This window comes from Tepidimonas sediminis, assembly GCF_007556605.1.
In the GTDB taxonomy this organism is placed as follows: Bacteria; Pseudomonadota; Gammaproteobacteria; order Burkholderiales; family Burkholderiaceae_C; genus Tepidimonas; species Tepidimonas sediminis.
Window position 1 is genome coordinate 1 of the sequence record NZ_VJND01000015.1, and the last position, 55,549, is coordinate 55,549.

Sequence of the window (55,549 nt, forward strand, 5' to 3'; positions counted from 1 at the left end):
CCACCCCCCCGGAGACGACCCCCATGGCGCGCATCACCGCCTCCGTCTACACCAGCCACGTGCCGGCCATCGGCGCGGCCATCGACCACGGCAAGACCCACGAGCCGTACTGGCAGCCGGTGTTCGCCGGCTACGAATTTTCCAAGCAGTGGCTGCGCGAGCACATGCCCGACGTGGTCTTCCTCGTCTATAACGACCACGCCACCGCGTTCAGCCTGGAGCTGATCCCGACCTTTGCCATCGGCACCGCGGCGCGCTTCTCCATCGCCGACGAGGGCTGGGGCCCGCGGCCGGTGCCGGAGGTGATCGGCCACCCGGAACTGGCCAGCCACATCGCGCAGAGCGTCATCCAGGACGACTTCGATCTGACCATCGTCAACAGGATGGAACTGGACCACGGCCTGACGGTGCCGCTGTCGCTGATGTGCGGCCAGCCGGCCGCCTGGCCGTTCAAGGTCATCCCGTTTGCGGTCAACGTGGTGCAGTACCCGGTGCCGTCGGGGCGGCGCTGCTTCGCGCTCGGGCAGGCGATCCGCCGCGCCGTCGAACGTTTCGACGAGGACCTGAACGTGCAGATCTGGGGCACCGGCGGCATGAGCCACCAGCTGCAGGGGCCGCGCGCCGGCCTCATCAACCGCGAGTGGGACAACCGTTTCCTCGACCGCCTGATCGACGATCCGGCCGGCCTGGCCGAGGTTCCGCACGTCGAATACGTGCGCGAAGCCGGCAGCGAGGGCATCGAGCTGGTCATGTGGCTGATCGCGCGCGGCGCGATGGCCGACGTGGCCGGCGGCCCCAAGCCGCGCGTCGCGCACCGCTTCTACCACGTGCCCGCGAGCAACACCGCCGTGGGCCACCTGATCCTGGAGAACGCCGCATGACCATCCACGTCGCCCTGGCCGGGCCGGGTGCCTTCGGCCAGAAACATCTGGACGCGATCCGCAACATCCCCGACGTCAAGGTCGTCTCGCTGATCGGCCGCGAGCCGGCCAAGACCGCCGAGGTGGCGGCCAAGTACGGCGTGCCGCACACCACCACCGAGCTGGCCGAGGCGCTGGCGATGAAGGAGGTGGACGCCGTGATCCTGTGCACGCCGACGCAGCTGCACGCCGCGCAGGCCAAGGCGTGCCTGGAGGCCGGCAAGCACGTGCAGGTGGAAATCCCCTTGTGCGACGTGCTGCGCGAAGGCGAGGAGGTGCTGGCCCTGCAGCGCCAGACGGGCCTCGTGGCGATGGTGGGGCACACGCGCCGCTTCAATCCCAGCCACCAGTGGATCCGGCGCCGCATCCTGGCCGGCGAGTTCACGATCCAGCAGATGGACGTGCAGACCTACTTCTTCCGCCGCACCAACATGAACGCGCTGGGCCAGCCGCGCAGCTGGACCGACCACCTGCTGTGGCACCACGCGGCGCACACGGTGGACCTGTTCGCCTACCAGACGCGCAGCCCGATCGTGCAGGCGCACGCGATCCAGGGGCCGTACCACCCCGAGCTCAAGATCGCGATGGACATGAGCATCCAGCTCAAGGCCGCCAGCGGCGCCATCTGCACGCTGAGCCTGTCGTTCAACAACGACGGGCCGCTGGGCACGTTCTTCCGCTACATCGGCGACAGTGGCACCTACATCGCGCGCTACGACGACCTGGTGCAGAGCCACAGCAAGGGGCCGGAGACGCCGGTGGACGTCAGCGGCGTGGACGTCTCGATGAACGGCATCGAGCTGCAGGACCGCGAGTTCTTCGCCGCCATCCGTGAGGGGCGCGAGCCCAACGCCAGCGTCGCGCAGGTGCTGCCGTGTTACCAGGTGCTGCACCAGCTGGAGCAGCAGCTGCTGGCGGACAACGGCCCGGCGCCACGCTGAGCCGTGGGAGGCGCGCATGACCGCTGACGTCGCGCAAGGCTCCTGCGCCCCGCTGCTGAAGGCGCCGCCGACGCCGTGGCCGACGCGGCGCCTGGGGCCGTTCGAGGTCTGCGCGATCGGCCTGGGCTGCATGAACGTCTGCCACGCCTACGGCGAGCCGCTGTCGGAGGCCGACGCCGCGCGGCTGCTGCTCGCCGCGCTGGACGCGGGCGTGACGCACTTCGACACCGCGGCGCTGTACGGCTTCGGCCTGTCGGAGGAGTGGATCGGCCGCCATCTGGCGCCGCACCGCCAGCGCTTCGTGCTGGCCAGCAAGTGCGGCATGACCGGTGAGCCCAACGAGCGCGGCGTCAAGGTGCGCGTCATCGACGGCCGGCCCGCCACGCTCAAGGCCACCTGCGAGCAGGCGCTCCAGCGCCTGCGCACCGACGTCATCGATCTGTACTACCTGCACCGGTGGGACAAGCGCGTGCCGATCGAGGACAGCGTCGGCGCGCTGGCCGACCTGGTGCGCGAGGGCAAGATCCTGGCCATCGGCCTGAGCGAAGTCTCGGCCGCGACGCTGCGCCGCGCGCACGCCGTGCACCCGATCGCCGCGGTGCAGTCGGAGTATTCGCTGTGGACGCGCAACCCCGAGATCGCGGTGCTGGACGCCTGCCGCGAGCTGGGGGTGGCCTTCGTCGCCTTCAGCCCGCTGGGGCGGGGCGTGCTGACGGCCAGCCCGCCCGATCCGGCGGCGTTCCACCCGAAGGACATCCGCCGCGCCATGCCGCGCTTTGCCCCCGAGCACTGGCCGCGCAACCTGCGGCTGCAGCAGCGACTGGCGGCGCTGGCGCGGCAGGCCGGCTGCACCCCGGCGCAGCTGGCGCTGGCGTGGGTGCTGGCGCGCGGCCCGCACGTGCACGCGCTGCCCGGCACCACGCGCATCGACCACCTGCAGGAGGATCTGCAGGCCCTGCGCGTGCAGCCCGATGCGGCGCTGCTGGCCGAGCTGGACGCCACCTTCACCCCGCAGGCCGTCAGCGGCGCACGCTACAACGCCCAGGGCGAGGACGAGGTGGATACCGAGCGCTTCTGACACCCCCCGAGCGGATGCCGTGCACCGCATCGGGGCCCGATCCGTGCAGACCAGCGACCGATGGGGTGGCGCATCACGCCGCCGATGCGCGGCGTTCCCATCCCCACCGGCACGGCGCCGTTCGCCTTGGCGCCGGCGCGCAAGGGGACATGGATGCGGCTCACCATGCGCGCCGCGCTCACCAGGGCCGGCAGCGGCGTGCGGCTGGCGCACCGCCACCGGCGTCATCGCGCCGGCAGTTGTGCCCTCATCGGCGCGCCCAGCGCCGGGCCGCGGGTCATGGGTGCCGCAGCCTCGGCCGCGCCGAGCTGAAACACCGACACCGCCTGCAGCAGCCGCTGCGCCTGCTCGCGCAGCGCCTCGGCCGCCGCGGCCGACTGCTCCACCAGTGCCGCGTTCTGCTGCGTGCTCTGGTCGAGCTGACCCATCGCGGCGTTGACCTGGCCGATGCCCTCGCTCTGCTCGCGTGCGGTGTGGGTGATCTCGCCGATCGTGTCGGCCACGCGCTGGATCGCCTGCACGATGTCGTCCATGGTTTGACCGGCCTGCTGCACCTGGGCGCTGCCGGCCTGCACCTTGGCGACGCTGGTCTCGATCAGGGTCTTGATCTCGCGTGCGGCCTGGGCGCTGCGCTGCGCCAGCGCGCGCACCTCGCCGGCGACCACCGCAAAGCCGCGCCCGGCCTCGCCGGCGCGCGCGGCCTCCACTGCGGCGTTGAGGGCCAGGATGTTGGTCTGAAAGGCGATGCCGTCGATGACACCGATGATGTCGGCGATTTTCTGGCTGCTGGCCTGGATCTCGCCCATCGTGCTGACCACCTGCGCCACCGTCTCGCCCCCGCGGCGCGTGGTGTCGGCGGCCTGCGCGGCCAGCTCGTTGGCAGTGCGCGCGGCGTTGGCGCTGTGCTGCACGGTGTCGGTCAGGTGCTGCAGGCTGGCGGCGGTCTGCTGCAGGCTGGCGGCGGCGCCCTCGGTGCGGCGGCTCAAGTCCTGCGTGCCACCCGCGATCTCGCCGGCGGCGTTTTCGATCTGCTGCACGGCGCTGCGGATGCCGCTGACGGCGCCGGCGATGCGGCCGATGACGTCCTTGAGCCGCTGCGCCAGCGGCGTCGTGGCGCGCAGGTGCGCCACGTCCAGCACCACATGCTCGCCGCGCGCTAGGCTGTCGGCCAGCGCGGCCACTTCGGCGTTGTCGCGCACCTGGCGCGCCAGCCACAGGATCAACACCACCTCGAAGCCGGTCTGCACGATGACGTAGGCCGCATGCAGGAGGATGACCGGGAAGTTCGGCTCGCTCAGGCAGTACAGTCCCCAGCCGGCCGCCTGCAGGCGGTCGAACGCCACATGGTGCACCGCGAACAGCGCCGCCGACCACACCACCGGGCGCCAGTCCAGGTAGGTCATCAGCAGCGCCAGCGTCACGAACACGCCGAAGTGGAACTCGATCATCCCCGCCGAGACCTGGATGTGCAGCATCACGAGCGTGGACAGCGACGTGGCCAGCAGCAGCCGGCCGGCCAGCGTGCCGCGCAGCGCCGCAAAGCCGATCACCCCCGGCAGCGACAGCCCGACCAGCCACGCCAGCTCCGCCCCCAGGCTCAGGCCCGGACGCTGCATCAGCAGAAGGATCGGTACTGAGGCAGCGGCGTACAGCGCCAGCGCGATCAGCATCGCAAGATCGCCGCGGCGGTAGATTGGCAGCAGCGGGTCGTGCAGGGCGGGGGCGGTCGTCACGGGACAACTCCGGGTGGGCCGAAAGGAAAGGGGGCGGCTCCGATCCGCGGACCGGCACTGCCCCCTCCCCACGAGCGCGTCTTCAGACTTGTCAAGTGTCGCCGATTTTCTTGACGGCACCGTGATCAGTGTCAAAGGTTGTCGAGGAAGCTGCGCAGCTTCTCCGAGCGGCTCGGGTGCTTGAGCTTGCGGATCGCCTTGGCCTCGATCTGGCGGATGCGCTCGCGCGTGACGTCGAACTGCTTGCCCACCTCCTCCAGCGTGTGGTCGGTGGACATCTCGATGCCGTAGCGCATGCGCAGCACCTTGGCCTCGCGCGGCGTCAGCGTATCGAGCACTTCCTTGACCACCTCGCGCAGGCCGGCCTGCATCGCCGCGTCCACCGGCGCCACGTTGGTGGTGTCCTCGATGAAGTCGCCCAGGTGGCTGTCGTCGTCGTCCCCGATGGGGGTCTCCATCGAGATCGGCTCCTTGGCGATCTTCATGATCTTGCGGATCTTGTCCTCCGGCATGTCCATCTTTTCCGCCAGGATCGAGGCGTCGGGCTCGACGCCGAACTCCTGCAGGTGCTGGCGGCTGATGCGGTTCATCTTGTTGATCGTCTCGATCATGTGCACCGGGATGCGGATGGTGCGCGCCTGATCGGCGATCGAGCGGGTGATGGCCTGCCGGATCCACCACGTGGCGTAGGTGGAGAACTTGTAGCCGCGCCGGTATTCGAACTTGTCCACCGCCTTCATCAGGCCGATGTTGCCCTCCTGGATCAGGTCGAGGAACTGCAGGCCGCGGTTGGTGTACTTCTTGGCGATCGAGATCACCAGGCGCAGGTTGGCCTCGATCATCTCGCGCTTGGCGTCGCGCGACATGGCCTCGCCGTCGTTCATGCGCTTGTGGATCGCCTTGAGCTCCTCCAGCGGCACCACCACCTGCGCCTGCAGATCGATGAGCTTCTGCTGCAGCTCGTGGATGGCCGGGATGTTGCGGCCCAGCACGGCGCTCCACGGCTTGCCGGCGGCGGCCTGGCGCTTGACCCACTCGAGGTTGAGCAGGTTCGGCGGGAACTCGGCGGCGAACTTGTCCTGCGGCATGCCGCACTTGTCGACGATGATCTTGCGCAGCTCGCGCTCGACCTTGCGCACCGTCTCCACCTGCTGGCGCACCGTCTCGCACAGGGTCTCGATGGCCTTGGCGGTGAAGCGGATGCTCATCAGGGTCTCGGTGATGCGCGCCTGCACCTCGCGGTAGCGCGGCGTGCCCCAGCCCTCGGCATCGCAGATGCGACGCAGCTCCTCGAAGTCCGCGCGGATGACGTCGAAGCGGCGCAGCGCCTCCTGCTTGAGCTCCTCCATCTTGCGCGTCAGCGCCTTGGAGCCGCCCTTGCCGTCGTCGTCGTCCTCGTAGTCGTCGAAATCCTCCTCGGCGACGTAGTCGTCGGCCTCGTCGCGGTCGGTGAAGCCGTCGACGACGCTGGAGATGATGGTGGTGCCGGCGCGGATGTCGTCGGCCATCTTCAGGATGTCCTGGATGGTGGCCGGCGACTCCGAGATGGCGGCCATCATCTCGTGCAGGCCGCGCTCGATGCGCTTGGCGATCTCGATCTCGCCCTCGCGCGTCAGCAGCTCCACGGTGCCCATCTCGCGCATGTACATGCGCACCGGGTCGGTGGTGCGGCCGAACTCGCTGTCGACGGTCGACAGGGCCGCCTCGGCTTCCTCCTCGGCCTCCTCCTCGGTGGTGACGGCGGTGGGCGCGCCGGTCAGCAGCAGCGTCTCGGCGTCGGGCGCCTGCTCGTAGACGGCCACGCCCATGTCGTTGAGCAGCGAGACGACCACTTCCAGCGTCTCCTGCTCGACCAGCTTGTCAGGCAGGTGGTCGTTGATCTCGGCGTGCGTCAGGTAGCCGCGCGTCTTGCCCAGCTTGATCAGCGCCTTGAGCTTCTCGCGGCGCAGCTTGGCCTCCTCCTCGGTCAGCACCGTGTCGTCCAGGCCGAACTCCTTCATCAGGGCGCGTTCCTTGGCCTTGGACAGCTTCATGCGCAGCGGCTTGGCCTTCTCGGCCGGCTCGGCTTCGGCGGCCTCGACCTCGTCGGCCACGGCCTCGAGGTCCTCCTCGACCAGATCCTCGTCGAGGTCGGTCAGGTCGTCGCCGGCAAACACGTCGTCGTCGCCGGCGCCGCCCTTGGCCTTGCGGCCGCGCTTGGCGCCGCCCTTGGCGCCGCTGCGCGTGCCGGTGCTCTTGGCGCGGTTGCCGCGCGCCGGCTTGGCCGGTGCGGTCTCGGCAGCGGGCGCGGCATCCTCGGCCGCGGCGGCCGCCGTCGTGGTGCCGGTCTCGGCAGCGGCCTCCTGGCGACGCGCGCTGCGCTTGCGCGGCGCCGGGGCGGGGGCGGCGGCGACAGGGGCGGTCGTCTCGGTCTCGGCGGTGACGGTCTTCTTGCTGCGGGTGCTCACGGCAGACGCTCTCCTCCGGCACGCGGCCGGTCAGGCAATGACAATGACGGTGACGGTGGGTGCACGGGCCCGCCCCATGCCGCGGGGCGCCACCGACCGGGACAGGCCGACGCGCACGCGCTGCCGAGATGGGGGCGTGAGGGCCGTTTCGCAAGTCGGGCGGGCGAACATTTGGTGTGCAGTCCTTGCGGAATCGGGGCGGCGTACCCCTGCAGCCGGCGGCATCGGTGGCCGCAGCACCGGGCGGGCGGTGCCGGGAAGTTCCCGGGCGGCCCGGCGGGCTCTGTCCGGAGGTGCTGCTGTCGCACTTGCGAAACCCCGAATTATATCATTTCGCCCTTCTCCTGCAAGGCAAGGCGCTCGGCCTGCACGCGTCGGTACTGCGCCAGCGCGGCCGGGTCGCTGGCGCTGCGCGCCAGCAGGGCGGTCTCCTGCGCCTTCAGGTGTTCGATGCGCAGCCGCCGCAGCAGTTCACGCAGCTCGCGGCGCAAATCCGCGCGCGCCTGCTCGTCGTCGGGCGGCGCGCCCTCCTGCAGCGCCAGCGTGCTGTCGTGCAGCGCCACGGCCAGCGCCTCGAACGGCTGGCCGCGCAGCCCTTCGCGCAGCGCCGCCCACGGCTGCGGACCGTGCTCCAGCCACTGCGCCTCCAGCCAGGCGAACAGGGACCCAAGCGGCGGCGGCTCCTGCGCCAGCAGCGCGTGGTCATCGGCGGTCAGCCACTCCCACGCCTCGGGCGTGGTCAGCACGATGCGCGCGATGCGGTCGCCGCGGCCCAGCAGCCCGCGCGCGGCGCGGCGCGCCTGCAGCGTCGCCGCATCCGGCCGCCCCGGCCAGCGCGCGCGCGGCCCTCGGCGGTGGCGAGGTCGCAGCCGTCGGCCGCCACCTCCAGCACGAAGCGGCTCAGCGGCGTGGCCTGCGCCAGCGCGGCGGCGAACGCCTCGGCGCCGTGGGTGCGGATGAAGCTGTCCGGGTCGTGCTCCGGCGGCAGGAACAGGAAGCGGAAGCGCCGCGTGTCGCCGGCCCACGGCAGCGCGGCGGCCAGCGCCCGCTGCGCCGCGCGCCGCCCGGCCGCGTCGCCGTCGAAGGCGAACACCACGTCGTCGGTGAAGCGCAGCAGCTTGCGCACGTGCTCCGGCGTGCAGGCGGTGCCCAGCGTCGCCACCGCGTGGCCGAAGCCCAGCTGCGCCAGCGCCACCACGTCCATGTAGCCCTCCACCACCAGCGCGCAGCCGGCCTGGCGGATGGCGCTGCGCGCCTCGTACAGGCCGTAGAGCTCCTCGCCCTTGTGGAACAGCGGCGTCTCCGGCGAGTTGAGGTACTTGGGCTCGCCGCCGTCGAGCACGCGGCCGCCGAAGCCGATCACCTCGCCCTTGACGTTGCGGATCGGGAACATGATGCGGTCGCGGAAGCGGTCGTGGCGGCGCGCCTCGTCGCCGTCGCCCTCGACGACCAGCCCGCACTCCACCAGCCGCGCGTCCTGGTAGTCGCCGAACACCGTGGACAGGAAGCGCCGCTGCGCCGGCGCGTAGCCCAGGCCGTAGGTCTTGGCGATCTGGCCGGTGAGGCCCCGGCCCTTCAGGTACTCGATCGCGCGCGGGCTGGCCTTCAGTTGCGCGCGGTAGGCGCGCGCCGCCTGCGCCAACAGCTCGGTGAGCGTCTGCTGCGCGCGGCGCTGCGCGGCCTCGCGCGCGCGCTGCTCGGGCGAGCGTTCCTCCTCCGGCACCGTCAGGCCCAGCTGCGCGGCCAGGTCGTGCACCGCCTCGCGGAAGCCCGCGCCGGTGTGCGCCATCAGGAAGTCGATCGCGTTGCCGTGCGCGCCGCATCCGAAGCAGTGGTAGAACTGCTTGGCCGGGCTGACGGTGAAGGAGGGGCTCTTCTCGGCGTGGAACGGGCACAGCCCGACGTAGTTGGCGCCGCTCTTGCGCAGCGCGACGTGGCGGCCGACCACCTCCACGAGGTCGGTGCGCGCCAGCAGCTCCTGCAGGAAGGCCGAAGGGATGCTCACGGCCGCATTGTCGGGCATCGGCCGCGCCCGCGGCGATGCCGCTGCCGGTGGCCGTCCGCTGCGGCGTCAGACCGGATCACGCGGCTGCGCGTGCACCAGTGCCTCGAACTGCTCCAGCGGCATCGGCCGGCCGTAACGGAAGCCCTGCAGCAGGTGGCAGCCGTGGCTGAGCAGGTAATTTTCCTGCTGCTCGGTCTCCACGCCCTCGGCCAGCACCTGCATGCGCAGCTTGCGCCCCAGCGCGATGATGGTGGTGATGATGGCCTCGTCCTGCCGGCTGTGCTGGCCCAGGCGGGCGACGAAGCGCTGGTCGATCTTGATGGTGTCGAACGGCAGCTCGGCCAGGTAGGCCAGCGACGAGTAGCCGGTGCCGAAGTCGTCCAGTGCCAGCGACACGCCCAGCGCATCCAGCGCCTGCAGCGTGGCGCGCGCGTGGTCCAGATCTTCCAGGAACACCGATTCGGTGATCTCCAGCTCCAGCCGGCCGGGAGCGACGCCCTGCTGCGCCAGCGCCTGCTGCACGCGCTCGCCAAAGCCCGGATCGCGGAACTGGCGCGCGCTGACGTTGACCGACAGGCGCAGCGCCGCCAGGGCGGCGTCGCCCTGCCACTGGCGCAGCAGCTGGGTCGCCTGCTGCAGCACCCAGTCGCCCAGCGGCAGGATCAGGCCGGTTTCCTCCGCCAGCGGGATGAAGGCGCCCGGCGGCACCAGCGTGCCGTCGGCGCGCTGCCAGCGCACCAGCGCCTCGGCGCCGACGACGCGGCCGCGCACGTCCACCTGCGGCTGCAGGTACAGACGCAGCTCGCCCGCCTCGATGGCGTGCGCCAGGTCGCGCTGCAGCTGGTGGCGCTGGCGGATCGCGGCCTCCATCTCCGGGTCGAAGAAGGCCACGCCGTTGCGGCCGGCCTGCTTGACGCTGTACATGGCCAGGTCGGCGGCCTTCAGCAGCTGGGTGGCGTCGCCGTCGGCCACGGAGCCCGCGGCGCCGTCGCCATAGAGCGCGATGCCGATGCTCAGCGTCAGCGTGATGGTTTGGTCCTTGTGCGTGATCGGCTGGCGCAGTGCCGTGCCGAGCTTGTCGGCCACCGTCTGCGCCGCCAGCGCGGCGTCGTCGCGGCGTTCGAAGGTGGCCGGCAGCAGTACCAGGAACTCGTCGCCCCCCAGCCGCCCCGGGGTGTCCTGCTCGCGCAGCACGGCGCGGATGCGCTCGCCGATGATGCGCAGCACCGCGTCGCCGGCATCGTGACCGTAGGTGTCGTTGATGCTCTTGAAAAAATCCAGGTCCAGGAACAGCACCGCGCCCCAGCGCGCGTTGCGCCGCGCCTGCCGGAGGGCCTGCTGCAGCCGATCGAGCAGCAGCCGCCGGTTGGCGAGCCCCGTCAGCGGGTCGAAGAAGGCCAGGTTTTCGATCTGTGCCTCGGCCTGCTTGCGCCAGCTGATGTCGGAGAAGATGGCCACATAGTGGCGCACCTTGCCCACCGCGTCGGTGACGGCGCTGATGGTCAGCCACTCCGGGTAGACGGCGCCGTCCTTGCGCCGGTTCCAGATCTCGCCCTCCCAGTGACCGTGCTCCGCGAGCGCCTGCCACATGGTGCGGTAGAACGCCGCGTCGTGGCGGCCCGAGCGCAGCAGCGCCCCCGGGGTACGCCCGACGGCCTCGTCGGGCCCGTAGCCGGTGATGGTTTCGAAGGCACGGTTGACGCGCACGATGCGCCCCTGGGCGTCGGTGATGAGCACACCCTGGTAACTGTCGAAGGTCTTGGCCGTGATGGCCAGCTCATCGAGCAGGCGGGACTGCTCGCGCAGCGCCTGGCGCAGGCGCCGCTTCTGGTGCAGCAGCCCCAGCAGGAACAGCAGCAGCGCCAGCACGCCCGCGCCGGCCAGCGCCAGCGGCCCGGCGTTGACCTGCAGCGTCTCGCGCCACGTCAGCTGCGGCACGCCGAACGGGCGCACGCGCAGCTCGCGCAGGATGCGCTCCACCGCCGTGTAGCCCTGCGGCGGCACGAAGCCGGCCAGCGGCCCGGTGCGCAGCGCCGCATCCTCGTGGGCGTGCAGCAGCGCCAGCGTCAGCGCGCGGTGCGTGTCGTCGTCGACGCTGCTCATCACCGCCACCGGCCATTCCGGCACCAGCGGCGTGCTCACCGCGACGGGATAGCCGGGCAGGTCTTGCCGCTGCAGCACGCGCAGCCGGTCGGGCGGCACGCGGCCGGCGGCCACCATCGCCTCCAGCACGCCGTCACGCACGAAGGCCGCCTCCACCCGGCCTTCCAGCAGCGCCAGCACGACGTTGTCCTGCGGCAGGCCGATGCGCTCCCAGGTGATGTCGTCCTCGGGCACGCCGCGGCGGCGCAGCTCGTGCCGTTGCAGGTGCCAGCCGGCGAGCGATTCGTCGTGCGGCACGCCGACGCGCCGTCCGCGCAGGTCCTGCCAGCGCCGCAGCGGGCTTTCCGCGCGCACCAGCACCGTGCCGCCGAAGGCCGTGGACTCCACCCCGTGGCGCCGCCGTACCAGCGTGGCCAGCGCGGTGCTGAGACCGTGCGTGTGACGCAGCGCGACGTAGTGGGCGGGGTTGGTGACGATGACGTCGAGCTCGCGCGCGCGCACCGCCGCGTCCAGCGCGGCGTAGTCCAGCAGGCGGGTGCGCAGCCCGATGCCGGGCATCTGCCGCTGCAGCGCCTGCAGCAGCGGGGTCCAGTCGCGCTCCTCCACCTCCAGCGGGCGCGGTGCCAGGATGCCCAGCCGCAGCTCGGCGTGGTCGGCGTGCGCGGGGGCGAGCCAGGCGCCCAGCAGTCCCAGCAGCAGCACCAGCGCCCGCGCCAGGCGGGCCGCGGCGGCGGCACGCACGTCGTGGCCGCGCCTCATGCGGGCTCCTCCACCGGCAGCCAGTCGGGCGCGGCCAGGTCGGCCGGCAGGCGGCCCTCGGGCAGCAGGCCGCGCTGGCGCATGAACTGCGCCAGCCCCTCGGCGGCGCGCTGCAGCCGGGCGGGGGCGCCGATCAGCCAGTCGCGGTTGTCCGACCAGCCCGTCAGGTGCAGGCCGCCGAAGGCCGGTATCACCTGATGCCGCGGCAGGTCCAGCCACGGCGCCAGGCGGTAGATGCTGTCCTCGCGCAGCGTCATCAGATGGCGCTGCGCCTCGAACAGGTGCTGCAGCACGGTGGTCAACGCACGCTGCCGGCCGGCGGCGGCCTCGCGGTGCACGGCCAGCACGTCGACGATCGGACGCTCCTCGGGCAGCTGGCTGCTGTCGAACAGCCGCACCGCCCCCAGCGCCCGCAGGCGCGAGGTCACCGGCTCGAACGTGATCAGCAGGTCGACTGCGCCCTCCCGCCAGGCCCGCTCGTGTTCCTCGAAGCCGAGGTGCACCATCGTCACGTCGCCGGGTTGCAGCCCCGCGTACTCCAGCCACGAGGCCGCCATCAGCTCGCCGACCGCGCCTTGCTCGTGGCCGAGCCGCGCGCCGCGCCAGCGCGAGCGCTCGGCGTGCGTCGGGCGCGCCAGCACCACGTCGGCGCCGTGGGACAGGTTGAAGAGGGCCGCCACGCGCAGCGGCAGGCGGTCGACCACGACCGCCTGCAGCACCTCGTCCAGGGTCAGCGCGGCGGCGTGCGCGCGGCCCTCGCGCAGCGCCGCGCGCGAGGCGCTGGCCGAGCCGGTGGGCAGGCCGTGCAGCACCCCGTCGTCCCACCAGCCCAGGCTTTCGGCCAGCTTCAGCGGCGCGTAGCCCGGCCAGGGGTGCCAGGCCACCGTCAGCGGCGGCTCGGCGCCACAGCCGCCCAGCCACGGAGCCACCGTCGCCGCGGCAGCCAGTGCCGCGCCGCGGCGCAGCCAGTCGCGTCGGCGCATCGCGTTCATCCCTGCATCACGCGGTTCTTGCCGGCGCGCTTGGCCTTGTACATCGCCGCATCGGCGCGCGCGATGGCGGCCTCGACCGGCTCGTCGCGCCGCAGTTCGGTGACGCCGGCGCTGAAGGTGATCAGCACCTGCTGCTCGCCCTGCAGGAACAGGTGGGCACTGAGGTCGCGCTGCAGCCGCTGCACCACCCCGCAGGCCTCCTCGGGCGTGGTGTCGGGCAGCACGATGATGAATTCCTCGCCGCCGTAGCGGCCGATGGTGTCCTGCGGGCGCAGGCTGCGGCGCGCGACGTCGGCCAGGTGCTTGAGCGCCGCATCGCCGGCCAGGTGGCCCAGCGTGTCGTTGAGGCGCTTGAAATCGTCCACGTCCAGCAGCGCGATGCACACGCGCGTGCCGGTGCGCTCGGCGCGGCGGGTCTCGCGGTCGAGGGCGCTTTGCAGGCCCTTGCGGTTGAGCACGCCGGTGAGCAGGTCGTGGGTGACCAGCTCGGCCATCTGGTCGAGCTCGCGGCGCAGGCGCTGCACCTCGGCTTCGGCGCGGTCGGCGCGGTCGCGCAGGTCGGTGAGCTCGTCGACGACGCGCTGCGTGTCGGCGGCGAACGCGCGTGCGGTCTGGATCGCTTCCTGCACCACCGGGGCCATGTCGGCCAGGCTCTCGGCACGCTCCAGCGCCTGCGCGCAGGCCTCGAACTTGGCGTGGTACTGCCCGGTGCTGACGGTGGTCTGCGCCAGCCGCTCGAGGAAGGTGGCCAGCGTCTGGCGCATCAGCTCCTGTGCGCGCAGCGTCTGTTCGCGTGCCTCGGCCTGCTTGACGATGACGTCCTTCAGGCGCGCCTGCAGGTCTTCCAGCCGTCGCTGCGACAGCGGCGGTTCGGCGGCCTGCACCAAGGCCTGCATCTGCTGGCGCAGCCACGGGTTGTCGGGGCTGATGGCGTCGATGTGCTCGAACACCTGCTTGAGCAGGCCCAGCAGGGCCTGCCGCACGCCCAGCTGCTCATCGACGCCGAACGAGAGCCGCCAGGCGTAGTCGGCCAGCATGCGCTTGAGCGTCGCGGCATGGTGCTGCGGCAGCCGCAGGTAGCGCACCAGCTCCTCGCCCATCTCGCGCAGGCGCGCGTCGTCGGCGGCCACCAGCGGCAGCGCGACGTCGACCACGCGCGCGGCCTGCTCGGCGATCTCGGGGGCGATCGGCGCCTCGCCGGCGGCGTCGGACGGCGACGCCGGTTGCGCGGCGGCGCAGGCCGGCACGGCCGCCGCCGGGGTTGGGGAGGCCCCGCCGTCGGGCGCCGTGGCGGCGGGGGCAGTGCCCAGGTGCTGCACCAGCAGCTTTTCCAGGTCGTCCCAGCTGTGGCGCGCCACGGCCTTGTTGAACAGGGCCTTGAAGCGCACCTGCGCCGGCGTGCGCTCCGGCAGCGCCTGCGCGATCTGGCGCAGCTGCGCCAAGGGAAACGGCTGCAGCGGCCGCGTGCCGGCCACCTCGTGGTAAGCGGCCTGGAAGTTCTCCGGCGTGGGTGGCAGCCGCCGCGCCGCCAGCAGGCGGACGGCCTCGCGCGCGATTTCCTGGGGGGTGGAAGCGGGGCTGCCCATGGCGTGGAAGTATAGGGCGGGCGCCCCACCATCCCGCGGGCGGCGGCTTGACGCCGGTCAGTCCCGCGTCACCTCGGCGCCGGCGCCGCCTCCTCAGCGCGGCTGCATGCGGATCGCGCCGTCCAGCCGGATCACCTCGCCGTTGAGCATGTCGTTCTCGATGATGTGCCGCACCAGCTTGGCGTAATCCTCCGGCCGGCCCAGGCGCGAGGGGAACGGCACCATCGCGGCCAGCGCATCCTGCACCTCCTTGGGCATGCCGAACAGCATCGGCGTGCCGAAGATGCCCGGCGCGATGGTCATGTTGCGGATGCCCAGCTTGGCCAGGTCACGCGCGATCGGCAGCGTCATGCCGACCACGCCACCCTTGGAGGCACTGTAGGCGGCCTGGCCGATCTGGCCCTCGAACGCCGCCACCGAGGCGGTGGAGATGATGACGCCGCGCTCGCCGGTGGGTTCGGGCTCGTTGACGCTCATGGCGGTGGCGGCCAGCCGGATCATGTTGAAGGTGCCCACGAGGTTGACCTGGATCACCTTGTTGAACAGCGCCAGGCTGTGCGGGCCGTTCTTGCCGACGGTGCGCTCGGCCGGCGCGATGCCGGCGCAGTTGACGAGGCCCACCAGCTTGCCCAGCTCCAGCGCATGGTCCACCACCGCCTGGCCGTCGGCCTCCTGGCTGACGTCGCAGCGCACGAAGGTGGCGCCGATCTCGGCGGCCACCGCGCGGCCGCGCTCCTCCTGCATGTCGGCGATGACGACGCGGCCGCCCTGGGCGGCCAGCATGCGGGCCGTGCCTTCGCCCAGGCCCGAGGCGCCGCCGGTGACGATGAAGACCTTGCCTGCGATGTCCATGAAGCTGCTCCTGCTGCGTGGGGGGATTGACGGGGATTGACGGAGGAATTGACGTTTACGTCAACGTCAATCATAGGCGCAAAAAGGCGCCCGCCGGAACGCGGGGCGCAACGGGTGCCCCGCGGGCACCCTGCCAGGAGCCAGGGGGTGCGTAGGACGGGCCGTCAGGGGTAGCCGACGCGGTCCAGCATCTGCTGCACCTTGGACAGGTTGCGTGCCACCACCGCCAGCGGGATGGGGTCGGCCTTGAAGCCGTCGCCGCCGATGGCGCGCAGCGCCGGGTTGTCCACCTTGACGCCGCGCGCGGCCGGAAATTCGTTGTTGCCGTTGGCAAAGTATTCCTGCGCCTGCGGGCTGGCCAGGAACTCCAGGAAGGCGATGGCGGCCTCGACGTTCTTCGCGTGGCGCGCCACCGCGGCGCCGGCGATGTTGACGTGCGTGCCGGTGGTGGCCTGGTTCGGGAAGACGACGCGCACCCGCTCGACGACGCGCCGGTCCTCGGGCCTGTCGGACTTGACCAGGCGCGCCAGGTAGTAGCTGTTGGTCAGCGCCACGCCGCATTCGCCGCTGGCCACCGCGCGGATCTGGTCGGTGTCGCCGCCCTTGGGCGGGCGGGCCATGTTGGCCACCAGGCCGGCCAGCCACTGCTGGCCCTTGTCGTCGCCCAGGCGCTCGATCACGCTGGCAAACAGCGACAGGTTGTAGGGGTGTGAGCCGCTGCGCGTGCACAGCAGGCCTTTGAGCCGGGGGTCGGCCAGCTGCTCGTAGGTGGCCACGTCCTCGGCCCGCACGCGCAGCGGGTCGTAGACGATGACGCGTGCGCGGGTCGAAAAGCCGGTCCAGGTCACGCCCTGCGGCGTCGGGGCGGCGCGCAGCTCCGGCGGGATCGCGGCATCCAGCTTGGCCGACCGGATCGGCCGGAACAGCCCCTGCGCATCGGCGGCGGCCATGCGGGCGGCGTCCACCAGCAGCACCACGTCGGCCGGCGAGGCGGCCCCCTCGGCGCGCAGGCGCGCGACGATGCCGGCGTCGTCGCTGTCGACACGGCGGATGCGGATGCCGGTGGCCTGCGTGAAGGCGGCGTAGAGCTGCTCGTCGCCGGGATAATGGCGGGCCGAGTAGACGTTGAGCACCTTGGGGTCCTGGGCCTGCGCCAGCGGCGCGGTCAGCGTGAGCACGGCCAGCAGGCCGCAGGCCAGGCGGCGGGTCAGTCGCAGGGAAGCGGTGGGGCGCATCGGTGGGTCTCCGTGTGTCGGATCGGGCAGGACGCCGCGGTGAGGGCGGCGCCGGGTCGAGGTGGATCCTACCATAAACGAGAATGATTTTCATTATGAGGCGATGCGAGGTCATGACCTCGGCCGATCCGACGCGGCGCCGGCTGCTGGGTCTGGCGGGGGCCTGGGTGTTGGCGGGGCTGGGCGGCTGCGCGACCGCGCCGCCGCCGGCGCAGCGGGTGGAGCCGCAGCAGCCGTCCGCGCCCGAGCAGCCGCCGCCGGCTGCCGAGCCACCGCAGCCCGTGCCGGCGCCGCCGTCACCGCCGCCGACGCGTCCGCCGCGGCTGGGGCTGGCGCTGGGCGGTGGCGCGGCGCGCGGCTTTGCCCACGTCGGCGTGATCCAGGTGCTGGAGCGCGAGGGCATCCGCCCGGACCTGGTGGCGGGCACCTCGGCGGGCAGCCTGGTGGCGGCGCTGTACGCGCACGGCATGGACGGCGCGCAGCTGCAGCGCGCGGCGCTGGAGATGGAGGAGGCCACGATCGCCGACTGGACGGTGCCGCTGTTCAACCGCGGACTGCTGCGCGGCGAGGCGCTGGCCCGCTACGTGCACCGCATGGTCCAGGGCCGGCCGATCGAGCAGGCGCGGCTGCCGTTGGGGATCCTGGCCACGGACTTGGCCACTGGCCAGGGGGTGCTGTTCCGCCGCGGCGACACCGCCACCGCGGTGCGCGCCTCCAGCGCGGTGCCGGGGGTGTTTTCGCCGGTGTCGATCGGCGGGCGCACCTACGTCGACGGCGGGTTGGTGGCGCCGGTGCCGGTGGAGCAGGCGCGCGAGATGGGCGCGGAGCTGGTGCTGGCGGTGGACATCTCCAGCCCCGCCGAGCCGCTGGCGCAGACCGACCCGGTGCGCGTGCTGCTGCAGACCTTCACGATCATGGGGCAGACCATCAACCGCCACGTGCTGGCGCGCGCCGACGTGGTGGTGCGGCCGTCGCTGGCGGGCATCGGCAGCGCCGACTTCGCGGCGCGCCAGCGCAGCATCGCCGCCGGGCGCGCGGCGATGGAGGCGGCGCTGCCGCGGCTGCGTGCGCAGCTGCAGGCGCTGCGCCGGCCGCTGGGCTGACGGTGCGTGCGGCGCCGGACCACAGGTGAAAAAAAAACCCCCGGACCTCGCGGGCCGGGGGTCAAGGGTCCCTGAAGTTCAGGACTCGAAGAGACCCGAGGAGACAACCGGTGAGGTGCCGCTTCAGGCGCTGCGGCGGCCGCCGCGCGCGCGCGGGGCCTGACCAGCGGCCGCGCCGGCGGCGCCCACGGCCTGCTGGGCCTGGTCGGCGGCGGCCTGGAAATTCTTCTCGGCCAGCTCGGCGGCCTGCTTGACTGCCTGCTGCACCGTCTCCATCGCGGTGGTGGCGGCGTTGACGACGTTGCGCAGCACCTGCACCGCCGGCTCGGTGCCGGCCGGAGCGTTGCGCGACAGGTTTTCCACCACCGCCTGCACCTTGTGCTGGGCCTCCACCGCCTGGTCTTCGGCGGCCTGCGCGAAGGCGCCGCTGGTGCGCGCGGCGATCTCGGCGAGCTGGCGGCTGTAGGCGATGGTCTTTTCGGCCAGCGGCTGGATCAGCGCGGCCTGCCGCTGCAGCAGTTCCTGCGCGTCCTTGGCCGACAGCAGCGCCTGGGTGTTGTCGGCGGCATCACGCAGCGCGGCGCGCGTGGCTTCGAGGTTGAGTTCGACCAGCTTCTCGACCCCTTCGAGCGCCTGGCGCGTCAGGCCGAAGAGCATGTCGATGTTGGCCTTGTGCGCGGCGGCCAGTTGTTCGGGGGTCAGCATGGCATCCTCCTTGAAGCGGGTTTGCTGCGCTGCAGCATGGTCTGGATTATAGGGATCGGGCGCCGTTTGGCAAGCCCCTTTGCGGCACACTGCGCGCCATGCAGGTGTTCTATGCCACCGAATTCGTGCTGCCGCTGCCGCCGGGCCACCGTTTTCCGATGGAAAAGTACCGGCTGCTGCGCGATGCGCTGGCGGCGGATGCGGCCTATCGGCTGTGCCAGGCCGAGCCCGCCAGCGACGGCGAGCTGGCCCTGGCGCACACCCCGGCGTACGTGGAAGCCGTCGCGCGGGGCACCCTGCCGGCGGCGGTGCAGCGCGAGATCGGCTTTCCCTGGAGCCCGGCGATGGTGGAGCGGGCGCGCCGCTCGGTGGGGGCCACCGTGCAGGCCGCGCGCGCCGCGCTGCTGCAGGGCGAGGGAGTGGCGGCCAACATCGCCGGCGGCACGCACCACGCCAGTGCCGACCAGGGCGCGGGCTTCTGCGTGTTCAACGATGCCGCGGTGGCCGCGCGCCTGCTGCAGGCCGAGTGGGCCCGGCGCGGCCCGTCGGCGCGCGCGCGCCCGCTGCGCGTGGCCATCATCGACCTGGACGTGCACCAGGGCAACGGCACGGCGCGCATCTTCCGCGACGACCCGACGGTGTTCACGCTGTCGCTGCACGCCCAGCGCAACTACCCGTTCCGCAAGGAGGCCGGCGACCTCGACGTCGGGCTGCCGGATGGCTGCGGCGACGAGGCCTACCTCGAGGCGCTGGAGCAGGCGCTGCAGGAACTGGAGCGCCGCTTCGAGCCGGATCTGGCGATCTACCTGGCCGGGGCCGATCCGCACGAGGGCGACCGGCTGGGCCGGCTGAAGCTGAGCGACGACGGCATGGAGGCGCGCGACCGCCGCGTGTTCGAGTGGCTGTGGCAGCGGCGCGTGCCGGTGGCGATGGCGATGGCCGGCGGCTACGGGCGCGACATCGCCACCACGGTGCGCGTGCAGCGGCGCAGCTTCGAGGTGGCGCTGGCGACCTGGCGGCGCTGGCAGGCCGCCCGCGGGCGGCACTGAAGGCTGGCGCGGCGGCGACGGCCGGTGGCGCACCGCCGATGGCACAATGGCCGGCGACGCGCCGGCTGCGGCCGGCCCCGCCCGCCCGATGCGAGGAGACCGATGAGCGCCCCCGAGCCCGCCCCCGCGCGACCGCAGCCGCTGGCGCGCGCGCACTTCCGCCGCTTCCGCCCGATCACGACGCGCTGGATGGACAACGACGTCTACGGGCACGTCAACAACGTCGTCTACTACAGCTGGTTTGACACCGCGGTCAACGCCACGCTGATCGAAGGCGGCGCGCTCGACATCGAGCGCGGGGCGGTGATCGGGCTGGTGGTGCACACCGAGTGCCACTATTTCGAGCCGCTGGCCTTTCCGCAGGCGGTGGAGGCGGGCGTGCGCGTGGCGCACGTCGGGCGCTCCAGCGTGCGCTACGAGGTCGGCATCTTCGCCGCCGGCGCCGCGCGCAGCGCCGCGCACGGCCGCTTCGTGCACGTCTATGTCGACCGCGCCACGCGCCGCCCGGTGGCCGCGCTGCCCGCGCCCTTGCGCGACTTGCTGGAGACCTTGCGATGAATGCCCCCGAAAGACATCTGGATCTGCCGCCGCTGGAGCTCGACCCGCTGCGCGCCGAGCGGCGCGCGCTCGACCCGACGCAGGTGGAGGCGGCGATCGTCTCGCGCCGCTCGGTGCGGGCGTTCCGCCCCGACCCGGTGCCGCGCGCGCTGCTGGAGCGGCTGCTGGCGGTGGCCGCGCGCGCGCCCTCGGGCACCAACACCCAGCCGTGGAAGGTCTACGTGCTGCAGGGCCGCGCGCGCGACGCGCTGTGCGAGCAGGTGTGCGCCGCGCACGACGCCATCCGCGCCAATCCGGCGCTGGCCGCCGAGTATCAGGAGCCGTACGACTACTATCCCAGCCGGTGGGTCAGCCCTTACCTCGACCGCCGGCGCGAAAATGGCTGGGGCCTCTACGGGCTGCTCGGCATCGGCAAGGGCGACAAGGACAGGATGCACGCGCAGCACCAGCGCAACTTCCGCTTCTTCGACGCGCCGGTGGGGCTGATGGTGACGATCGACCGCGTGATGGGGCGCGGCTCGCTGGTGGACACCGGCATGTTCCTGCAGAACCTGATGATCGTGGCGCGCGCGCACGGGCTGCACACCTGCCCGCAGGCGGCATGGAACCACTACGCGCGCATCATCCTGCCGCACATCGGCGCCTCGGACGACGAGCTGCTGGTGTGCGGCATGGCGCTGGGCTGGGCCGACGAGGACGCGCCGGTCAACCGTTTCGTGACGCCGCGCGAGCCGCTGGAGCGCTTCGTGCGCTGGGTCGAGTGAGGGTCGCGCACGCGGCAGGACCGAGGAGGGACGGGCGATGACGCAGCAGGCGGCAGGGCCGCGGCCGGCGGTGCTGGTGGCGCGGCGCATCTTTGCGGAAACGGTGGAGCGGCTGCGCGCGCACTTCGACGTCGAGACCAACGACGCCGACGAGGAGTGGTCGCAGGAGGAGCTGATCCGCCGCCTGCAGGGCAAGGACGGCGCGCTGCTGACCGGCACGCAGCGGGTGGATGCGGCGCTGCTCGAGGCCTGTCCGCGGCTGCGCATCGTCGCCAACATGACGGTGGGCTACAACAATTTCGACGTCGCGGCGCTGGACGCCGCCGGCGTCGTCGGCACCAACGCGCCGGACGTGCTGACCGAGACGACGGCGGACTTCGGCTTTGCGCTGCTGCTGGCGGCGGCGCGGCGGCTGACCGAGAGCGAGCGCTTCCTGCGCGCCGGCCAGTGGCGGCGCTGGAGCGTGGACCTGTTCGCCGGGGCCGAGGTGCACGGCACGACGCTGGGCATCCTCGGCATGGGCCGCATCGGGCAGGCGATCGCGCGCCGCGGCGCGCACGGCTTCGGCATGCGCGTGCTGTATCACAACCGGCGCCGGCTGGATGCGGCCACCGAGGCGGCCTGCCGTGCCACCTGGGTCGACAAGGACACGCTGCTGCGCGAGTCCGACCACCTGGTGCTGGTGCTGCCGTACACCCCCGAGAACCATCACATCATCGGCGCGGCGGAACTGGCGCGCATGAAGCCGACCGCGGTGCTGGTCAATCTCGCGCGCGGCGGCATCGTCGACGACGCCGCGCTGGCCGAGGCGCTGCGGCAGCGGCGCATCGCCGCCGCCGGGCTGGACGTGTTCGAGGGCGAGCCCCGCGTCCACCCCGGGCTGCTGGAGGTGCCCAACGTGGTGCTGACGCCGCACATCGCCAGCGCCACCGTGCCGACGCGGCGCGCGATGGCCGACCTGGCGGCGGACAACCTGATCGCCTTCCTGACGCAGGGGCGGGCGCTGACGCCGGTGAACCAGCCGCCGCGGCTGCGTGCCTGAGGCCGGGAACTCGGGCCGGCCGGCCCGATCGCAACAGGCAGGTCCGCGCCGGCCGGAGGAGGACGGCGCGGGGTCGTCCCGTCTCCCGCTGCAACCGTCCCGCATGGCCCACGCCTCCGACCCGTCCGCCGGCGCCGCCGGTCTCGGCCTCGCCGGCCGCGCCGCCTTCGTCGCGCTGCCGGCGACGGCCCTGGCCGCGCTGCTGGCGCTGCTGTGGGCGCACGAGCTGCCGCTGCGCGCGAGCTGGCCGTGGGTGCCGGCGGCCGGCATCGAGCTGGCGTTCCTCATCGATGGGCTGGCGGCGCTGATGCTGCTGATGATCACCGGCATCGGCACCGCGGTGTTCGTCTACGCCGGCGGCTACCTGGCCGGCCATCCGCAGCAGGCGCGCCTGTACGCGCTGCTGACGGTGTTCATGGCGGCGATGATCGGCTGCGTCACCGCCGACAACCTGTTCACGCTGTTCGTGTTCTGGGAGATCACGAGCCTCGTGTCGTTCCTGCTGGTCGGCTTCGACCATGAGCAGGCGGCCAGCCGCCGCTCGGCGCAGCAGGCGCTGCTGGTCACCGGCACCGGCGGGCTGGCGCTGCTGGCCGGCTTCATCCTGCTGGCCCAGGCGGCGGGCACCAGTTCGATCAGCGCGCTCGTCGGCGTGGTGCCGCAGCTGCCGGCCAGCCCCGCGCTGGTGGCGGCGCTGCTGCTGGTCTTCATCGGTGCGTTCACCAAAAGCGCGCAGTGGCCGTTTCACTTCTGGCTGCCCAACGCCATGGCGGCGCCGACGCCGGTGTCGGCCTACCTGCACTCGGCGACGATGGTCAAGCTCGGCGTCTACCTGCTGGCGCGGCTGGATCCGGCGTTCGGCCACTGGGAGCTGTGGGAGTGGACGTTGAAGGCCGTGGGGTCGCTGACCGCCGCGTGGGGCATGGTGCTGGCGCTGCGCGAGCGCGACCTCAAGCGCATCCTGGCCTGGTCCACCGTGGCGACGCTGGGCACGCTGGTGGTGCTGGTGGGGCTGCGCGGCGAGGGCGCGACGATCGCGGTGGGCGCGCTGCTGCTGGCGCACGCGCTGTACAAGGCGCCGCTGTTCTTCGTCGCCGGCAACGTCGACCACGGCACCGGCACGCGCGTGATCGACCGCCTGGGCAACCTGCGCCACGCGATGCCATGGACGGCGGCGGCGGCGCTGCTGGCCGGCGCCTCCATGGCCGGCATGCCGATGTCGTTCGGCTACATCGCCAAGGACGCGATCCTGGCGGCCAAGCAGGCCGGCGAGGCGGCGCTGTTCGCCCGCGCGGCCAACACGGTGTTCGGCGCCATCGCGGTAGCGGTGGCGGCGGTGGCGGCGATCCGCGTCTTCTGGCGCCACCCCGGCGCCAACGAGACGCCGCCCGCGCACGAGGGCGGGCCGGCGCTGGTGCTGCCGCCGCTGGTGCTGGCGCTGCTGGGCATCGTGCTCGGGGTGTTCCCGTTCGTCGTGCAGGATCTGATCGCCGAGGCGTCGGTGGCGATGACGCCGGGCACCGAGGCGGTGGCGCTGGCCCTGGCGCTGGAGGCCGGCCCGGCGCTGGCGTCGCTGGCGGTGACGCTGGCGGTGGGTCTGGCGGTGTTCGCGTTCTGGGATCCGCTGCACCGGGCGCTGGAGTGGCTGGGAGCGCGGCTGGCGCCGCTGGCGATGGCGGCGCACTACGAGCGCGCGCTGCGCGCGATCCCGCGCCTGGCGGCGGGCTGCACCCGGGCGCTGCAGCACGGGGCGCTGCCGGGCTACGTCGGGATGATGGTGGCGGCGGTGGTGCTGGCGCTGCTGTCGGTGGGGGGAGCGGTCGCCGCGGCCTGGACGTGGCCGCCGGTGTCGCTGCCGAGCGTCGGTGTGCTGGCCGGCGCGCTGCTGGTCGTGGCCGGGGCGCTCTTGGCGCTGCCGCAGCGCGACCGCCTGGTGCTGCTGCTGGCCGCCGGACTGACCGGCTACGGCAGCGCGCTCGTGTTCCTGTTTGCCGGGGCGCCGGACGTGGCGTTCACGCAGTTCGTCGTCGAGTCGGTGTTCGTCGTCGTGGTGGCCTCGGTGCTGATGAAGCTGCGCCTGCGCGGCTACGGTGCCGGGCTGGTGGACGACGGGCCGCGCGCGTGGCGCGCGCTGCTGGCGCTGGCCGCGGGGGTGGGCGCGGCGGCGTGGCTGCTGCTGTCGGTGGCCACACCGTTCGATGCGGCGCTGGCGGACTTCTTCGGCGCGCGCAGCGTGCCCGAGGCGCACGGGCGCAACGTCGTCAACGTGATCCTGGTGGACTTCCGCGCGCTGGACACGCTGGGCGAGATCTCGGTGGTGATGCTGTCGCTGCTGGCGGCGTGGCCGCTGCTGCAGGCGCTGGCGCGCCAGCGCGACTGGGGTGCGCGCCGCGCGGCGCCGGCGCGGGAGGAGCCGCGATGAACCGCCGCTCGCCGATGCTGGAGGTGGTGGCCGGGCCGCTCTACGGGCTGATCCTGGCGGCGTCGCTGTGGGTGCTGTTGCGCGGGCACAACGAGCCGGGCGGCGGCTTCATCGGCGGGCTGGTGGCGGCCAGCGCCTCGGTGCTGTGGGCGGTGGCGCGCGGCACCGAGGCGGCGCGGCGGCGTCTGCCGCTGCGCTCGCCGCAGGCGCTGGCGGCGGCCGGCGTGGCACTGGCGCTGCTGTCGGGGCTGCCGGCGGCGTGGTTCGGCCTGCCGTACCTCACGCACCTGTGGGGCAGCCTGCCGGCAGGGGTGGCGGTTTCCACGGTGCTGGTGTTCGATCTGGGCGTCTACCTCTGCGTCTGGGGGGCGCTGGCCGGGTATGCGCTGGCGCTGCTGGCGCTGGACGAGGCGCCGGCCACGGACGGCCAGACTGCAGGAGAGGAGCGATGATCTGGACGGTGGCGCTGGCGGTCGGGGTGGCGCTCGGGGCCGGGGTGTACCTGGCGCTGTCGCGCGACGTGCTGCGCATCGTGCTGGGGCTGGCGATCGCCGGCAGCGCGGTGAATCTGGCGCTGTTCGCTTCCGGGCGGCTGGGGCCGGCGCAGCCGGCGGTGGTGCCGGCCGGCCAGCTGGCGCTGGAGCAGGCGGCCAACCCGCTGCCGCAGGCGCTGGTGCTCACCGCGATCGTCATCGGCTTTGCGCTGGTGTGCTTTGCGCTGGTGCTGGCGCTGCGGCTGATCCAGCGCGTCGGCAGCGACGACGCGGTGGTGCTGCGCCAGGCCGAGCCGCCCGCCACCGATCCGGTCAAGCCGCCGGTGACACCGCCGGCGTTCGAGCCGGTCTGGCCGCCGCGCGACGGGGGGGCGATGGAGGGCGGCCGATGAGCTGGCTCGTCACCGTGCCGGTGCTGGTGCCGCTGGCCACCGCCGCGGCCACCACGCTGCTGCAGCGCCATGCGGCGGCGCAACGCGTGGTCAGCCACCTCGGCGCGTGGGCCCTGCTGGCCGGGGCGCTGGCGCTGGTGGCCCAGGCCGCCGCCGGCGTGCCGCTGCGCATGGTGTTCGGCGACTGGGGGGAACCGTTCGGCATCGTGTTCGCGGTGGACCGGCTGTCGGCGGCCCTGGTGCTCGTCACCGCGGTGATGGCGGTGGCGTGCCTGACCTTCCAGGCCAGCGACGCCGATCCGGGGCCGGCGCACCCGCTGCAGCTGCCGCTGGTGCACGGGCTGCTGGCCGGCGTCGGCGGGGCGTTCGCCACCGCCGACCTGTTCAACCTCTACGTCTGGTTCGAGGTGATGCTGATCTGCGCGGTGGGCCTGCTGGCGCTGGGCGGGCGCACCGACCAGCTCGATGGCACGTTCAAGTACTACACGCTGAACCTGGTCGGCACGCTGCTGCTGTTGCTGGCGGTCGGCATGGTCTACGCCGTCAGCGGGCACCTGAACTACGGCGCGCTGGCGCAGGCGCTGCCGCAGGTGCCGGCGGGGCCGGCGGCGCTGGCGCTCGCGGGCCTGCTGCTGGCGTTCCTGGTCAAGGCCGGGGCGTTTCCGCTGTTCGCCTGGCTGCCGGCGGCGTACCCGACGCTGCCGGCGCCGCTGCTGGCGCTGTTCGCGGGGCTGCTGACCAAGGTCGGCGCCTATGCGGTGCTGCGCACGCTGGCCGATCTGGCGCCGGCGGCGGCCACGGCCTGGCTGGCCGAGGCGCTGGGCTGGATCGCGGCGGCCACGATGCTGGTCGGGGTGCTGGGCGCGGCCTACCACTGGGACATGCGGCGCATCCTGGCGTTTCACATCGTCAGCCAGATCGGCTACATCCTGCTGGCGGTGGCGCTGGCCAGCCCGGCCGGCGACGCGGCGGCGCTGTTCTACACGCTGCACCACATCGTCGTGAAGGCCAACCTGTTCCTGATCGCGGCCATCGTCTGGCGCCTGACCGGTGGCTACGATCTGCGCGCCATCGGCGGGCTGTGGCGCGCGCGCCCGTGGCTCGGCGTGCTGTTCCTGGTGCCGGCGCTGTCGCTGGTCGGCATCCCGCCGCTGTCGGGCTTCTGGTCCAAGCTGTGGGTGCTGCAGGAGGCGCTGGCGCAGGGGCGCCTGGTCTGGACGGCGGTGGCGCTGCTGGTGAGTGTGCTGACGCTGTATTCGATGATGAAGATCTGGATGGAGGCGTTCTGGAAGCCGCACCCGCAGCCGGGCTGGCAGCCGCCGCGCGACGCGCGCCTGGGCCCGGCGTGGGCGGCGACGCTCGTGCTGGCGCTCATCACGCTGGCCATTGGGCTGTGGCCGCAGGGGCTGCTCGATTACGCGCTGGCGGCGGCCGGCACGCTGGGCGGAGGGGCGCGATGAGGGCCGGGCCGGTGCGCAAGGCGGCCGCGGCGCTGGCGCTGCTGGTGCGCTTCCTCGTGGCGGTGGTGATCTCCGGCGTGCAGACCGTGGGCGTGATCGTGCGCGCGACGCTGAAGCGCCGCGCGCCGCCGGCGGCGTTCGTGCGCGTGCCGTTTGCGCCGATGAGCGAGCGGGGGGCGGCGCTGCTGGCCTGCATGGTGACGCTGACGCCGGGCACCACCGCGATCGACATCGACCTGCAGCGCGGCGAGCTGCTGCTGCACGTGCTGGACGCCTCCGACACCGAGGCGGTGCTGCGCGGCATCCGGCGCGATTTCGAGCCGGGGCTGGTGACGCTGTTCGGACGGGAGGGCTGAGGTGGGCGTGACGGTGACGATCCTGGTGCTGGCGGCGGGGGTGGCCACGGCGCTGGCGGTGGTGCGGATGCTGCGCGGGCCGCGCCACGCCGACCGCATCGTGGCGCTGGACATCCTGCTGGCGGCGGCGGTGGCGCTGTGCGTGGCGGCGTCGCTGGCCACGCAGCGCACGGTGTTCCTCGACGTGGCCATCGGGCTGGCGCTGGTGGGATTCGTGGCCACGATCGGCTGGGCGCGGCTGGTGGACCGGGGAGGCATGTCGTGAGCGCGCTGGGCAGTCTGCTGCTGCTGGCCGGCGCGGCGCTGCTGGTGGTGGCGGCCTGGGGGGTGGTCATGCTGCCGGACGCGCTGACGCGCCAGCACGCCGCCACCAAGGCCGGCACGCTGGCGGTGGCGCTGGTGGCGCTGGGCGCGCTGCTGGTGGCCGGGCAGTGGGCGTGGACGTGGCGGCTGCTGCTGGTGATCGGCTTTCTGCTGGCCACGCTGCCGGTGGCGTCCAACCTGCTGGCGCGCGCCGCGGTGCGCGAGGCCGGGCTGGACGACGACATGCGCCGCGCCGCCTCCGCCGGCGGCCCGCCGCGCTGAGCCGCGCCGCGGCGAAAAGCGCCGCCGCGCGTGCCTACAATCGCGGGGTCGCGGCGGCATCCGCCGCGGCGGCGCGGCCGCCGGGTCGCGCCCGCCTCATCCCGCTCCGTCGTCATGGCCGTCCTGCTTGCCATCATCCTGCTGCCGTTGCTCGTCGGCACCGCGCTGACGTGGGCACTGTCGCGGCGTTCGCGCGCCGCCACCGTGGGGGCGGCGCTGGCCGTGACGCTGGCGAGCCTGGCGCTGATCGTCGCGCAGGCGCCGCAGGTCTGGGCCGGGCAGGCGGTGGCGGGCTTCCTGCCGTGGGTGCCCGACATCGGCCTCAACGTCGGGCTGCGCCTGGATGGCCTGGCGTGGCTGTTCGCCGCGCTGATCACCTTCATCGGCGTGCTGATCGTCGTCTACGGGGCCTACTACCTCGGCCCGGACGATCCGCCCGGCAAGTTCTACGCCGTGCTGATGCTGTTCATGGCGGCGATGCTGGGCGTGGTGCTGTCGGACAACCTGCTGCTGCTGGTGGTGTTCTGGGAGCTGACCAGCCTGTCGTCGTTCCTGCTGGTGGGCTACTGGAGCCACCGCGCCGACGCGCGCGCCGGGGCGCGGCAGGCGCTGGCGGTGACCGGCGGCGGCGGGCTGGCGATGCTGGCGGGCTTCGTGCTGCTGGGCTGGGTCGCCGGCACGTTCGAGATCAGCGAGATGGCCGGCCGCGCCGCCGAGATCCAGGCCGACCCGTGGTTCGTGCCGGCGCTGCTGCTGATCCTGCTGGGCGCCTTCACCAAGAGCGCGCAGTGGCCGTTCCACTTCTGGCTGCCGGACGCGATGGCGGCGCCGACGCCGGTGTCGGCCTACCTGCACTCGGCCACCATGGTCAAGGCCGGCCTGTTCCTGCTGATGCGGCTGCATCCGGTGCTGGCCGGCAGCGGCACGTTCGAGCTGCTGGTGACGGGCGCCGGGCTGGTCACGGTAGCGTTCGCGGCCTTCGTGGCCATCTTCAAGCACGACCTCAAGGGCCTGCTGGCCTACTCCACGGTCAGCCACCTCGGGCTGATCATGTTCCTCGTCGGGCTGGGCTCGCCGCTGGCGGCGGCGGCGGCGCTGCTGCACGTGCTCAACCACGCCAGCTTCAAGGCGCCGCTGTTCATGGTGGCCGGCATTGTCGACCACGAGACCGGCTCGCGCGACATGCGGCGGCTGGGCGGCCTGGCGGTGCTGATGCCGTGGACCGCGACGCTGGCGGTCGTCGCGGCGGCCTCGATGGCCGGCGTGCCGCTGACCAACGGCTTCGTCTCCAAGGAGCTGTTCTTCGCCGAGGCGGTGGGCACCGGCACGTGGTTCGTGCCGCTGGTGGTGACGCTGGCCGGCGCATGCAGCGTGGCGTATTCGCTGCGGCTGGTGCACGACACCTTCTTCCACGGGCCGCCGGGAGAGGTGCCGAACCCGCACCCGCACGAGCCGCCACTGGGCATGTGGCTGCCGGCCACCTTGCTGGTGCTGATCGCGGTGGCGGCGGGGCTGGCGCCGGCGGCGGTGTTCGGCCCGCTGGTGGAGGTGGCGGCGGCGGCGATGGTGGCGCCGCAGCCGTTGCCCGAGCTGCACCTGGCGCTGTGGCACGGCGTCAACCTGCCGTTGGTGATGAGCCTGCTGGCGCTGGCCGGCGGAGTGGCGCTGTACGCCGCGCTGCAGCGCGGCCGCCGGCTGCACGGGCTGGCGGTGGAGGGCTGGTTCGGTCCGCTGCAGGGGCGCGTGGTGTTCGAGCGCGCGGTCGACGGCCTGCTGGGCTTGGCCGGGCGCGCCACCGCGGCGCTGGAAAACGGCTCGCTGCAGCGCTATCTGGCGTGGCTGGTCGGCGCGGCGGTGGTGGCGGCCGCGGCCGTGCTGGCCGGGCAGGGCATCGGCGCCGGCGCGCGCGAGCGGCTGCCCGCCAACGCGCTGGCCTGGGTGGTGTGGGCGCTGCTGGCGGCCACCTGCGTGGCGCTGGTGTGGCTGCACCACTGGCGGTTCCTGGCGGTGGTGCTGGTCGGCGTCGTGGGGCTGGTCACGTCGCTGGTGTTCGTGAGCTTCTCGGCGCCGGATCTGGCGCTGACCCAACTGTCGGTGGAGCTGGTCTCCACCGTGCTGCTGCTGATGGGGCTGGCGCTGCTGCCGGCGCGCTCGCCGCGCGAATCCAGCCCCGACCGGCGCCTGCGCGACGCGCTGCTGGCGATCGCCGGCGGGGCGGGGCTGGGCTGGATCGCCTGGGTGATGCTGACGCGCGACTACAGCTCGATCGCGTGGTATTTCCTCGAGCACTCGCTGCCCAAGGGTGGCGGCGCCAACGTCGTCAACGTGATCCTGGTGGACTTCCGTGGCTACGACACGTTCGGCGAGATCACGGTGCTGGCGATCGCGGCGATCGGCGTGCTGGCGCTGCTGGAGGGCATGCGCGTGCACCGGCCGGCGGTCGACGAGGGCGGACGGCGCTGGACCTTTGCCGAGCCGCCGCTGCTGCTGCGCGTGGCGGCCTCGGTGGTGCTGCCGGCGGCGCTGGTGGTGGCGGTCTACATCTTCATGCGCGGGCACAACGCGCCCGGCGGCGGCTTCATCGCCGGGCTGGTGACGGCGGTGGCGCTGGTGCTGCAGTTCATGGCGCTGGGCCAGCGGCGTGCCGAGGCCGCGCTGCGCGCGGGGGCCGGGCGGCGTTACGTGCGCTGGATCGGCACCGGGCTGGCCACCGCCGGGGCCACCGGCATCGGTGCCTTCCTGTTCGGGCGGCCGTTCCTGACCAGCGCGCACGGCCATCCGCACCTGCCGCTGCTGGGTGAGCTGCCGCTCGCAAGCGCGGCGCTGTTCGACCTTGGGGTGTATTTCACGGTGGTCGGCGCCACGCTGCTGACGATCTCGGTGCTGGGCTCGGCCAGCGTCGAGGGGCACGAGCGCGACGCGGCCGCGGCCGGAGGGCCGGCACGATGAGCATGGAGTTTCTGGTTGCCTCGGGCCTGGGGCTGGTGACCGCGTGCGGCATCTACCTGCTGCTGCGCGGGCGTACCTTCCCGGTGGTGCTGGGGCTGTCGCTGCTGAGCTACGCGGTCAACGTCTTCATCTTCGTGATGGGGCGGCTGTGGACCGACGCGCACCCGATCCTGGGCAGCGGCGAGACGGCGGTCGACCCGCTGCCGCAGGCGCTGGTGCTGACGGCGATCGTGATCGGCTTTGCCACCACCGGCTTCATTGTCGAGCTGGCGCTGCGCAGCGCGCACGAGAACGGCAGCGACCACGTCGACGGGCGTGAGCCCGGGGTGCCGCTGGGCGCCGCCGCGCGCCAGGAGGAGGGCTGATGGCGGGGCTGCAGGCGTTCTGGCTGGCGCACGCGCCGGTGCTGTCGGTGCTGCTGCCGTCGCTGACGGCGGTGGCGCTGTTGCTGCTCGGCGACCATGACGGCCCGTCGGCGCAGGGTGGTGGCCACGGCGGCGCGGCGCGCCAGGCGCGCCGGCGTGCGCTGAGCCTGGTCTCGGCGACGCTGGGCCTGCTGCTGGCGTCGGCGCTGGTGGCGCGTGCCGCCGGCGGCGAGCTGACGGTCTACGAGCTCGGCGAATGGCCGGCGCCGTTCGGCATCGTGATGGTGGTCGATCGCCTCTCGGCGCTGATGGTGCTGCTGACGCAGGCGGTGGCGCTGCCGGTGCTGGCCTATGCCTGCGGCGGCTGGGACACGCGCGGGCGCCACTTCCATGCCATCTTCCACTTCCAGCTGATGGGGCTCAACGGCGCCTTCCTCACCGGCGACCTGTTCAACCTGTTCGTCTTCTTCGAGGTGCTGCTGATCGCCTCCTACGTGCTGCTGCTGCACGGGCAGGGACGCGAGCGGCTGCGCATGGGTGTGCACTACGTGGTGCTGAATCTGACCGCCTCGGCGCTGTTCCTGATCGGGCTGGCGATGATCTACTCGGTCACCGGCACGCTCAACATGGCCGACGTGGCGCTGAAGGTGGCGCAGCTGCAGGGCGCCGAGCTGCGGCTGGCGCAGGCCGCGGCGCTGATCCTGCTGGTGGTGTTCGGCGTCAAGGCGGCGCTGGTGCCGCTGTACTTCTGGCTGCCGGGCACCTACGCGGCGGCCAGCGCGCCGGTGGCGGCGCTGTTCGCGGTGATGACCAAGGTCGGCGTCTACGCGATCGTGCGCGTGCACTGGGTGATCTTCGGGCTGGACGCCGGTGCGGCGACGCTGACCGCCCAACCGTGGCTGCTGCCGGCGGCGCTCGTGACCAGCGTGCTCGGCGTGCTGGGGGCGCTGGCGGCGCACACGCTGGCGCGGCTGGTGGCGTACCTGACGGTGGCCTCGGTCGGCACCATCGTCGCCGGCGTGGCGCTGTTCACGCCGCAGGCGCTGTCGGCGGCGCTGTACTACACGCTGCACAGCACGGTGGTGATCGCCGGGCTGTTCCTGTTCGTCGAGCTGTTGGCGGCGCAGCGCGGCGCGGTCGGCGACCGGCTGCAGCCGGCGCCGGCGGTGCGTGAGCCGGTGCTGCTTGGCGTGATGATGCTGTTCGGTGCGGCCTCCGCCGCCGGGCTGCCGCCGCTGCCGGGCTTTCTCGGCAAGGTGATGCTGCTGCAGAGCTCGGCCGGGCTGCCGGCGCAGCTCTGGGTGTGGACGGTGGTGCTGGGGGTCGGCTTTCTGACGCTGGTCGGCCTGGCCCGCGCCGGCGTGGTGATGTTCTGGCACGTCGAGCCGGCGCGCCCCGACCCGTCGGCTGGCAGCAGTGCGCGTCTGCTGGCTGCGCCGTGGACGTTCATGGCGTTGACGGTGGCGCTGGCAGCCGGCGCCGCTCCGGTCAAGGCCTACACGGATGCCGCCGCGCACCAGCTCACCGACAAGGCCGGCTACGCGGCGGCGGTGCTGGCGCGTCACGGCGGCCCTGCCGTGCCGACCACCCGCCCGTACGATGGGCGCGTGCCGGCGCCGGGCGCCGCCGCGCAGGAGGAAGGCCGATGACCCCGGACGCCCGCCACGAACCGCTGCGCCCCGGCCAGCCGCCGACCGGCTGGCGGCGCTGGTTTCCGCACCCGGTGCTGTCGCTGCAGCTCGGGCTGACCTGGCTGGTGCTGGCGCACAGCCTGGCGCTGGTGCACTGGCTGGCGGCGCTGCTGCTGGCGTGGGCGGTGCCGCGGCTGCTGGCGCCGTTCCTCGGCGATGCCAGCCGCCTGCACTGGCCCTCGGTGCTGCGGCTGGCGGCGGTGGTGCTGTGGGACATCGTGGTGGCCAACGTGACGGTGGCCCGCCTGACGCTGGGGCCGATGCGGCGCGTGCGGCCGGCCTGGCTGCGCCTGCCGCTGGACACCGACCACCCGCGCGTCAATGCGCTGCTGGCCAGCATCATCACGATGACGCCGGGCACGGTGTCGGCGGTGATCGACGAGCGCCGCGGCGAGCTGCTGGTGCACGCGCTCAACTGCGACGACGCCGCGGCCATGGTGGCCGACATGAAGACGCGCTACGAGGCGGCGCTGGTGCGCGTGTTCCGCGTCGATCTCGACGCCGCGCGCGCGGCGCGCATGGAAGGAGTGAAGCGATGAGCCCGTTGCTGATGCTGGCCCTGGACGTCGGCACCGCGGTGGTGGCGGTGGCGGTGCTGCTGTGCAGCTGGCGGCTGCTGCGCGGCCCGGAGCTGCCCGACCGCATCCTGGCGCTGGACACGCTCTACATGGGGCTGGTGGCGCTGATCATCCTGCTCGACATCCGCTTCGACACCGAGCTGCTGTTCGAGGCGGCGCTGATCGTGGCGATGCTGGGCTTCGTCTCGACGGTGGCGCTGGCGCGCTACGTCGCGCGCGGCGACGTGATCGAGTGAGGGGGGACGGGCGATGACGGCTCTGCTGGAAAACCTGGCCGCGCTGCTGATCCTGACGGCGTCGTTCTTCCTGCTGGTGGGTGCCATCGGGCTGATGCGCTTTGCGGATTTCTACATGCGGCTGCACGCGCCGACCAAGGCCTCGACGCTGGGCGTCGGCGGCGTGCTGATCGCCTCGATGCTGGTGACGCTGGCGCACGGGCGCCCCGGCGTGGCCGAGCTGCTGATCACGCTGTTCGTGTTCGTGACGGCGCCGGTGTCGGCCAGCCTGATGGCGCAGGCGGCGCTGCACCTGCGCGTGCCGTCGCGCGCGCCGCTGCCGCGTGAGGCGCTGCGCATGCGTGACGCGGAGCAGGGCACCGCCGGCCGGTGACGCCGCCGGCCACGCCTCAGACGCCCGGGTCGACCGGGCAGGCCTCGGGCAGGTCGTAGAACGCGCGGATGCCGTTCCAGGCGTCCTCGGGCGTGTCGACGTAGCTGAACAGATTCAGATCCTCGGGCGCGATCACGCCTTCCTCGACCATCAGGTCGAAGTCGATCAGGCGCTTCCAGTACGCGCTGCCGTAGAGGAATACCGGCACCGGGCGCGCCTTGCGCGTCTGCACCAGCGTCAGCACCTCGAACAGCTCGTCCAGCGTGCCGAAGCCGCCGGGGAAGGCCACCAGCGCCTTGGCGCGCATCATGAAGTGCATCTTGCGCAGCGCGAAGTAGTGGAACTTGAAGCGCAGCTGCGGCGAGATGTAGGGGTTGGGCTCCTGCTCGTGCGGCAGCAGGATGTTGAGCCCGACGCTGGGGGCCCCGAGGTCGTGCGCCCCGCGGTTGGCCGCTTCCATGATGCCGGGGCCGCCGCCGGTGACGATGTAGAGCTGGCTGTCCTTCGGGCACGACTGGCTGTAGGCCGCCACCAGCTGCGCGAAGCGGCGCGCCTCCTCGTAGTAGCGCGCGTTGCGCCGCAGCGCCTCGGCGCGGCGCAGCGCCTGCGCGTCGCCGCTGGCCTGCGCCGCCTGCCAGATCGCCTCGGCCTCGGCCGGCTCGCGGAAGCGCGCGCTGCCGAAGACGACGATGGTGTTCTCGATGCCGAGCTCGGCCATGCCGAGGTCGGGCTTGAGCAGCTCGAGCTGGAAGCGGATGCCGCGCGTCTCGCGCCGCAGCAGGAACTCGGGGTCGGCGAAGGCCAGCCGGTAGGCGTCCGGCGGCGGACGGGTGCCGTCCTCGGACAAGAGGTGCATCTCGACACCGGCGTCGGCCAGACGGCGGGTCTGCAGGTCGTGCGCGGGGTCGTGAGACGGAGGCGTCATCGTCGGTCGAAGTTCGGACATGAAAAAGGCCCCGTGCCGGGGCCTCCTCGGACCGCCCGCGGCGGCGCGGCGCTGCCTGGCGCCGGTGGCCCGGCTCAGACGCGCTTGCGGTATTCGCCGGTGCGCGTGTCGATCTCGATCTTGTCGCCCTGCTCGACGAAGATCGGCACCATCACCTCGAAGCCGGTGGCGATCTTGGCCGGCTTCATGACCTTGCCGGAGGTGTCGCCCTTGACCGCCGGCTCGGTCCAGGTGACCTCGCGCACGACGCTGGTGGGCAGCTCGATCGAGATCGCCTTGCCCTCGTAGAACACCACCTCGGCGGTCATGCCGTCCTCGAGGTAGTTGAGCGCATCGCCCATGTTCTCGGCCTCGACCTCGTACTGGTTGTACTCGGCGTCCATCCACACGTACATCGGGTCGGCGAAGTACGAGTAGGTGCACTCCTTCTTGTCGAGGATGATGTTGTCGAGCTTGTCGTCGGCCTTGAAGACGACCTCGGTGGCGCTGTTGCTCAGCAGCGCCTTGAGCTTCATGCGCACGGTGGCGGCGCCGCGGCCGCCACGCTGGTATTCGGTCTTGAGGACGATCATCGGGTCCTTGCCGTGCATGATGACGTTGCCGGCGCGGATTTCTTGGGCGAGTTTCATGGTGCTGTGCGGGAGGAGGAGACGGTCGGCGCGCGTTGCCACGCGCGCGCCAGTCAGGTTCGGAACGAACCCTATATTCTACCGCGGGCCGGACTTTTCAAGCGGGGCAGCCGCGGCGCTCGCGCACGAACGCCAGCAGCCGCCGCAGCAGATCCGGCTGGGCCGCGAGCCGCGCGCGCAGCGCGGTGGCCAGGGCCGTCCAGTCGGCCAGCCCGGCTGCGGTCAGCGGCGGCGGGTCGGCGCCGCCGGGCGCGTCGTTGAGCGCGCGCATCCACGCCGCCCAGCCGGGTGGTCCGTCCGCCCAGGCCAGGAACGCCTCCAGCTTGGCGTGGTGCGCGGCGTCGTCCTGCGGGTAGAGCTGCCAGAGAAAGGCGCGGCCGGCCCACAGCGCGCGCACGAGCGAATCCTCGCCGCGCACGAGGTTGAGGTCGCAGGCCCACAGTCGCTCGTCGAACGCGTCCTGCGGCACCGGCGCGCAGGGCGTCACGCGCGCCGCGGCGGACAGCGGCGCGGCCGCGTCGAGCCGGCTCCAGTGCGCGGCGCTGCGCCCCGGCGCCACCAGCCAGTGCGCCGCGGCCAGCGCGGGCTGACGGCGCAGCGCGGCCAGCGCCGCGGGCTCGTAGGTGAAGACGCTGACCCATGGTCCGGCGTGGCCGCCGTGCGCGGCGCGCCAGCGCGCCGCGTCGAAGGCGGCCTGGCGTGCGTCCAGATCGGCCTCGCGCAGCAGCCCGCCGGTGGCGGGTGTGAAACCGGGGAAGAAGAACCACTTCGTGCGACCGGTCAGCGCGCCGCTGAGCACCGGCGAGGGCAGGCCGTGGCTGCGCTCGACCCACGGCTCGGCGCTCAGGTATTCGAGGTTGAGCCAGACGGTCGGGCAGCCGGTCTCGTCGTGCGCCGGCAGCAGGGCCCGCACCCATGCATCGGGGACATGGCAGCCGAACATTTCCACCAGCACCTGCGCGGGCGGCAGGCCGCTGGGCGGGGGCGCTTCGCCCGCGCGCGGCCAGCGGTGCACCGCCACGCCCGGCACGCCCCCGTGCGCCGCACCCGGCGCCATCCAGTCCAGCGGCGCCGGGTCGTCGATCCACAGCCGCACCTGCTGGCCGGCGGCGGCGAGCTGGCGGCACAGGCGCCACGCCACGCCGGCGTCGCCCCAGTTGTCGATCACGTGGCAGAACACGTCCCAGCGCAGCGCCGGGGCGGCAAGGGGTGAGGGACAATCCTGCGTCATGGTCTCCTCGGTTCACGACGACGCATTGTTGCGCATGGTGGCGGCGCTGCCGGCGCTGCCCGGGGTCTACCGCTTCTTCGACGCCGACGGGCAGCTGCTCTACGTCGGCAAGGCGCGCGACCTGAAGCGGCGCGTCAGCAGCTACTTCCAGCGCACCCACGACGGCACGCGCATCGGCCACATGGTCGGCAAGATCGCGCGGCTGGAGACCACCGTCGTGCGCTCCGAGGCCGAGGCCCTGCTGCTGGAGAGCAACCTCATCAAGACCCAGCAGCCGCGCTACAACATCCTGTTCCGCGACGACAAGAGCTACCCCTACCTGCGCGTGGGGGCCGGCAGCCGGGTGGTCGACGCAGCCGGCGCCGGCGCGATGCCCGGCACGCCGAACCCGGACCATTACCCGCGCGTGTCCTACTACCGCGGCGCGGTCGACCGGCGCGCGCGCTATTTCGGCCCCTATCCGAACGCCTGGGCGGTCAAGCAGACCATCGAGCTGCTGCAGAAGGTGTTTCGGCTGCGCACCTGCGAGGACACGGTGTTCGCGCACCGCACCCGTCCGTGTCTGCTGCACCAGATCAAGCGCTGCAGCGCGCCCTGCGTCGGCGCGATCAGCCCGGCGGACTACGCCGCCGACGTGCGCGCCGCGTGCGACTTTCTGGAAGGCCGCAGCCAGGAGGTGCTGCAGGCGCTGCAGGCACGCATGGAGGCGCTGGCGGCGCAGCTGGCGTTCGAGCAGGCCGCCGAGGTGCGCGACCAGATCGGGGCGCTTTCGCGCGTGCTGCAGCAGCAGGCGATGGAGAGCCACGACGACCAGGATGTGGACATCGTCGCGGTGGCGGTGCGCGGCGGGCGCGCCTGCGTCAACCTGGCGATGGTGCGCGGCGGGCGCCACCTGGGCGACCGGTCAACCTTCCCGGCCCACGTCGAGGATGGCGCGGCGCTGGCCGACGTGGACGGCGCGGCCGGTGCCGAGCAGCGCGTGCTGGAGGCGTTCCTGGTCCAGCACTACACCGACGTGCCGCCGCCGCCGCTGCTGGTGCTGGGCGCGCCGGTGGACGAGGCGCTGCTGGAGGCGCTGAGCGAGCAGAGCGGCGTGCGGGTGCGCGCGGTGTTCCATCCGCGCGAGCGGCGCCGCGTCTGGCTCGAGATGGCGCAGACCAACGCCGAGCTGCAGCTGGCGCGCCTGCTGGCCGAGGAGGGCTCGCAGCAGGCGCGCACGCGCGCGCTGGCCGAGGCGCTGGGGCTGGAGGCGGCCACCCCCGAGGCGCTGGCGGCGCTGCGCATCGAGGCGTTCGACATCTCGCACACCGCCGGCGAGGCCACGATGGCCTCCTGCGTCGTCTACGAGCACCACCAGATGCAGCCGCGCCAGTATCGGCGCTACGCGATCGAGGGCATCACGCCCGGCGACGACCCGGCGGCGATGCGCCAGGTGCTGCAGCGCCGCTACGGTCGGCTGGCCGGCCAGCTGGCCGAGCAGGGCGGTGACGACGCCGGCGGCGCACGGCTGCCGGACGTGGTGCTGATCGACGGCGGCGCGGCGCAGGTGGCGGCGGCGCGCGCGGTGTTCGATTCGCTCGGGCTGGACATCGGCCGGCTGGTCGGCGTCGAGAAGGGCGAGGGGCGCAAGGTCGGGCTGGAGGAGCTGGTGTTCGCCGACGGCCGGCCGAAGGTGGCGCTGCCGCCGGATTCGGCGGCGCTGCTGCTGGTGGCGCAGATCCGCGACGAGGCGCACCGCTTCGCCATCACCGGCATGCGCGCGCGCCGCGCCCGCGCCCGCACCGGCGGCAGCCGGCTGGAGGAGATCCCCGGCGTCGGGCCCAAGAAGCGCGCCCGGCTGCTGGCGCGCTTCGGCGGCGTGCGCGGGGTGGCGGCGGCCAGCGTCGAGGAACTGGCCAGCGTCGAGGGGATCTCGCGCGAGCTGGCCGAGGCGATCCACCGCGCGTTGCACGGGTGACGCGCCGGGGCAGCGGCGGTGGGCGCCGCGCCCGCATAATCGCAGCCACCATGTTCCTGACGCTGCCGACGCTGCTGACCTGGACGCGCATCGCGGCCATCCCCCTGATCGTGGCGGTGTTTCACGTGCCGGGCTGGCCGCTGGCGTGGGCCAACGCGGTGGCCACCGGGCTGTTCATCGTCTTCGCGCTGACCGACTGGGCCGACGGCTACCTGGCGCGGCGGCTCAACCAGACGTCGGCGTTCGGCGCCTTCCTCGATCCGGTGGCGGACAAGTTCCTGGTCAGCGCCTGCATCCTGGTGCTGGTGCACCTGGGGCGCGCCGACGTGTTCGCCGGCCTGATCATCATCGGGCGCGAGATCGCGATCTCGGCGCTGCGTGAGTGGATGGCGCAGATCGGCGCCACGCGCAGCGTGGCGGTGCACATGGTCGGCAAGTTCAAGACCGCGACCCAGATGGTGGCGATCCCGTTCCTGCTCTACGACGGGGTGCTGTGGGGCGTCGATACGCGCTGGTGGGGCACGCTGCTGCTGTGGGCGGCGGTGGTGCTGACGGTGTGGTCGATGGTCTATTACCTGCGCCGCGCGATTCCCGAAATCCGCGCGCGCGCGCCGCGGCGGCCGTGACGGGCGTGGGGTCCGGCCAACGCAACGGGTCGGCGTGGCTCGCCGCCATGCCCGCGGTGTTCGTGCTGATCTGGAGCACGGGCTTCATCGTCGCGCGCTTCGGCATGCCGCACGCGCCGCCGATGACCTTCCTGGCGTGGCGCTACGCGCTGTCGATCGCCTGCTTCGGCGTGTGGATCGCGCTGGCACGCGTGGCGTGGCCGCGCACGCCGGCGCAGTGGGGGCACCTGGCGGTCACCGGCGTGCTGATGCACGCCGGCTACCTGGGCGGCGTGTGGGCGGCCGTCAAGGCCGGCATGGGCGCGGGACTGTCGGCGCTGATCGTCGGCCTGCAGCCGGTGCTGACGGCGGTGTGGCTCTCGTCCACCGGCGGGCGCGTGACCGCACGCCAGTGGCTGGGTCTGACGCTGGGCCTGGCCGGGCTGGTGCTGGTGGTGTGGCACAAGTTCGGCCACGGCGGCCCCGGCGACAGCGCCACGCCGGTGAATCTGGCGTTCGCGGTGGCGGCGCTGCTGTCCATCACCGCCGGCACGCTGTACCAGAAGCGCTTTCTGGCCCCCTGCGACGTGCGCACCGCCAACACGGTGCAACTGGCCGCGGCGCTCGTGGTGACGCTGCCGCTGGCGTGGCTGGAGAGCGAGCCGATGCGCTGGAACATGGAGTCGGCCGGCGCCATGGCGTGGTCGGTGCTGGGCCTGACGCTGGGCGGCAGCTCGCTCTTGTATCTGCTGATCCAGCGCGGCGCGGCTGCGTCGGTGACCAGCCTCATGTACCTGGTGCCGCCGTGCACCGCGCTGATCGCCTGGGCGCTGTTCGGCGAGCCGATCACCGCCATGACGCTGGCCGGCACGGCGCTCACCGCCGTGGGCGTGGCGCTGGTGGTGCGCGGCGGCGCGCCGCGCTGACCCGTCGCGCCCAGAACGTTGACCCGGGAGACCGCTTCATGACCGCCTCGTCCACCCCCACCCTGGGGCACCGCATCGCCGTCATCCCCGGCGACGGCATCGGCACCGAGGTCATGCCCGAGGGCCTGCGCGTGCTGGAAGCCGCAGCCAGCCGCTTCGGCCTCGACCTGCGCTTCGAGACCTTCGACTTCGCCTGCTGGCCGTACTACGAGCGCCACGGCGCGATGCTGCCGCCCGACTGGCAGGACATCCTCGGCGGGTTCGACGCGATCTACTTCGGCGCGGTCGGCTGGCCCGAGAAGATCCCGGACCACGTCTCGCTGTGGGGCTCGCTGCTGCAGTTTCGCCGCGCGTTCGACCAGTACGTCAACCTGCGCCCGGCGCGGCTGATGCCGGGGGTGCGCGCGCCGCTGGTGCGCGCCGACGGCACGCCGTACGCGCCCGGCGAGATCGACATGCTGATCGTGCGCGAGAACACCGAGGGCGAGTACTCCAGCATCGGCGGGCGCATGTTCGAGGGCACCGAGCGCGAGCTGGTGGTGCAGGAGACGGTGATGACGCGCCACGGGGTGGACCGCGTGCTGCGCTTCGCGTTCGAGCAGGCGCGCCGCCGCCGCGGCCGCCTGACCAGCGCCACCAAATCCAACGGCATCGCCATCACGATGCCGTACTGGGACGAGCGCGTGCGGGCGATGGCGGCGGCCTACCCGGACGTGGCGGTGGACCAGTACCACATCGACATCCTGACCGCGCACTTCGTGCAGCGGCCGGATCGCTTCGACGTCGTCGTGGCCAGCAACCTGTTCGGCGACATCCTGAGCGACCTGGCGCCGGCCTGCACCGGCACGATCGGCATCGCGCCGTCGGCCAACCTCAACCCCGAGCGGCGCTTTCCGTCGCTGTTCGAGCCGGTGCACGGCTCGGCGCCGGACATCGCCGGCCGCGGCATCGCCAACCCGATCGGGCAGATCTGGTCCGGCGCGCTGATGCTGGACTTTCTCGGCCACCGGGAGGCGCACGACGCCATCGTGCGCGCCATCGAGGCGGCGCTGGCGCCCGGCAGCGGCGCGCCGCGCACGCCGGACCTGGGCGGGCGCGCCGGCACCGCCGACCTCGGCCGCGCGATCGCCGAGGCGCTGCGCGCGGGGGCCTGACGGCTAGAATACGGCGCCTTTTCGCCGGTGCGCCTGGGTGGCGCACCGCACCTGCGGAGAGCCATATCGATGAACAAGGCACAACTGATCGAACACATTGCCGAACGCGCGCAGCTGACGCGGCAGGAGGCGGCCCGGGCGCTGGAGGCCGTGCTGGAGGGAGTGACGCAGACGCTGGTGCGCGGCGGCGAGGTCACGCTGGTGGGCTTCGGCACGTTCGCGGTCGACGAGCGCGCCGCGCGCAAGGGTCGCAACCCCAAGACCGGCGAGCCGGTCGACATTCCAGCCGCTAGAATGCCGAAATTCCGGCCCGGCAAGGCCCTGCGCGACGCCGTCAACGGCTGAAGCCGGCAGGGACCGGCGCCAGGCGGCCATCCCCCGGGGCGCGGCCGCACGGGCGGGTGCTTAGCTCAGCTGGCAGAGCGGCGCCCTTACAAGGCGTAGGTCGGCGGTTCGAACCCGTCAGCACCCACCACCCCCTGCATCGCCCCGCTTTCCCCTTCCCCAGTCTGCCGACGTGCCCTGACACCCCATGTTCGACCTGTTCCGCAACAACATGAAGGTGCTGATGGCACTGCTCATGTTGCTGATCATCCCGTCGTTCGTCTTCTTCGGCGTGCAGGGCTACACCAGTCTGCGCGAGCGTGCCGAGCCGGTGGCGCGCGTGGCGGGCGAGCGCATCACGCGCCCCGAATGGGAGGCCGCGCACCGGCGCGAGGTCGAGCGGCTGGCGGCCAGCATGCCGGGGCTGGACCGCGCGCTGCTGGAAAGCGAGGACAGCCGCCGCGCGACGCTGCAGCGCATGGTCGACGAGCGCGTGCTGGCGCGCGCCGCGCAGGATCTGCGCATGGTCGTGACCGACCGCCAGCTCGCCGCCGAGCTGCTGCGTGACCCGACGATCGCCAGCCTGCGCAAGGCCGACGGCACACTGGATACCCAGCGCTACCAGGACCTGCTGCGCAGCCAGGGGCTGACCGCGCCGCAGTACGAGGCGCTGGTGCGCGCCGACCTGGCGCGCCGCCGCCTGCCGGAGCTGGTGCAGGCCAGCGCCTTCCTGCCGCTCGCCAGCGTCGAGCTGGCCACGGCGGCCTGGTTCGAACGGCGCGAGGTGGCGCTGGCAAGGTTTCGTCCGGCCGACTTCGCCGCCGGGGTGCGCGTCACCGACGAGGAGCTGCGCGCCCACCACGCCGCGCATGGCCAGGACTTCCGCACGCCGGAGCAGGCGGTGGTGGAGTACCTGCTGCTCGACCGCGACGCGGTGGCGCGGCGCCTGCAGCCGAGCGAGGGCGAGCTGCGTCACTATTACGAGCAGAACGCGGCGCGCGCCGGCCAGCGCGAGCAACGCCGCGCCGCGCACATCCTGCTGCAGGCCGACACGGCCGAGGCCAAGGCGCGCGTGCGGGCGCGGGCCGAGCAGCTGCTGGCCGAGGTGCGCGCCCAGCCGGCACGCTTCGCCGAGCTGGCGCGCCAGCACTCGCAGGACCCCGGTTCGGCCAGCCAGGGCGGCGATCTGGGCTGGTTCGGCCGCGGCGCGATGGTCAAGCCGTTCGAGGATGCGGTGTTCGCGCTGGCCAAGGGGCAGATCTCCGACATCGTCGAGAGCGAGTTCGGCCTGCACATCATCCAGCTGCTGGACGTGCGGCAGGAGCCGGTGGAGCCCTACGAGCGCGCGCGTGCGCGCCTGGTCGAGGAATGGCGCGCCCAGCAGGCCGCGCGCCAGTTCGCCGAACAGGCCGAGCGCTTCGGCAACCTGGTCTACGAGCAGCCCGACAGCCTGCAGCCGGCGGCCGAGGCGCTGGGGCTGACGGTGCGGCGCGCCACCGTCGAGCGGCAGGGGCCGGTCGGCGGCGACGCCGACCCCGCGCTGGCCGAGCCGGCGGCGCTGCGCGCCATCTTTGACGAGGAAGCGCTGCGGCGCAAGCTCAACAGCCGTGCCATCGAGCTGCGCGGCAACCGCCTGCTGGCGGTGCGCGTCGTCGAGCACCGGCCGGCGCAGGCCCAGCCGTTCGAGGCGGTGGCCGAGCAGGTGCGCGCGGCGCTGGTGGCCGAGCGCGCCCGCGCGGCCGCGCTGGAGCAGGCGCGTCAGCGGCTGGCGCAATGGCGCACGCAGCCGCCGGCCGACGGCGCACTGGGCAGCCCGGTGGTGGTGTCGCGCCAGGCCGCGCAGGGGCTCGACGCGCGCCTGGTGCGCGCGGCGCTGGCGGTGCCGCTGCAGGGGGAAGCGCCGGCATGGACGCTGGTGGACCTCGGCGCGGAGGGGGCCGCGGTGCTGCGCGTGCGGCGCGCGGCGGCGCGGCCGGCGCCCGCGCCCGAGCAGGCGCGCGCCGAGGCGCGCGAGCTGGCACGTCTGTGGGGCGAGGGCGAGGCGCGTGCGCTGCTGGCGGCGCTGCGCGCGCGCTACCAGGCCGAGCTGCTGGTCAAGTGAGGCATCCTTGTCGTCCGAAAGGGGTGCCGAACCGGTTATAATGACAGCTTCCACGGTGGCTGTAGCTCAGTTGGTAGAGTCCCAGATTGTGATTCTGGTTGTCGTGGGTTCGAGTCCCATCAGCCACCCCACACTGCCCGACCCGGCCGGTTGATCCCGCGCCGGGTTTTTTCTTGGCTGCCGGCCGGGCTCTGGCCGCGGCGGTCGCGGCGTCGTTGTACGATGAGAGGGCGATGGACGTCACCCCGGCCGGTTCCGACGCGCGCGACGCCTACGAGCGCGAGCTCGGCCCGCAGCGCATCCGCACCGCGCGCGAGTTCGCGGTGCTGGGCGCGACGCTGTATGCGCTGTTCGGCATCCTCGACTGGTGGGCCATCCCGTCGGCGCTGCACGCGGTGTGGCTGGTGCGGGCGGTGGTCGTCGCGTGGCTGCTCGGGCTGCTGGCACTGACGCGCTGGCCCGGCTTTCTGGGGCACTATCCGGCCATCATGGTCACCAGCTTCGTGGTCGTCGGGCTGGGCATCGAGGTGATGGTGCTGCTCGCCGGTCCGCACGACTTGGCGCGCTGGCTCTATTACACCGGGCTGATCCTGGTGGTGATGGCGCTGTACACCTTCACCTACCTGCCGGTGTGGATCCTGGGTGGCGTGGGCTTCGGCCTGGTGGTGCTGTACCTGCTGATCGCGGTGGGAGCGCAGCGCATGACCGGCCCGGGCGATGCCGAGGCGCTGCTGGCGCACGCCTTCTTCTTCGTCAGCGCCAACATCATCGGCGTGATCGCGGCGCGTCAGCGCCAGCGCCTGCTGCACGAGGGCTTCTGGCTGCGTCAGCGGTTACGTGGCGAGCTGCAGCGCACGGTGCGGGAGAAGGAGCTGACCGAATGGCGGGCGCTGCGCGACCCGCTGACCGGTCTGGCCAACCGCGAGGCGCTGATGCGCCAGCTTCGGGCCCGCCTGGCCGCGGTTCGGCAGGGGCGGGGGCAGGTGGTCGTGCTGTTCGTCGATCTGGACGGTTTCAAGCAGGTCAATGACCAGCTCGGGCACGCGGTCGGCGACGAGGTGCTGCGCATCGTCGCCCGGCGGCTGGAGCGCTGCGTGCGCGACCGCGATCTGGTGGCCCGCCTCGGCGGCGACGAGTTCGCCGTGGTGCTCTGGCTGGAGGACGGCGGGGACGAGGCGGTGGTGCAGCGCGTGGCGCAGGCGATCGAGGAGGCCGCCGCGCAGCCGATCGTCGAGCCCGACGTGCCGCTGCCGCTGGGCGCCAGCGTCGGCGTGGCGCGCCACCCGCAGGACGGAGAGGAAGCGGCGCAGCTGCTGCGCGTGGCCGATGCGCGCATGTACGAGGTCAAGGCGCGCCGTCACCAGCGGCTCGGCCGCTGACGGCTGCGCAGGCGGGGCAGCGGCCGCTGCTACCATAGCGGCCCAGCGCCGCGCGGCACGGGGCCGGCGGTACCGTCTCCTCAGGGAGTGTTGCGACGACCATGGCCAAAGGCATGATCCTCGCCGCGGGACAGGGCACCCGCGTGCGTCCGCTCACCAAAGACCTGCCCAAACCGATGATCCCCATCCTGGACAAGCCGGTGATGGAGTACCTGGTGGAGCGGCTGGCCGCGCACGGCGTGCGCCAGATCATGGTCAACGTGGCCTGGAACCACCACAAGATCGAGCAGTACTTCCGCGACGGTCGCCGCTGGGGGGTGGAGATCGGCTACTCGTACGAGGGTACCTACGAGCACGGCGACATCCTGCCGCGGCCGCTGGGCTCGGCGGGCGGCATGAAGCGCATCCAGGACATGAGCGGCTTCTTCGACGAGACCACCATCGTCCTGTGCGGGGATGCGCTGGTCGACCTGGACATCACCGCGGCGCTGGCGGAGCACCGCGCCAAGGGGGCGCTGGCCAGCGTGGTGACGCTGCCGGTGCCGCGCGAGCAGGTCGGCAACTACGGCATCGTGGTGGCCGACGAGGACGGGCGCGTGGTCTCGTTCCAGGAAAAGCCGCGGCCCGAGGAGGCGCGCTCGAATCTGGCCAGCACCGGCATCTACATCTTCGAGCCGGCGGTGCTGGACCTGGTGCCGTCGGGGCGGGTGTTCGACATCGGTGCGGAGCTGTTTCCGCTGCTGGTCGAGCGCGGCCTGCCGTTCTACGCGCAGAGCCGGCCGTTTCACTGGATCGACATCGGGCGCGTGAGCGACTACTGGTCGGTGCTGCAGCGCGTGCTCAGCGGCGAGATCGCCGACCTGCGCATGCCGGGCACCGAGGTGCGCCCGGGCGTGTGGGTCGGGCTCAACACGCGCATCGACTTCGACCGCGTGCAGGTGACCGGACCGGTCTACATCGGCTCCAGCGTGCGGCTGGAGGAGGGCTGCTCCGTCGTCGGGCCGGCGTGGATCGGCCACGGCAGCCACCTGCGCGCCGGCTCGCGCGTGGAGCGCAGCGTGCTGTTCGAGTACACGCGCATCGGCGCCGGCATGCTGTTCCAGGACATGATCGTCTCGCCGAGCTACTGCGTGGACCGCCACGGCCGCGCCACCTACGTCGGCGACGACCGCTGCCCGCTGCGCTGGGGCGACGCGCGCGCCTGAGGCCGGGGCCGTCGGGACCGGCAGCCGATTCCGGCCGCTCGTCCGGGCGGCGGCTTGACGGGTGCGCTCGCGGGCAGGCTGCGGGTCGTCAGCGTGCGGCGTCGGCCGCGTGCAGCGGCGCCAGCCACGCCAGCGTCAGCGTCGCCGCAGTGGAGCCGACCAGCGCCCCGGCGAACGGCGCCAGCGTCGGCACGTTGGCCGGAAAGGTCGCCGCCACCAGGCCCTGCCAGAGGGAGCCGGCGGCCCAGGCGTCCGGCAGCACCGCGCCGAGCAGCCCGGCGGCCATGCCGACCAGCGCCGCGTGGCGCGGGGTGCGCCGCCACAGCCCCAGCAGCAGCGGCACCGCCGCGGTGGCGCACAGCAGGTCCGCCACCAGGAACAGCCGCAGCACCGACAGGCCCTGCCACGCGATGGCGACGACCGGCACCATCAGCAGCACGGTGGCCCAGCGTGCGCCCGCAAGGGTCGCGCCGGCGCGCTGTGTCACCAGCAGCGAGGCGATGGCGTTCTGCAGCGTGTCCACCGACGAAGCCACCAAGGCGACGGCCAGCACCAGCACCCCGGCCACGATGAACGTCGGCGCCGGCTGCACCAGCGCGAACAGCGGCACCGGCGGCGACCCGAGCGGCAGGCCGCGCTGCGCCGCGACGATCCCCAGCGTCCCGACCAGCGCGACCGCGGCCGCGCTGCCGAGCGCCCCAAGCCACGCCGCGCGGTGCAGCGCGCGCTCGTCGGTGGCGGCCCAGATGCGCTGCCAGTAGCCCTGATGGAACAGGTTGGCCACGGTCACGGCGATGACGAGCGTGGCCGCCACCGACAGCGCCACCGGCAGCGGGGCCCCGGCGGGCGCGCCCGGGGCCGCGGCGGGGGCGCCTGGCTGGCCGAGCAGCCAGGCGGCCACCAGCGCCAGCAGCGCCAGCAGCAGCCAAGCCTGCCAGCGGTCGGTGGCGAGGCTGGCGCGCAGGCCACCCCAGGCGGTGTAGGCCAGCGTGGTCACCGCCACCGCCAGCACCGCCCAGCGTCCAGCGCCGCCGGTCAGCAGCGCCACCACCGAGCCGATCGCGGTCAGCTCCGCGGCCAGGAAGCACAGCATGTACAGCAGCGACAGCAGCAGCACCCAGCCGCGCACCGCCGGCCCGAAGCGCTGGCCGGCGTAGTCGGTCAGGCTGCGACCGGCCGGCAGCCGGCGCCGCAGCGCCGGGGCGCACCACGCCAGCACCAGGAAAGGCAGCGCCGCCCCGACGGCGTAGCCGGCCAGCGCCAGCGGGCCGACGAAGGCGCCGATCTCCGGCGGCACGAACAGGATCCACGCCCCCAACCCGGAGGCGACGAACGACAGGCCCAGCGTCGTGGCGCCCTGGGAGCCGCGTGCCGTCAGGTAGTCATCCAGCGAATCGCCCGCGGTGCGGGCGCGCAGCCCCACCAGCACGAAGACGAACAGCGCCGCGCCCACCGCGGCCATCGGCATCCAGGTCATGTCGCGCTTCCTCCGCCGGTACGAACCGGATCAGGTTCCAGGGTCTGGACCACGGCCCCCGCGGCCTGCCGTCCACTCTCAGCCCGGGCCGTCCGCTGCCGCGGACACGCGCCGGGCTCCCCTGGCGACTGCAGATGCCGGGATTCTAGTCGTCGTTGCGCAGCACCAGCTTGCCCAGCACGCGGCGGGCCTCGAGCCGCCGCAGCGCCTCGGGCAGCGCGGCCATCGGCAGCACGGTGTCGATCACCGGCCGGTAGTGACCCTGCAGGTAGCCCTGCACCAGCGCCTGCAGCAGCGCGGCGTTGGCGGCCGGCTCGCGGCGCGCGAACTCGCCCCAGAACACGCCGACGATTGAGGCTCCCTTGAGCAGCGGCAGGTTCAGCGGCAGGCTCGGGATCGCGCCGCCGGCAAAGCCGATCACCAGGAGGCGACCGCGCCAGGCGATCGAGCGCAGCACCGGTTCGGTCAGCGCCCCGCCCACCGGGTCGAAGACGACGTCGGGCCCGCGGCCGTCGGTCAGGCGGCGCAGTTCGTCACGCAGCGTGCCGTCCGGCGTGTGCACCGAATAGTCGAGCACGGCGTCGGCGCCCAGGCGCTGCGCCAGCGCGCACTTGGCGGCGCTGGAGGCGGCGGCGACGACGCGCGCGCCGGCGGCCTTGGCGACCTGGATCGCCGCGGTGCCGACGCCGCCGGCGGCGCCCAGCACCAGCACCGTCTCGCCGGGGCGCAGTGCGCCGCGATCCAGCAGCGCATGGTGCGCGGTGGCGTAGGTCATGATGAAGGCCGCCGCGTCCTGCAGCGCAAAGCCCGGCGGCAGCGGCAGGCACAGGTGCGCCGGCACCACCGCGTGCGTGGCGAAGGCGCCGGTGCCGGCCAGGCACGCCACCGGCTGACCCGGGGTCAGGGTGGTGACGCCGGCGCCCACGGCGCGCACGACGCCGGCGAACTCCGCCCCGGGCACGAAGGGGGGCTCGGGCCGGTGCTGGTAGCGTCCCTGCACGATCAGCAGGTCGGGATAGTTGACGCTGGCGGCGGCGATCTCCACCAGCACCTCGCCGGCGCCGGGGACGGGGTCAGGACGCTCGCCCCAGCGCAGGGCGTCCAGGCCGGTGGGCTGTTCACAGATCCAGGCTCGCATCGGGATGCTTCCTCAGGCATGACGACCGCGGCATGCTAGCGCCGGGGGCGCGCGGCGGCTGTCGCCGAGGCGGCGCGGCGTCCGGCCTACAATGGCCGCCATGCGCATCCTGCTGTGCAACGACGATGGCTACCAGGCGCCGGGCATCCAGGCGCTGGGGCGGGCGCTGGCGTCGTTCGCCGAGGTGGAGATCGTCGCGCCGGAGCACAACAACAGTGCCAAATCCAACGCGCTGACCCTCAACGCCCCGCTGTACGTGCACCGCGCCGGCGAGCGCGTGCGCTACGTCAACGGCACGCCGGCCGACTGCGTGCACATCGCGCTGACCGGCCTGCTGGACTACCGCCCCGACCTGGTCGTCTCCGGCATCAACAACGGCGCCAACATGGGCGACGACACGATCTACTCCGGCACGGTGGGGGCGGCGATGGAAGGCTACCTGTTCGGGGTGCCGGGCATCGCGTTTTCGCTGACCGAGAAGGGCTGGGCGCACCTGGACGACGCGGTGGCGCTGGCCGTGGAGCTGGTGCGCACGCTGCGCCCGGCGGTGGAGGCGCACCGCGGCGGCGCCGAGGCGACGCACCCCGGCCCATGGCTGCTCAACGTCAACATCCCGAGCCTGCCGCGGGCGCAGATTCGCGGCTTCAAGGTGGCGCGGCTGGGGCGGCGCCACGCGGCCGAGCCGGTCATCACGCAGGTCAATCCGCGTGGTGAGACCATGTACTGGATCGGCGCGGCCGGCCCGGCCAAGGACGACGCCGAGGGCACCGACTTTCACGCCACGCGCCAGGGCTACGTGTCGATCACGCCGTTGCAGATCGACTTGACCGATCACGCGCGGCTGGCGTACTGGGCGCAGACGGCGGCGGCGCTGAGCGCGCACGCGCGCGAGGCGGCGCCGGCGGCCGATGGGCCGGCAGCCCCGGCCGGGGAGGCACGGCCGTGGTGAGGCCGGCAGCGCCGCGGCCCGGCGGTGGTGGGCGCGGCGGGCGCTTCCCGGCGGCGCTGGAGGGGCTGAGGCCAGCCGCGGCGCCGGCCCCGTCCCGCGCCCCGGGCGTCGCTGCCGCCACCGCGGCGCCGCCCGTCCGCGGCGTCGGTCTCGACTCGGCGTCGGTGCGGCAGGCGATGGTGCAGCGGCTGGCGCGGCAGGGCCTGGATCACCCGGAGGTGCTGCGTGTGCTGGCCGAGGTGGAGCGGCACCGCTTCGTCGACAGCGCGCTGGTGGCGCAGGCCTACGAGGACACGGCGCTGCCGATCGGCTGGGGACAGACGATCTCCAAGCCGAGCGTGGTGGCGCGCATGCTGGCGCTGCTGTGCGCCGGCCGGCCGCTGCCGCTGGGCCGCGTGCTGGAGGTGGGCACCGGCTGCGGCTATCAGGCCGCGCTGCTGGCGCGCCTGTGCCGCGAGGTCTACTCGATCGAGCGCATCCGCGGCCTGCACGAGAAGGCGCGTGAGAACCTGCGCCCGCTGCGCATCCCGAACCTGCACCTGATCTTTGGCGACGGCATGCCGGGCTACCCTGACGGGGCGCCGTACGCCGGCATCATTGCCGCCGCCGGCGGCGAGGCCGTTCCGCCCGCCTGGCTGGAGCAGCTGGAGGTGGGGGGGCGGCTGGTGGCGCCCGCCGAGGTGCAACCCGGGCGGCAGCGTCTCATCGTCATCGAGCGCACCGCCGGCGGCTGGCGGCGTCAGGAGCTCGAGAGCGTGCACTTCGTCCCCCTACAATCGGGCGTGGTGTGACCTTTGCCCACGGATCGACGCTGCGATGACGCTGCACCTTTCGCGCCTCGCCGGCGCCTGGATCACCGGCGGCGTGCTGCTGGCCCTGCTGGCCGGCTGCGCCGCCCCCCGCCAACCCGCCCGCACCGCGCCGGTGGAAGACCGGCGCGTGGCCGCGGCGCCGGGCGCCGCACCGCCAGGCAGCGAGAACGCCGGCAAGCCGGGCTACTACACCGTGCGGCCGGGTGACACGCTCTACCGCATCGGTCTGGAACATGGTCAGAGCTGGCGCGATCTGGCGGCGTGGAACAACCTGAGCAACCCGGACCGCATCGAGGTCGGGCAGGTGCTGCGCGTGGTGCCGCCGGGCGCCGAGCCGGCACCGGCCGGCGTGACGACCCAGCCGGTGACCGCCGCCCCGGTGCAGGCCCGCCCGCTGCCGGCCGATCCGGCCCCGGCGCCCGCCCCGGCTCCGGCTCCCGCTCCTGCGGGGGGGGGCTCCACCCCGCCGGCCGCTGCCGCGCCGGCCGGCGCGCCGGCGCGGCCTGCGGCGGCCGCCCCGGCCGATGCGATCGCGCTGGCGTGGCCGGCGCGCGGGCCGCTGCTGTACGGCTTCGACGAGACGCGCAACAAGGGCATCGGCATCGGCGGCAAGGCCGGCGACCCGGTGCTGGCCGCCGCCGACGGGCGCGTGGTCTACGCCGGTTCGGACCTGCGCGGCTACGGCAACCTCATCATCATCAAGCACAACAACACCTACCTCACTGCCTACGCGCACAACCAGAGCCTGCTGGTGCGCGAGGATCAGACCGTGCGCCAGGGGCAGAAGATCGCCGAGATGGGCAGCAGCGACGCCGACCGCGTCAAGCTGCATTTCGAGGTGCGCCGCCAGGGCAAGCCGGTCGATCCGCTGAGCCTGCTGCCGCCGAGCCGCTGATGGACGACTTCGAACCCGACGTGGCCGCCGACGGCGCGGCCGGCCTGACCGCTGCCGCTGTCTCCCCGCTCGCGACCCCGCCACGGCCGGCCGGCGTACCGGCGGAGGCGTTGCCGGTGCACGGCGTCGACCTGGAGGCGCACGGCATCGCGCGCCGCCCGGACGGCAAGGTGGTGTTCGTCGAGGGCGCGCTGCCGGGCGAGTGGGTGCAGGTGCGCGTGACGCGCCGCAAGCCGCAGTGGGAAGCGGCCGAAGCGGTCGAGGTGCACCGGCCCTCGCCGCTGCGCGTGGCGCCGCGCTGCCCGCACTTCGGCCTGCACGCCGGCGCCTGCGGTGGCTGCCGCATGCAGCACATCGACGCGCTGGCGCAGGTGGCGATCAAGCAGCGCGCGCTGGAGGACAGCCTGTGGCGGCTCGGCAAGGTGCGGCCGCAGCAGATCCTGCCGCCGATCGCCGGGCCGGCGTGGGGTTACCGCTGGCGCGCGCGGCTGGCGGTGCGGCACGTGCCCAAGAAGGGTGAGGTGCTGGTCGGCTTTCACGAGCGCAAGAGCCGCTACGTGGCCGACATGGCCAGCTGCGCGGTGCTGCCGCCGCACGTGTCGGCGCTGCTCAAGCCGCTGCGGGCGCTGGTGATGGCGCTGCAGGCGCGCGACCGCTGCCCGCAGATCGAGCTGGCCTGCGGCGAGGGTGTGACCGCGCTGGTGCTGCGCCACCTGGAGCCGCTGACCGAGGCGGATTGCGACCGCCTGCGCGCCTTCGCGCGCGAGCACGCCGCCGCCGGCGTGCAGTGGTGGCTGCAGCCGGCCGGCCCCGACAGCGTGCACCGGCTCGACGAGGACGACGGCACGCCCGAGCTGGCGTACCGGCTGCCGGAGTTCGACCTCGTGATGCCGTTTCGCCCGACCGACTTCACGCAGGTCAACCCGCACATCAACCGCGTGCTGGTGGCGCGCGCGCTGCGGCTGCTGGAAGCGCGGCGCGGCGAGCGCGTGATCGACTGGTTCTGCGGGCTGGGCAATTTCACGCTGCCGATCGCCACGCAGGCCGGCAGGGTGCTGGGTGTGGAGGGCAGCGCGGCGCTGGTGCAGCGTGCGCAGGCCAACTGGGCCGCCAACCAGGCGCGCCGCGGCGGGCTGGCGCCGACCGAGTTCGTGGCGCGCAACCTGTTCGAGATGACGCCGGCGCAGCTGGTGGCCGACGGCGTGGCGCAGCGCTGGCTGGTCGATCCGCCGCGTGAAGGGGCGTTCGCGCTCGCCAAGGCGCTGGCCGACCTGCACCAGGCGGCGCTGGCCGGCTGCGAGGCGCCGCACACGCCGCACGGGCAGCCGTGGCAGCCGCCGCGGCGCATCGTCTACGTGAGTTGCAACCCGGCGACGCTGGCGCGCGACGCCGGCCTGCTGGTGCACCAGGCCGGCTACGTCTGCCGTGCCGCCGGCGTCGTCAACATGTTTCCGCACACCGCGCACGTGGAAAGCGTGGCGGTGTTCGACCGCGCGGCGGGCTGAATCGGCGGCGGCCGAGCGCGCGGTCAACGCCCCGGTGGGCGCTCGGCCGCCGGGGCGAGGTTCGGCACGATGCTGCCGGTCGGCGGGGCCGGGCGCGCAGCGCCCCCTGCGGGGGTGGGGGCGGCCGTCGGGCCCGCGCCCGTCGCCGGTGCGGCGGGGCGCGCCGGGCTGGCCGCGCCGCCGCCGCCGGCCGCAGCCGGGGCCGGCGCTGGCGCGGTTTCGACGATTTCCTCGTGCGGCTCGGCGCGCTCGGCCGGACGCGGCGCGGGGGTGGCCGGCGGGATGTCGTTTTCGCGCATGTACTCATCCATCTCGCGCCAGCCGGCGAAGATGGCGGCCTTGGACGCCTTGGGGTTGCTGGCGTAGCAGTCCTCCAGGCTGCGCTGCGTGTGGCGGCAGGCCGCGCCGATGGCCTTGCCCTCGGCCTCGCGCCGCTGCGCCTGCTTGGCCGGCGTGTCGATACCGAGCATGTCGCAGCCGCCCAGTGGCAAGGCCAGCGCCAGCGCCAGCCACGGGGCGGGCTGGGCGAGGCGGCGGGGACGCGCGGGCTTCATGACGCCGATTGTGCCGCGCGCCGCCGCCGCCGCGCCAGCGCCCACAGGGCCGGAAAAGCCCAGACCGGGCTTGCCATTTCGGCGGATCGGGCAGCCGCCGGTCCTGCCATCGCATTCAAGCAAAACGGGCCTTCCATGCGGAAGGCCCGTGCTGCGCGGCGACCGCGGTCCGAGCGGGCTGTCGCCGTGAACGCCGTCACTCGCGCTCGCCGCCGAAGATGCCCAGCAGCGCCAGCAGGCTCTGGAAGATGTTGAACAGGCTCAGGTACAGCGCCAGCGTCGCGGAGATGTAATTGGTCTCGCCCCCGTCGACGATGCGCTTCAGGTCCACCAGCAGGAAGGCGCTGAAGATGCCGATGGCCATCACCGACAGCGCCGCCATGAACGCGCTGCTGCCGACGAAGACGTTGACGATGCCGCCGATCAGCAACACGATCGTGCCGAAGAACAGCCACTTGGCCAAGCCATCCAGGTCGCGCTTGATGACGGTGGAGAGGTTGGCCATCACGAGGAAGACCGCCGCGGTGCCGCCGAACGCCGTCATCACCAGCTGCGCCCCGTTGGCGAACCCCAGCACCACCGCCAGCAGGCGTGACAGCATCAGGCCCATGAAGAACGTGAAGCCCAGCAGCAGCGCCACGCCGACGCCGGAGTGCTTGAAGCGCTCGATGGCGAACATGAAGCCGAACGCGCCGGCCAGGAACACCACCAGGCCGACCACGCCCGACAGCGCGGCCGTGAAGCCGGTGGCCACGCCGATCCAGGCTCCCAGCACCGTGGGCACCATGCTCAGCGCCAGCAGCCAGTAGGTGTTGCGCAGCACACGGTGGCGCGCGCCCTGGGCCACCAGGGTGTCGTGGCGAAGGGTGGTGTCAAAGCTCATGGTTGGTTGCCTCCAGCGACGGGATGGAACAGGGTTACGGCGAATAAGAGTACCACGCCGGTGCAAAGTTCACGGCCCCGGCTCGGTGACGAAGCCCACGCCCTGCACGCCGGCGCGCTGCGCCGCGGCCAGCACGCGCGCCACGCGCTCGTAGCGCACGTCGCGGTCGGCAAGCAAATGCAGCGGCCCCTGCGCCGGCTGCGCGCCGAGCTCGCGCAGGCGCTGCTGCAGCACCTCCTCGTCCAGCGCCTCATCGTTCCAGCGGTAGCCGCCATCGGCCAACACCGTCAGCCGCACCGCCTGCGGGGGCGGCTGCAGCGGTTCGGCGTTGGCTTGCGGCAACTTGACTTGCACGGCATGTTGCATCACGGGGATGGTGATCATGAACACGATCAGCAGCACCAGCATGACGTCGATCAGCGGGATCATGTTGATTTCGCTCATCGGTTCGTCCTGGTCGTGGTCACTGACTTGCATCGCCATGGTTGAGCCTCCACGGAGTTGTGGTCAGGGCTTGCGTGCAGCGCTTCAGGCGCGCAGCGCCCGCACACGGGCGTCAGCGGCCGGCGCTGGCGCGCGCGCCGCCACCCGCGCTCCCGTGACGAAGTAGGCATGCAGCTCGTGCGCGAAGCGGTTGAGCTGGTGCACCAGCGCTTTGTGCCCTCGCACCAGCGCGTTGTAGCCGAGCACCGCCGGGATGGCCACCGCCAATCCCAGCGCGGTCATGATCAGCGCCTCGCCGATGGGCCCGGCGACCTGATCGAGCCCGGCGTTGCCAGAGGCACCGATGCCCACCAGCGCATGATAAATGCTCCACACCGTGCCAAACAGGCCCACAAACGGCGCAGTGGAGCCCACCGAGGCCAGCAGCCAAAGCCCGGCCTGCAGTCGCGCCACGCAGTCGTCGATGGCCTGCCGCAGCGCGCGCTGCACCCAGTCGCTGAGGTCAAGCTGATCGTGCAGCTGCGGAGGGCGCGCGGCCACGTCGTCGCGGCCCTGCAGGTGCGCGGCGGCGTCTCGGCCCTGTTGGGCCAGCAAGCGAAATGGGTTGTCGGGTTCGCGCCCGAGCCGATCCAGCCCGTCGGCGAAATCGCTGGCATGCCAAA

50 protein-coding genes, 2 tRNA genes and 1 pseudogene (1 of these 53 cut by a window edge) are annotated in these 55,549 nt (G+C 73.1%); 35 read left to right on the forward strand and 18 right to left on the reverse strand.

Annotation, left to right across the window (positions count from 1 at the left end; translation table 11 throughout):
- Positions 1-23 precede the first annotated feature (23 nt).
- Genes Tsedi_RS10550 through Tsedi_RS10560 form a run of 3 tightly spaced genes read left to right on the forward strand, consistent with a single transcriptional unit; the run spans position 24 to position 2,939 of the window.
- A complete protein-coding gene (locus tag Tsedi_RS10550) occupies positions 24-881 on the forward strand; it encodes a class III extradiol dioxygenase subunit beta (protein WP_143896400.1) in 858 nt (285 codons plus the stop codon).
- Positions 878-1,861: a Gfo/Idh/MocA family oxidoreductase gene (locus Tsedi_RS10555; RefSeq protein ID WP_143896402.1), complete on the forward strand. Its 984-nt coding sequence runs from the start codon at positions 878-880 to the stop codon at positions 1,859-1,861. The genes Tsedi_RS10550 and Tsedi_RS10555 overlap by 4 nt, the downstream gene beginning before the upstream one ends.
- A gap of 16 nt (positions 1,862-1,877) precedes the next feature.
- Positions 1,878-2,939, forward strand: coding sequence for an aldo/keto reductase (locus Tsedi_RS10560; protein WP_143896404.1), 1,062 nt, complete (start codon positions 1,878-1,880; stop codon positions 2,937-2,939).
- Between the two features lie 224 nt (positions 2,940-3,163).
- Here Tsedi_RS10560 and Tsedi_RS12455 read toward each other — a convergent pair whose 3' ends face one another.
- From Tsedi_RS12455 to Tsedi_RS10600, 8 genes and pseudogenes are all read right to left on the reverse strand, one after another.
- Entirely contained in the window at positions 3,164-4,672 is a 1,509-nt protein-coding gene (locus Tsedi_RS12455; protein WP_281280133.1) for a methyl-accepting chemotaxis protein, read from the reverse strand.
- 131 nt (positions 4,673-4,803) lie between these two features.
- Entirely contained in the window at positions 4,804-7,119 is a 2,316-nt protein-coding gene (gene rpoD, locus Tsedi_RS10570; protein ID WP_143896405.1) for an RNA polymerase sigma factor RpoD, read from the reverse strand.
- A 323-nt stretch (positions 7,120-7,442) separates the two neighbouring features.
- Positions 7,443-9,142, reverse strand: a pseudogene (gene dnaG, locus Tsedi_RS10575) (DNA primase).
- A gap of 48 nt (positions 9,143-9,190) precedes the next feature.
- Complete coding sequence (locus tag Tsedi_RS10580; RefSeq protein WP_143896407.1) at positions 9,191-11,986, reverse strand: EAL domain-containing protein; 2,796 nt, start codon at positions 11,984-11,986, stop codon at positions 9,191-9,193.
- Positions 11,983-12,969, reverse strand: coding sequence for an ABC transporter substrate-binding protein (locus Tsedi_RS10585; RefSeq protein ID WP_185970655.1), 987 nt, complete (start codon positions 12,967-12,969; stop codon positions 11,983-11,985). Before Tsedi_RS10585 ends, Tsedi_RS10580 begins: the two co-directional genes overlap by 4 nt.
- 5 nt (positions 12,970-12,974) lie before the next feature.
- Complete coding sequence (locus tag Tsedi_RS10590) at positions 12,975-14,564, reverse strand: GGDEF domain-containing protein (protein ID WP_143896411.1); 1,590 nt, start codon at positions 14,562-14,564, stop codon at positions 12,975-12,977.
- Between the two features lie 93 nt (positions 14,565-14,657).
- Positions 14,658-15,416, reverse strand: coding sequence for a 3-hydroxyacyl-CoA dehydrogenase (locus Tsedi_RS10595; RefSeq protein WP_143896413.1), 759 nt, complete (start codon positions 15,414-15,416; stop codon positions 14,658-14,660).
- 164 nt (positions 15,417-15,580) lie between these two features.
- Positions 15,581-16,651: an extracellular solute-binding protein gene (locus tag Tsedi_RS10600; RefSeq protein WP_143896415.1), complete on the reverse strand. Its 1,071-nt coding sequence runs from the start codon at positions 16,649-16,651 to the stop codon at positions 15,581-15,583.
- A gap of 95 nt (positions 16,652-16,746) precedes the next feature.
- Between Tsedi_RS10600 and Tsedi_RS10605 the strand changes: the two genes are divergently transcribed.
- Positions 16,747-17,754 (forward strand): patatin-like phospholipase family protein, encoded by a 1,008-nt coding sequence (locus Tsedi_RS10605; RefSeq protein ID WP_246099257.1) that lies wholly within the window; start codon positions 16,747-16,749, stop codon positions 17,752-17,754.
- A 123-nt stretch (positions 17,755-17,877) separates the two neighbouring features.
- Here the strand turns inward: Tsedi_RS10605 and Tsedi_RS10610 are convergent, their stop codons facing one another.
- Positions 17,878-18,459, reverse strand: a complete 582-nt coding sequence (locus Tsedi_RS10610; RefSeq protein WP_143896417.1) for a phasin family protein — start codon at positions 18,457-18,459, stop codon at positions 17,878-17,880.
- Between the two features lie 98 nt (positions 18,460-18,557).
- Here Tsedi_RS10610 and Tsedi_RS10615 point away from each other — a divergent pair, with 98 nt between their 5' ends.
- The 17 genes from Tsedi_RS10615 to Tsedi_RS10695 all read left to right on the forward strand — a co-directional run bounded on the left by Tsedi_RS10615 (position 18,558) and on the right by Tsedi_RS10695 (position 33,773).
- Complete coding sequence (locus Tsedi_RS10615; RefSeq protein ID WP_185970656.1) at positions 18,558-19,508, forward strand: histone deacetylase family protein; 951 nt, start codon at positions 18,558-18,560, stop codon at positions 19,506-19,508.
- A gap of 102 nt (positions 19,509-19,610) precedes the next feature.
- The gene (locus Tsedi_RS10620; RefSeq protein ID WP_143896420.1) at positions 19,611-20,066 is read left to right on the forward strand and encodes an acyl-CoA thioesterase; all 456 of its coding nucleotides are present in this window, start codon (positions 19,611-19,613) and stop codon (positions 20,064-20,066) included.
- Complete coding sequence (locus Tsedi_RS10625) at positions 20,063-20,830, forward strand: nitroreductase (RefSeq protein WP_143896422.1); 768 nt, start codon at positions 20,063-20,065, stop codon at positions 20,828-20,830. Before Tsedi_RS10620 ends, Tsedi_RS10625 begins: the two co-directional genes overlap by 4 nt.
- 37 nt (positions 20,831-20,867) lie before the next feature.
- Complete coding sequence (locus Tsedi_RS10630) at positions 20,868-21,872, forward strand: 2-hydroxyacid dehydrogenase (RefSeq protein ID WP_143896424.1); 1,005 nt, start codon at positions 20,868-20,870, stop codon at positions 21,870-21,872.
- Positions 21,873-21,975: 103 nt separating this feature from the next.
- Positions 21,976-24,294 carry a hydrogen gas-evolving membrane-bound hydrogenase subunit E gene (mbhE, locus tag Tsedi_RS10635; RefSeq protein ID WP_143896426.1) on the forward strand — a complete coding sequence of 773 codons (2,319 nt, stop codon included), beginning with the start codon at positions 21,976-21,978 and terminating at the stop codon, positions 24,292-24,294.
- Positions 24,291-24,746 (forward strand): MnhB domain-containing protein, encoded by a 456-nt coding sequence (locus Tsedi_RS10640; protein ID WP_143896428.1) that lies wholly within the window; start codon positions 24,291-24,293, stop codon positions 24,744-24,746. Before mbhE ends, Tsedi_RS10640 begins: the two co-directional genes overlap by 4 nt.
- On the forward strand, positions 24,743-25,180 hold the full coding sequence (locus Tsedi_RS10645) for a sodium:proton antiporter (protein WP_143896430.1): 438 nt from the start codon (positions 24,743-24,745) through the stop codon (positions 25,178-25,180). The genes Tsedi_RS10640 and Tsedi_RS10645 overlap by 4 nt, the downstream gene beginning before the upstream one ends.
- On the forward strand, positions 25,177-26,640 hold the full coding sequence (locus Tsedi_RS10650; RefSeq protein WP_143896432.1) for a complex I subunit 5 family protein: 1,464 nt from the start codon (positions 25,177-25,179) through the stop codon (positions 26,638-26,640). The genes Tsedi_RS10645 and Tsedi_RS10650 overlap by 4 nt, the downstream gene beginning before the upstream one ends.
- Complete coding sequence (locus Tsedi_RS10655; protein ID WP_143896434.1) at positions 26,637-26,996, forward strand: Na+/H+ antiporter subunit E; 360 nt, start codon at positions 26,637-26,639, stop codon at positions 26,994-26,996. The genes Tsedi_RS10650 and Tsedi_RS10655 overlap by 4 nt, the downstream gene beginning before the upstream one ends.
- A gap of 7 nt (positions 26,997-27,003) precedes the next feature.
- Positions 27,004-27,261, forward strand: coding sequence for an MrpF/PhaF family protein (locus Tsedi_RS10660; RefSeq protein WP_143896436.1), 258 nt, complete (start codon positions 27,004-27,006; stop codon positions 27,259-27,261).
- Positions 27,258-27,581 carry a cation:proton antiporter gene (locus tag Tsedi_RS10665; protein WP_185970657.1) on the forward strand — a complete coding sequence of 108 codons (324 nt, stop codon included), beginning with the start codon at positions 27,258-27,260 and terminating at the stop codon, positions 27,579-27,581. The genes Tsedi_RS10660 and Tsedi_RS10665 overlap by 4 nt, the downstream gene beginning before the upstream one ends.
- A 114-nt stretch (positions 27,582-27,695) precedes the next feature.
- Positions 27,696-30,530, forward strand: a complete 2,835-nt coding sequence (locus Tsedi_RS10670; protein WP_143896439.1) for a monovalent cation/H+ antiporter subunit A — start codon at positions 27,696-27,698, stop codon at positions 30,528-30,530.
- A gap of 2 nt (positions 30,531-30,532) precedes the next feature.
- Positions 30,533-30,895 carry a Na+/H+ antiporter subunit C gene (locus tag Tsedi_RS10675; RefSeq protein WP_221934222.1) on the forward strand — a complete coding sequence of 121 codons (363 nt, stop codon included), beginning with the start codon at positions 30,533-30,535 and terminating at the stop codon, positions 30,893-30,895.
- Positions 30,895-32,544, forward strand: coding sequence for a monovalent cation/H+ antiporter subunit D (locus Tsedi_RS10680; protein WP_143896443.1), 1,650 nt, complete (start codon positions 30,895-30,897; stop codon positions 32,542-32,544). The genes Tsedi_RS10675 and Tsedi_RS10680 overlap by 1 nt, the downstream gene beginning before the upstream one ends.
- Positions 32,541-33,125 (forward strand): Na+/H+ antiporter subunit E, encoded by a 585-nt coding sequence (locus Tsedi_RS10685; RefSeq protein ID WP_143896445.1) that lies wholly within the window; start codon positions 32,541-32,543, stop codon positions 33,123-33,125. Before Tsedi_RS10680 ends, Tsedi_RS10685 begins: the two co-directional genes overlap by 4 nt.
- Positions 33,122-33,400: a K+/H+ antiporter subunit F gene (locus Tsedi_RS10690; RefSeq protein WP_221934219.1), complete on the forward strand. Its 279-nt coding sequence runs from the start codon at positions 33,122-33,124 to the stop codon at positions 33,398-33,400. Before Tsedi_RS10685 ends, Tsedi_RS10690 begins: the two co-directional genes overlap by 4 nt.
- Before the next feature lie 13 nt (positions 33,401-33,413).
- Positions 33,414-33,773, forward strand: a complete 360-nt coding sequence (locus Tsedi_RS10695) for a Na+/H+ antiporter subunit G (protein ID WP_143896447.1) — start codon at positions 33,414-33,416, stop codon at positions 33,771-33,773.
- Positions 33,774-33,789: 16 nt separating this feature from the next.
- On the opposite strand, the gene Tsedi_RS10700 is transcribed toward Tsedi_RS10695, so the two are convergent.
- The 3 genes from Tsedi_RS10700 to earP form a co-directional block, all read right to left on the reverse strand.
- Positions 33,790-34,698 carry an LOG family protein gene (locus Tsedi_RS10700; protein ID WP_143896449.1) on the reverse strand — a complete coding sequence of 303 codons (909 nt, stop codon included), beginning with the start codon at positions 34,696-34,698 and terminating at the stop codon, positions 33,790-33,792.
- 95 nt (positions 34,699-34,793) lie between these two features.
- Entirely contained in the window at positions 34,794-35,348 is a 555-nt protein-coding gene (gene efp / locus Tsedi_RS10705) for an elongation factor P (protein ID WP_143896451.1), read from the reverse strand.
- 97 nt (positions 35,349-35,445) lie between these two features.
- A complete protein-coding gene (earP, locus tag Tsedi_RS10710) occupies positions 35,446-36,579 on the reverse strand; it encodes an elongation factor P maturation arginine rhamnosyltransferase EarP (protein ID WP_143896454.1) in 1,134 nt (377 codons plus the stop codon).
- On the opposite strand from earP, the gene uvrC reads away from it, so the two are divergent.
- The 10 genes from uvrC (at position 36,578) to Tsedi_RS10760 (ending at position 46,230) form a co-directional block, all read left to right on the forward strand.
- Positions 36,578-38,536, forward strand: coding sequence for an excinuclease ABC subunit UvrC (gene uvrC / locus Tsedi_RS10715; RefSeq protein WP_143896467.1), 1,959 nt, complete (start codon positions 36,578-36,580; stop codon positions 38,534-38,536). The genes earP and uvrC overlap by 2 nt on opposite strands.
- 50 nt (positions 38,537-38,586) lie before the next feature.
- Positions 38,587-39,162, forward strand: coding sequence for a CDP-diacylglycerol--glycerol-3-phosphate 3-phosphatidyltransferase (gene pgsA, locus Tsedi_RS10720; protein ID WP_143896469.1), 576 nt, complete (start codon positions 38,587-38,589; stop codon positions 39,160-39,162).
- Positions 39,163-39,209: 47 nt separating this feature from the next.
- Positions 39,210-40,067, forward strand: coding sequence for a DMT family transporter (locus tag Tsedi_RS10725; protein ID WP_143896471.1), 858 nt, complete (start codon positions 39,210-39,212; stop codon positions 40,065-40,067).
- Between the two features lie 38 nt (positions 40,068-40,105).
- Positions 40,106-41,221, forward strand: a complete 1,116-nt coding sequence (locus Tsedi_RS10730; protein WP_143896473.1) for a tartrate dehydrogenase — start codon at positions 40,106-40,108, stop codon at positions 41,219-41,221.
- Between the two features lie 69 nt (positions 41,222-41,290).
- Positions 41,291-41,566 (forward strand): HU family DNA-binding protein, encoded by a 276-nt coding sequence (locus Tsedi_RS10735; protein WP_143896475.1) that lies wholly within the window; start codon positions 41,291-41,293, stop codon positions 41,564-41,566.
- 54 nt (positions 41,567-41,620) lie between these two features.
- A tRNA-Val gene (locus Tsedi_RS10740) sits at positions 41,621-41,696 on the forward strand.
- 57 nt (positions 41,697-41,753) lie between these two features.
- Complete coding sequence (locus tag Tsedi_RS10745) at positions 41,754-43,646, forward strand: SurA N-terminal domain-containing protein (protein WP_143896477.1); 1,893 nt, start codon at positions 41,754-41,756, stop codon at positions 43,644-43,646.
- A 55-nt stretch (positions 43,647-43,701) separates the two neighbouring features.
- A tRNA-His gene (locus tag Tsedi_RS10750) sits at positions 43,702-43,777 on the forward strand.
- Positions 43,778-43,879: 102 nt separating this feature from the next.
- On the forward strand, positions 43,880-45,025 hold the full coding sequence (locus Tsedi_RS10755; protein WP_143896479.1) for a GGDEF domain-containing protein: 1,146 nt from the start codon (positions 43,880-43,882) through the stop codon (positions 45,023-45,025).
- A 113-nt stretch (positions 45,026-45,138) separates the two neighbouring features.
- Positions 45,139-46,230 (forward strand): nucleotidyltransferase family protein, encoded by a 1,092-nt coding sequence (locus Tsedi_RS10760; RefSeq protein ID WP_221934223.1) that lies wholly within the window; start codon positions 45,139-45,141, stop codon positions 46,228-46,230.
- 88 nt (positions 46,231-46,318) lie between these two features.
- Here the strand turns inward: Tsedi_RS10760 and Tsedi_RS10765 are convergent, their stop codons facing one another.
- Entirely contained in the window at positions 46,319-47,707 is a 1,389-nt protein-coding gene (locus tag Tsedi_RS10765; RefSeq protein WP_143896483.1) for a sodium:solute symporter family transporter, read from the reverse strand.
- A 145-nt stretch (positions 47,708-47,852) separates the two neighbouring features.
- Positions 47,853-48,845: an NADPH:quinone oxidoreductase family protein gene (locus Tsedi_RS10770; RefSeq protein ID WP_143896485.1), complete on the reverse strand. Its 993-nt coding sequence runs from the start codon at positions 48,843-48,845 to the stop codon at positions 47,853-47,855.
- Between the two features lie 100 nt (positions 48,846-48,945).
- On the opposite strand from Tsedi_RS10770, the gene surE reads away from it, so the two are divergent.
- The 4 genes from surE to rlmD are packed head-to-tail and all read left to right on the forward strand — an operon-like array spanning position 48,946 to position 53,006.
- Entirely contained in the window at positions 48,946-49,794 is an 849-nt protein-coding gene (surE, locus tag Tsedi_RS10775) for a 5'/3'-nucleotidase SurE (RefSeq protein WP_143896487.1), read from the forward strand.
- Complete coding sequence (locus tag Tsedi_RS10780) at positions 49,791-50,585, forward strand: protein-L-isoaspartate(D-aspartate) O-methyltransferase (RefSeq protein ID WP_425472760.1); 795 nt, start codon at positions 49,791-49,793, stop codon at positions 50,583-50,585. Before surE ends, Tsedi_RS10780 begins: the two co-directional genes overlap by 4 nt.
- A gap of 25 nt (positions 50,586-50,610) precedes the next feature.
- Complete coding sequence (locus Tsedi_RS10785; protein ID WP_143896490.1) at positions 50,611-51,501, forward strand: peptidoglycan DD-metalloendopeptidase family protein; 891 nt, start codon at positions 50,611-50,613, stop codon at positions 51,499-51,501.
- Positions 51,501-53,006, forward strand: a complete 1,506-nt coding sequence (rlmD, locus tag Tsedi_RS10790; RefSeq protein ID WP_143896492.1) for a 23S rRNA (uracil(1939)-C(5))-methyltransferase RlmD — start codon at positions 51,501-51,503, stop codon at positions 53,004-53,006. Before Tsedi_RS10785 ends, rlmD begins: the two co-directional genes overlap by 1 nt.
- A gap of 23 nt (positions 53,007-53,029) precedes the next feature.
- Here rlmD and Tsedi_RS12505 read toward each other — a convergent pair whose 3' ends face one another.
- The 4 genes from Tsedi_RS12505 to Tsedi_RS10810 form a co-directional block, all read right to left on the reverse strand.
- Positions 53,030-53,560, reverse strand: a complete 531-nt coding sequence (locus tag Tsedi_RS12505) for a hypothetical protein (protein ID WP_221934220.1) — start codon at positions 53,558-53,560, stop codon at positions 53,030-53,032.
- A gap of 196 nt (positions 53,561-53,756) precedes the next feature.
- On the reverse strand, positions 53,757-54,443 hold the full coding sequence (locus Tsedi_RS10800; protein WP_143896494.1) for a Bax inhibitor-1 family protein: 687 nt from the start codon (positions 54,441-54,443) through the stop codon (positions 53,757-53,759).
- A 69-nt stretch (positions 54,444-54,512) separates the two neighbouring features.
- Positions 54,513-54,926, reverse strand: a complete 414-nt coding sequence (locus tag Tsedi_RS10805; protein WP_143896495.1) for an ExbD/TolR family protein — start codon at positions 54,924-54,926, stop codon at positions 54,513-54,515.
- Positions 54,927-54,971: 45 nt separating this feature from the next.
- A protein-coding gene (locus Tsedi_RS10810; RefSeq protein ID WP_143896497.1) for a MotA/TolQ/ExbB proton channel family protein crosses the window boundary here: on the reverse strand, positions 54,972-55,549 show its 3' portion. The gene runs 181 nt beyond the window's last position; the window shows 578 of its 759 coding nt (coding positions 182-759); its start codon lies beyond the right edge, outside the window; its stop codon occupies positions 54,972-54,974.

Coding starts and splice junctions, on each gene's coding strand:
- Tsedi_RS10550 (WP_143896400.1), top strand. CDS start 24: ATGGCGCGCATCACCGCCTCCGTCTACACCAGCCACGTGCCGGCCATC.
- Tsedi_RS10555 (WP_143896402.1), top strand. CDS start 878: ATGACCATCCACGTCGCCCTGGCCGGGCCGGGTGCCTTCGGCCAGAAA.
- Tsedi_RS10560 (WP_143896404.1), top strand. CDS start 1,878: ATGACCGCTGACGTCGCGCAAGGCTCCTGCGCCCCGCTGCTGAAGGCG.
- Tsedi_RS10580 (WP_143896407.1), bottom strand. CDS start 11,986: ATGAGGCGCGGCCACGACGTGCGTGCCGCCGCCGCGGCCCGCCTGGCG.
- Tsedi_RS10585 (WP_185970655.1), bottom strand. CDS start 12,969: ATGCGCCGACGCGACTGGCTGCGCCGCGGCGCGGCACTGGCTGCCGCG.
- Tsedi_RS10590 (WP_143896411.1), bottom strand. CDS start 14,564: ATGGGCAGCCCCGCTTCCACCCCCCAGGAAATCGCGCGCGAGGCCGTC.
- Tsedi_RS10595 (WP_143896413.1), bottom strand. CDS start 15,416: ATGGACATCGCAGGCAAGGTCTTCATCGTCACCGGCGGCGCCTCGGGC.
- Tsedi_RS10600 (WP_143896415.1), bottom strand. CDS start 16,651: ATGCGCCCCACCGCTTCCCTGCGACTGACCCGCCGCCTGGCCTGCGGC.
- Tsedi_RS10605 (WP_246099257.1), top strand. CDS start 16,747: ATGAGGCGATGCGAGGTCATGACCTCGGCCGATCCGACGCGGCGCCGG.
- Tsedi_RS10610 (WP_143896417.1), bottom strand. CDS start 18,459: ATGCTGACCCCCGAACAACTGGCCGCCGCGCACAAGGCCAACATCGAC.
- Tsedi_RS10615 (WP_185970656.1), top strand. CDS start 18,558: ATGCAGGTGTTCTATGCCACCGAATTCGTGCTGCCGCTGCCGCCGGGC.
- Tsedi_RS10620 (WP_143896420.1), top strand. CDS start 19,611: ATGAGCGCCCCCGAGCCCGCCCCCGCGCGACCGCAGCCGCTGGCGCGC.
- Tsedi_RS10625 (WP_143896422.1), top strand. CDS start 20,063: ATGAATGCCCCCGAAAGACATCTGGATCTGCCGCCGCTGGAGCTCGAC.
- Tsedi_RS10630 (WP_143896424.1), top strand. CDS start 20,868: ATGACGCAGCAGGCGGCAGGGCCGCGGCCGGCGGTGCTGGTGGCGCGG.
- mbhE (WP_143896426.1), top strand. CDS start 21,976: ATGGCCCACGCCTCCGACCCGTCCGCCGGCGCCGCCGGTCTCGGCCTC.
- Tsedi_RS10640 (WP_143896428.1), top strand. CDS start 24,291: ATGAACCGCCGCTCGCCGATGCTGGAGGTGGTGGCCGGGCCGCTCTAC.
- Tsedi_RS10645 (WP_143896430.1), top strand. CDS start 24,743: ATGATCTGGACGGTGGCGCTGGCGGTCGGGGTGGCGCTCGGGGCCGGG.
- Tsedi_RS10650 (WP_143896432.1), top strand. CDS start 25,177: ATGAGCTGGCTCGTCACCGTGCCGGTGCTGGTGCCGCTGGCCACCGCC.
- Tsedi_RS10655 (WP_143896434.1), top strand. CDS start 26,637: ATGAGGGCCGGGCCGGTGCGCAAGGCGGCCGCGGCGCTGGCGCTGCTG.
- Tsedi_RS10670 (WP_143896439.1), top strand. CDS start 27,696: ATGGCCGTCCTGCTTGCCATCATCCTGCTGCCGTTGCTCGTCGGCACC.
- Tsedi_RS10675 (WP_221934222.1), top strand. CDS start 30,533: ATGGAGTTTCTGGTTGCCTCGGGCCTGGGGCTGGTGACCGCGTGCGGC.
- Tsedi_RS10680 (WP_143896443.1), top strand. CDS start 30,895: ATGGCGGGGCTGCAGGCGTTCTGGCTGGCGCACGCGCCGGTGCTGTCG.
- Tsedi_RS10685 (WP_143896445.1), top strand. CDS start 32,541: ATGACCCCGGACGCCCGCCACGAACCGCTGCGCCCCGGCCAGCCGCCG.
- Tsedi_RS10690 (WP_221934219.1), top strand. CDS start 33,122: ATGAGCCCGTTGCTGATGCTGGCCCTGGACGTCGGCACCGCGGTGGTG.
- Tsedi_RS10695 (WP_143896447.1), top strand. CDS start 33,414: ATGACGGCTCTGCTGGAAAACCTGGCCGCGCTGCTGATCCTGACGGCG.
- Tsedi_RS10700 (WP_143896449.1), bottom strand. CDS start 34,698: ATGACGCCTCCGTCTCACGACCCCGCGCACGACCTGCAGACCCGCCGT.
- efp (WP_143896451.1), bottom strand. CDS start 35,348: ATGAAACTCGCCCAAGAAATCCGCGCCGGCAACGTCATCATGCACGGC.
- uvrC (WP_143896467.1), top strand. CDS start 36,578: ATGGTCTCCTCGGTTCACGACGACGCATTGTTGCGCATGGTGGCGGCG.
- earP (WP_143896454.1), bottom strand. CDS start 36,579: ATGACGCAGGATTGTCCCTCACCCCTTGCCGCCCCGGCGCTGCGCTGG.
- pgsA (WP_143896469.1), top strand. CDS start 38,587: ATGTTCCTGACGCTGCCGACGCTGCTGACCTGGACGCGCATCGCGGCC.
- Tsedi_RS10725 (WP_143896471.1), top strand. CDS start 39,210: ATGCCCGCGGTGTTCGTGCTGATCTGGAGCACGGGCTTCATCGTCGCG.
- Tsedi_RS10730 (WP_143896473.1), top strand. CDS start 40,106: ATGACCGCCTCGTCCACCCCCACCCTGGGGCACCGCATCGCCGTCATC.
- Tsedi_RS10735 (WP_143896475.1), top strand. CDS start 41,291: ATGAACAAGGCACAACTGATCGAACACATTGCCGAACGCGCGCAGCTG.
- Tsedi_RS10745 (WP_143896477.1), top strand. CDS start 41,754: ATGTTCGACCTGTTCCGCAACAACATGAAGGTGCTGATGGCACTGCTC.
- Tsedi_RS10755 (WP_143896479.1), top strand. CDS start 43,880: ATGGACGTCACCCCGGCCGGTTCCGACGCGCGCGACGCCTACGAGCGC.
- Tsedi_RS10760 (WP_221934223.1), top strand. CDS start 45,139: ATGATCCTCGCCGCGGGACAGGGCACCCGCGTGCGTCCGCTCACCAAA.
- Tsedi_RS10765 (WP_143896483.1), bottom strand. CDS start 47,707: ATGACCTGGATGCCGATGGCCGCGGTGGGCGCGGCGCTGTTCGTCTTC.
- Tsedi_RS10770 (WP_143896485.1), bottom strand. CDS start 48,845: ATGCGAGCCTGGATCTGTGAACAGCCCACCGGCCTGGACGCCCTGCGC.
- surE (WP_143896487.1), top strand. CDS start 48,946: ATGCGCATCCTGCTGTGCAACGACGATGGCTACCAGGCGCCGGGCATC.
- Tsedi_RS10785 (WP_143896490.1), top strand. CDS start 50,611: ATGACGCTGCACCTTTCGCGCCTCGCCGGCGCCTGGATCACCGGCGGC.
- rlmD (WP_143896492.1), top strand. CDS start 51,501: ATGGACGACTTCGAACCCGACGTGGCCGCCGACGGCGCGGCCGGCCTG.
- Tsedi_RS12505 (WP_221934220.1), bottom strand. CDS start 53,560: ATGAAGCCCGCGCGTCCCCGCCGCCTCGCCCAGCCCGCCCCGTGGCTG.
- Tsedi_RS10800 (WP_143896494.1), bottom strand. CDS start 54,443: ATGAGCTTTGACACCACCCTTCGCCACGACACCCTGGTGGCCCAGGGC.
- Tsedi_RS10805 (WP_143896495.1), bottom strand. CDS start 54,926: ATGGCGATGCAAGTCAGTGACCACGACCAGGACGAACCGATGAGCGAA.